Origin of the sequence: Cellulosilyticum sp. I15G10I2 (genome assembly GCF_900095725.1) — a bacterium.
In the GTDB taxonomy this organism is placed as follows: Bacteria; Bacillota; Clostridia; order Lachnospirales; family Cellulosilyticaceae; genus FMMP01.
Genome location: NZ_FMMP01000006.1, coordinates 115,344 through 173,014, shown reverse-complemented (window position 1 = coordinate 173,014; position 57,671 = coordinate 115,344). Strand labels below are relative to the sequence as shown.

General features: G+C 33.9%; 52 protein-coding genes and 1 riboswitch (2 of these 53 cut by a window edge). Of the genes, 7 read left to right on the top strand and 45 right to left on the bottom strand.

Annotated features, from left to right (window positions below):
* Positions 1-231 carry the end of an ABC transporter permease gene (locus BN3326_RS00885; protein WP_069997237.1) on the top strand. Its footprint begins 723 nt before the window's first position, so only the last 231 of its 954 coding nucleotides appear in the window; its start codon lies off the left edge, out of view; its stop codon occupies positions 229-231.
* 81 nt (positions 232-312) lie between these two features.
* On the opposite strand, the gene BN3326_RS00880 is transcribed toward BN3326_RS00885, so the two are convergent.
* On the bottom strand, positions 313-1,371 hold the full coding sequence (locus tag BN3326_RS00880; protein WP_069997236.1) for an HD-GYP domain-containing protein: 1,059 nt from the start codon (positions 1,369-1,371) through the stop codon (positions 313-315).
* 110 nt (positions 1,372-1,481) lie between these two features.
* Positions 1,482-3,383: a YgiQ family radical SAM protein gene (locus BN3326_RS00875; protein ID WP_069997235.1), complete on the bottom strand. Its 1,902-nt coding sequence runs from the start codon at positions 3,381-3,383 to the stop codon at positions 1,482-1,484.
* Positions 3,384-3,774: 391 nt separating this feature from the next.
* Between BN3326_RS00875 and BN3326_RS00870 the strand changes: the two genes are divergently transcribed.
* Both BN3326_RS00870 and BN3326_RS00865 read left to right on the top strand, forming a co-directional pair.
* On the top strand, positions 3,775-4,677 hold the full coding sequence (locus BN3326_RS00870; protein WP_069997234.1) for an alpha/beta hydrolase: 903 nt from the start codon (positions 3,775-3,777) through the stop codon (positions 4,675-4,677).
* A gap of 92 nt (positions 4,678-4,769) precedes the next feature.
* Positions 4,770-5,288 (top strand): putative ABC transporter permease, encoded by a 519-nt coding sequence (locus tag BN3326_RS00865; protein ID WP_069997233.1) that lies wholly within the window; start codon positions 4,770-4,772, stop codon positions 5,286-5,288.
* A 199-nt stretch (positions 5,289-5,487) separates the two neighbouring features.
* On the opposite strand, the gene BN3326_RS00860 is transcribed toward BN3326_RS00865, so the two are convergent.
* The 8 genes from BN3326_RS00860 to chvE all read right to left on the bottom strand — a co-directional run bounded on the left by BN3326_RS00860 (position 5,488) and on the right by chvE (position 14,785).
* Positions 5,488-6,189 (bottom strand): ABC transporter ATP-binding protein, encoded by a 702-nt coding sequence (locus BN3326_RS00860; RefSeq protein WP_069997232.1) that lies wholly within the window; start codon positions 6,187-6,189, stop codon positions 5,488-5,490.
* An 11-nt stretch (positions 6,190-6,200) separates the two neighbouring features.
* Entirely contained in the window at positions 6,201-6,965 is a 765-nt protein-coding gene (locus BN3326_RS00855; protein WP_069997231.1) for an ABC transporter ATP-binding protein, read from the bottom strand.
* The gene (locus BN3326_RS00850; protein WP_207646294.1) at positions 6,965-7,951 is read right to left on the bottom strand and encodes a branched-chain amino acid ABC transporter permease; all 987 of its coding nucleotides are present in this window, start codon (positions 7,949-7,951) and stop codon (positions 6,965-6,967) included. Before BN3326_RS00850 ends, BN3326_RS00855 begins: the two co-directional genes overlap by 1 nt.
* Before the next feature lie 9 nt (positions 7,952-7,960).
* Positions 7,961-8,842, bottom strand: coding sequence for a branched-chain amino acid ABC transporter permease (locus BN3326_RS00845; RefSeq protein ID WP_069997229.1), 882 nt, complete (start codon positions 8,840-8,842; stop codon positions 7,961-7,963).
* 228 nt (positions 8,843-9,070) lie between these two features.
* On the bottom strand, positions 9,071-10,201 hold the full coding sequence (locus tag BN3326_RS00840; RefSeq protein ID WP_069997228.1) for an ABC transporter substrate-binding protein: 1,131 nt from the start codon (positions 10,199-10,201) through the stop codon (positions 9,071-9,073).
* A gap of 669 nt (positions 10,202-10,870) precedes the next feature.
* Entirely contained in the window at positions 10,871-12,037 is a 1,167-nt protein-coding gene (gene mmsB, locus BN3326_RS00835) for a multiple monosaccharide ABC transporter permease (protein WP_069997227.1), read from the bottom strand.
* Between the two features lie 2 nt (positions 12,038-12,039).
* Positions 12,040-13,575, bottom strand: coding sequence for a multiple monosaccharide ABC transporter ATP-binding protein (mmsA, locus tag BN3326_RS00830; protein ID WP_069997226.1), 1,536 nt, complete (start codon positions 13,573-13,575; stop codon positions 12,040-12,042).
* Between the two features lie 73 nt (positions 13,576-13,648).
* Entirely contained in the window at positions 13,649-14,785 is a 1,137-nt protein-coding gene (gene chvE, locus BN3326_RS00825) for a multiple monosaccharide ABC transporter substrate-binding protein (protein WP_069998376.1), read from the bottom strand.
* A gap of 272 nt (positions 14,786-15,057) precedes the next feature.
* On the opposite strand from chvE, the gene BN3326_RS00820 reads away from it, so the two are divergent.
* A complete protein-coding gene (locus BN3326_RS00820) occupies positions 15,058-15,879 on the top strand; it encodes a DeoR/GlpR family DNA-binding transcription regulator (RefSeq protein WP_242875914.1) in 822 nt (273 codons plus the stop codon).
* Between the two features lie 2 nt (positions 15,880-15,881).
* Complete coding sequence (locus BN3326_RS00815; protein ID WP_069997224.1) at positions 15,882-17,372, top strand: sugar ABC transporter ATP-binding protein; 1,491 nt, start codon at positions 15,882-15,884, stop codon at positions 17,370-17,372.
* Between the two features lie 119 nt (positions 17,373-17,491).
* On the opposite strand, the gene BN3326_RS00810 is transcribed toward BN3326_RS00815, so the two are convergent.
* The 8 genes from BN3326_RS00810 to BN3326_RS00775 form a co-directional block, all read right to left on the bottom strand.
* Positions 17,492-18,160: an NAD(P)H-dependent oxidoreductase gene (locus BN3326_RS00810; RefSeq protein WP_069997223.1), complete on the bottom strand. Its 669-nt coding sequence runs from the start codon at positions 18,158-18,160 to the stop codon at positions 17,492-17,494.
* Positions 18,157-18,726, bottom strand: a complete 570-nt coding sequence (locus tag BN3326_RS00805; protein ID WP_069997222.1) for an NAD(P)H-dependent oxidoreductase — start codon at positions 18,724-18,726, stop codon at positions 18,157-18,159. Before BN3326_RS00805 ends, BN3326_RS00810 begins: the two co-directional genes overlap by 4 nt.
* Positions 18,727-18,780: 54 nt before the next feature.
* A complete protein-coding gene (locus BN3326_RS00800) occupies positions 18,781-19,164 on the bottom strand; it encodes an FMN-binding protein (RefSeq protein ID WP_069997221.1) in 384 nt (127 codons plus the stop codon).
* 38 nt (positions 19,165-19,202) lie between these two features.
* A complete protein-coding gene (locus BN3326_RS00795) occupies positions 19,203-19,715 on the bottom strand; it encodes a flavodoxin domain-containing protein (RefSeq protein WP_069997220.1) in 513 nt (170 codons plus the stop codon).
* Positions 19,712-20,176, bottom strand: a complete 465-nt coding sequence (locus BN3326_RS00790) for a MarR family winged helix-turn-helix transcriptional regulator (RefSeq protein WP_069997219.1) — start codon at positions 20,174-20,176, stop codon at positions 19,712-19,714. The genes BN3326_RS00795 and BN3326_RS00790 overlap by 4 nt, the downstream gene beginning before the upstream one ends.
* A gap of 192 nt (positions 20,177-20,368) precedes the next feature.
* Complete coding sequence (locus tag BN3326_RS00785) at positions 20,369-21,349, bottom strand: Gfo/Idh/MocA family protein (protein WP_069997218.1); 981 nt, start codon at positions 21,347-21,349, stop codon at positions 20,369-20,371.
* Between the two features lie 95 nt (positions 21,350-21,444).
* The gene (locus tag BN3326_RS00780; protein ID WP_069997217.1) at positions 21,445-22,065 is read right to left on the bottom strand and encodes an NUDIX hydrolase; all 621 of its coding nucleotides are present in this window, start codon (positions 22,063-22,065) and stop codon (positions 21,445-21,447) included.
* 66 nt (positions 22,066-22,131) lie between these two features.
* Positions 22,132-23,616 (bottom strand): carboxypeptidase M32, encoded by a 1,485-nt coding sequence (locus BN3326_RS00775; protein ID WP_069997216.1) that lies wholly within the window; start codon positions 23,614-23,616, stop codon positions 22,132-22,134.
* Positions 23,617-24,035: 419 nt separating this feature from the next.
* Here BN3326_RS00775 and BN3326_RS00770 point away from each other — a divergent pair, with 419 nt between their 5' ends.
* Positions 24,036-25,724, top strand: coding sequence for a stalk domain-containing protein (locus BN3326_RS00770; protein WP_069997215.1), 1,689 nt, complete (start codon positions 24,036-24,038; stop codon positions 25,722-25,724).
* Positions 25,725-25,785: 61 nt separating this feature from the next.
* On the opposite strand, the gene BN3326_RS00765 is transcribed toward BN3326_RS00770, so the two are convergent.
* The 23 genes from BN3326_RS00765 to BN3326_RS00660 all read right to left on the bottom strand — a co-directional run bounded on the left by BN3326_RS00765 (position 25,786) and on the right by BN3326_RS00660 (position 49,809).
* Positions 25,786-26,685, bottom strand: a complete 900-nt coding sequence (locus tag BN3326_RS00765; protein ID WP_069997214.1) for a DMT family transporter — start codon at positions 26,683-26,685, stop codon at positions 25,786-25,788.
* A gap of 77 nt (positions 26,686-26,762) precedes the next feature.
* Complete coding sequence (locus tag BN3326_RS00760; RefSeq protein ID WP_069997213.1) at positions 26,763-27,563, bottom strand: AraC family transcriptional regulator; 801 nt, start codon at positions 27,561-27,563, stop codon at positions 26,763-26,765.
* Between the two features lie 35 nt (positions 27,564-27,598).
* On the bottom strand, positions 27,599-29,512 hold the full coding sequence (locus BN3326_RS00755; RefSeq protein WP_069997212.1) for an endonuclease MutS2: 1,914 nt from the start codon (positions 29,510-29,512) through the stop codon (positions 27,599-27,601).
* A 395-nt stretch (positions 29,513-29,907) separates the two neighbouring features.
* Positions 29,908-30,690, bottom strand: coding sequence for a carbon-nitrogen hydrolase family protein (locus tag BN3326_RS00750; protein ID WP_069997211.1), 783 nt, complete (start codon positions 30,688-30,690; stop codon positions 29,908-29,910).
* 179 nt (positions 30,691-30,869) lie between these two features.
* Positions 30,870-32,222 carry a sodium-dependent transporter gene (locus BN3326_RS00745; RefSeq protein WP_069997210.1) on the bottom strand — a complete coding sequence of 451 codons (1,353 nt, stop codon included), beginning with the start codon at positions 32,220-32,222 and terminating at the stop codon, positions 30,870-30,872.
* A 253-nt stretch (positions 32,223-32,475) separates the two neighbouring features.
* Positions 32,476-33,153 (bottom strand): transaldolase family protein, encoded by a 678-nt coding sequence (locus BN3326_RS00740; RefSeq protein ID WP_069997209.1) that lies wholly within the window; start codon positions 33,151-33,153, stop codon positions 32,476-32,478.
* 18 nt (positions 33,154-33,171) lie between these two features.
* Positions 33,172-34,689: a xylulokinase gene (gene xylB / locus BN3326_RS00735; protein ID WP_069997208.1), complete on the bottom strand. Its 1,518-nt coding sequence runs from the start codon at positions 34,687-34,689 to the stop codon at positions 33,172-33,174.
* 37 nt (positions 34,690-34,726) lie between these two features.
* Complete coding sequence (locus BN3326_RS00730) at positions 34,727-35,479, bottom strand: GntR family transcriptional regulator (protein WP_171903737.1); 753 nt, start codon at positions 35,477-35,479, stop codon at positions 34,727-34,729.
* A 153-nt stretch (positions 35,480-35,632) separates the two neighbouring features.
* Entirely contained in the window at positions 35,633-36,244 is a 612-nt protein-coding gene (locus BN3326_RS00725; RefSeq protein WP_069997207.1) for an HD-GYP domain-containing protein, read from the bottom strand.
* Positions 36,245-36,367: 123 nt separating this feature from the next.
* Positions 36,368-36,952 (bottom strand): DUF3793 family protein, encoded by a 585-nt coding sequence (locus BN3326_RS00720; protein ID WP_069997206.1) that lies wholly within the window; start codon positions 36,950-36,952, stop codon positions 36,368-36,370.
* A gap of 30 nt (positions 36,953-36,982) precedes the next feature.
* Entirely contained in the window at positions 36,983-37,414 is a 432-nt protein-coding gene (locus tag BN3326_RS00715; protein ID WP_069997205.1) for a flavodoxin, read from the bottom strand.
* 38 nt (positions 37,415-37,452) lie between these two features.
* Entirely contained in the window at positions 37,453-37,755 is a 303-nt protein-coding gene (locus BN3326_RS00710) for a DUF2325 domain-containing protein (RefSeq protein ID WP_069997204.1), read from the bottom strand.
* Positions 37,756-37,879: 124 nt separating this feature from the next.
* Positions 37,880-38,026: a hypothetical protein gene (locus BN3326_RS21830; protein ID WP_171903735.1), complete on the bottom strand. Its 147-nt coding sequence runs from the start codon at positions 38,024-38,026 to the stop codon at positions 37,880-37,882.
* Positions 38,027-38,065: 39 nt separating this feature from the next.
* Positions 38,066-38,500: a Fur family transcriptional regulator gene (locus BN3326_RS00705; RefSeq protein WP_083258436.1), complete on the bottom strand. Its 435-nt coding sequence runs from the start codon at positions 38,498-38,500 to the stop codon at positions 38,066-38,068.
* A 366-nt stretch (positions 38,501-38,866) separates the two neighbouring features.
* Positions 38,867-39,673, bottom strand: coding sequence for a MetQ/NlpA family ABC transporter substrate-binding protein (locus tag BN3326_RS00700; RefSeq protein ID WP_069997203.1), 807 nt, complete (start codon positions 39,671-39,673; stop codon positions 38,867-38,869).
* A 28-nt stretch (positions 39,674-39,701) separates the two neighbouring features.
* A complete protein-coding gene (locus BN3326_RS00695; protein WP_069997202.1) occupies positions 39,702-40,361 on the bottom strand; it encodes a methionine ABC transporter permease in 660 nt (219 codons plus the stop codon).
* Positions 40,351-41,343 carry a methionine ABC transporter ATP-binding protein gene (locus BN3326_RS00690; RefSeq protein WP_069998373.1) on the bottom strand — a complete coding sequence of 331 codons (993 nt, stop codon included), beginning with the start codon at positions 41,341-41,343 and terminating at the stop codon, positions 40,351-40,353. The genes BN3326_RS00695 and BN3326_RS00690 overlap by 11 nt, the downstream gene beginning before the upstream one ends.
* Before the next feature lie 148 nt (positions 41,344-41,491).
* Positions 41,492-41,595, bottom strand: a riboswitch (SAM riboswitch).
* Between the two features lie 168 nt (positions 41,596-41,763).
* Positions 41,764-42,495, bottom strand: a complete 732-nt coding sequence (locus tag BN3326_RS00685; protein WP_069997201.1) for an HAD-IB family hydrolase — start codon at positions 42,493-42,495, stop codon at positions 41,764-41,766.
* A gap of 104 nt (positions 42,496-42,599) precedes the next feature.
* Positions 42,600-43,997: an MFS transporter gene (locus tag BN3326_RS00680; protein WP_069997200.1), complete on the bottom strand. Its 1,398-nt coding sequence runs from the start codon at positions 43,995-43,997 to the stop codon at positions 42,600-42,602.
* Positions 43,998-44,165: 168 nt separating this feature from the next.
* Positions 44,166-44,513: a single-stranded DNA-binding protein gene (locus BN3326_RS00675; protein WP_069997199.1), complete on the bottom strand. Its 348-nt coding sequence runs from the start codon at positions 44,511-44,513 to the stop codon at positions 44,166-44,168.
* Positions 44,514-44,593: 80 nt separating this feature from the next.
* Entirely contained in the window at positions 44,594-46,219 is a 1,626-nt protein-coding gene (locus tag BN3326_RS00670; RefSeq protein ID WP_069997198.1) for a family 10 glycosylhydrolase, read from the bottom strand.
* A gap of 133 nt (positions 46,220-46,352) precedes the next feature.
* On the bottom strand, positions 46,353-48,215 hold the full coding sequence (locus BN3326_RS00665) for a GAF domain-containing protein (RefSeq protein WP_069997197.1): 1,863 nt from the start codon (positions 48,213-48,215) through the stop codon (positions 46,353-46,355).
* A 13-nt stretch (positions 48,216-48,228) separates the two neighbouring features.
* Positions 48,229-49,809 carry a DUF342 domain-containing protein gene (locus BN3326_RS00660; protein ID WP_069997196.1) on the bottom strand — a complete coding sequence of 527 codons (1,581 nt, stop codon included), beginning with the start codon at positions 49,807-49,809 and terminating at the stop codon, positions 48,229-48,231.
* Positions 49,810-50,142: 333 nt separating this feature from the next.
* Here BN3326_RS00660 and BN3326_RS00655 point away from each other — a divergent pair, with 333 nt between their 5' ends.
* The gene (locus tag BN3326_RS00655; RefSeq protein WP_069997195.1) at positions 50,143-51,747 is read left to right on the top strand and encodes a peptide chain release factor 3; all 1,605 of its coding nucleotides are present in this window, start codon (positions 50,143-50,145) and stop codon (positions 51,745-51,747) included.
* Between the two features lie 63 nt (positions 51,748-51,810).
* Here BN3326_RS00655 and BN3326_RS00650 read toward each other — a convergent pair whose 3' ends face one another.
* The 4 genes from BN3326_RS00650 to BN3326_RS00635 form a co-directional block, all read right to left on the bottom strand.
* Positions 51,811-52,584 (bottom strand): nucleotidyltransferase domain-containing protein, encoded by a 774-nt coding sequence (locus tag BN3326_RS00650; protein WP_069997194.1) that lies wholly within the window; start codon positions 52,582-52,584, stop codon positions 51,811-51,813.
* 334 nt (positions 52,585-52,918) lie between these two features.
* On the bottom strand, positions 52,919-54,727 hold the full coding sequence (locus BN3326_RS00645) for a sensor domain-containing diguanylate cyclase (RefSeq protein WP_069997193.1): 1,809 nt from the start codon (positions 54,725-54,727) through the stop codon (positions 52,919-52,921).
* Positions 54,728-54,747: 20 nt separating this feature from the next.
* Positions 54,748-55,872, bottom strand: a complete 1,125-nt coding sequence (locus BN3326_RS00640) for a response regulator (RefSeq protein ID WP_069997192.1) — start codon at positions 55,870-55,872, stop codon at positions 54,748-54,750.
* Between the two features lie 21 nt (positions 55,873-55,893).
* On the bottom strand, positions 55,894-57,671 hold the 3' portion of the coding sequence (locus BN3326_RS00635) for a hybrid sensor histidine kinase/response regulator (RefSeq protein WP_069997191.1). 922 nt of this gene lie beyond the right edge of the window; 1,778 of the gene's 2,700 nt are visible here — the last part of the coding sequence; the start codon falls outside the window, past its right edge; its stop codon occupies positions 55,894-55,896.

The following is a 57,671-nucleotide window of genomic DNA, read 5'->3' as shown; positions in this document are numbered from 1 at the left end:
CTTATATTTGGTCAATGGAAACCGCTTGGCATACTAGCTACAACTTTATTTTTTGGTTTTGCAAGCACTGTATCTAATGTATCTCAAGTTATTCCTCAATTTGCAAATATACCGTCTGTATTTCTAAAGATTTTCCCGTATGTTGTAACCTTAATTGCCCTAGTCATTTTTTCGAAATCTTCTCAGGCCCCCAAAGCTGCTGGAGAACCATTTGATCATGGCAAACGCTAAACCTAGAAACTCAAAAACGCCTCCTATAGAAGCTTCTATAGGAGGCGTTTTTGAGTTTCTTTATAAGTTAAACTTTTAGTATCAGGAATGAGGAATATCCGGAATTTTTTCTGCTACACAGACATCCAAACGCTCTTGTAAATTAAGCTTGTATTCATGCTTTTGGTGGGTGTTCACATTATAAACGACTTTTACCAGTGGTCTTGCTACGTCTTGAACGAAGTTTTTCTCTACAATACCAATATCACCATTACTTAGAAGAACAGTACTTCCAACTGGATAAAAAGCTAAAATACTTTCTACGACTTGTCTTATAGGTACATTAATCTTCTCCATTTGAGCAATGGCAATAACTTCTTTAACAGATAAAGCTTGTCTATAAGGTCGATTTGACATAAGTGCATGAAATACATCACATACCCCTACTATTTTTGCGCCAATATGTAATTCGTCCCCTTTTCCTAAAGGATAGCCAGAACCATCTTCTCTCTCATGATGACAAAGTACAGCAAGTTTTGTAATGGGACTTACAGAGCTATTTTTTTCTACTATTCTATAGCCTATCTCTACATGGGTCTTAAGTAATTCATATTCTTCTTGTGTAAGCTTTTCTGGCTTATTTAAAGTATTTTTAGGTATAATAATCTTACCTATATCATGCATCAGTGCGCCCATAACAATTTTATGGGCATGGTCTTTACGAATACCCATTTTATTACATACAATGGTCGTTAAGATAGCTACTCCTATACAATGCTGATACGTATAATCATCATTCATTTTAAGATCCATGACATCACATACAATCTCTTTTTTAGAAAGTTCCTCAAATAAAGTGGTTGTAATTCTAGAAATACCCTCTACATTAATATCTAAAGTATGTTTTATTTTTTCAAACTCAGTCTTTATATCCTGATTAATCTGACGTCTTATTTGAGGATTAATAATGTCTTGTGGAGATATACCTTGTGATAATTCATCATCTATGTATACCTCATAAATATTCCGCTCTAATAATTTTTGTCTAAAAGCATTCTTAAATTTACTAGAACGGGTGAGAAGGATCCCTCCTTCATAACTTATAATATCTCTTGCAATAATATCTCCCTCTCTTATTGCATTTACATTAATTAATCTCACTCTATCAACTCTTTTCGCAACTTAATATATTTTATTACAAGTTTTATAATTGTCTTTAACTAAACTAGCAGTGTCAAATAAGCTCCGCTAGTTTATGATTCAGTTTATGCTTATCTTTTCTTATTTGTATTTTTTAACTTAGCTTTAGTTTTTGTTTTTTTGGGATTATCTGTCCGGAGGGTGCTTTTGCTTTCGTTATTTCTAACTATCCTTTTATGTTCTCTAGGCTTAATTAAGCACTTTGGCCCATATCCAATAAGATCTTCTCTTCCGGCTAGCACTAAAGCCTCATAAACTATATCATACTTTTTAGGATTACGATACTGTAGTAATGCTCTTTGCATGGCTTTTTCACTTTTGCTTTTAGGTATATATACAGACTGCTTAGTTAATGGATCAAGTCCTGTGTAATACATAGTTGTTGAAAGTGTCCCAGGTGTTGGATAAAAATCTTGTACTTGCTCTGGCTGATAATGAATATCTCTTAAATACTCAGCAAGCTTTATAGCGGACTGAATAGTGCTGCCCGGATGACTCGACATTAAATAAGGAATAATATATTGTTTTTTGCCTAAACGCTCATTAATCCTATCAAACTTTTCACAAAATTTATCAAACGTCCCACCTGCCGGTTTACCCATATATTTTAGTACCTCTTGGGCTATATGTTCAGGTGCTACCTTAAGCTGTCCGCTTACATGATGTTCCAATAATTCTTTAAGAAATATATCCTTTTTATCGGCCATTATATAGTCATATCTTAGTCCTGAGCGCACAAATACCTTCTTTACCTTAGGAATTTCTCTTAGATTTCTAAGAATTCTAAGGTATTCCTCGTGATCTATTTCAAGATCTTTACATGGCCCAGGAGATAAGCATTGCTTATTTTTACATGCGCCATGTTTTAATTGTTTTTTACAGGCTGGATATCTAAAATTAGCAGTTGGTCCTCCAACATCATGTATATAACCTTTAAAATCGGGTAAAGTTGTTATTTCTTTAGCTTCGTTTAACAGAGAATCTTCACTTCTACTTTGAACAATCCTGCCCTGATGAAATGTAAGCGCACAAAAAGAGCAGCTCCCAAAGCATCCTCTTGCACTGACTAAACTAAATTTAACTTCTTCTATGGCTGGTACGCCCCCAGCTTTCTCATAGATAGGATGATAATTCTTCATATAGCCAAGCGCATAAACTTTATCTAACTCTTCTCTTGTAAGAGGCATTTCTGGTTTATTTTGCACCACATATTTACCGCTATGCTCCTGCAGAATCGCTCTTCCACGAATTGGATCTTGTTCTTCGTACTGCACTTTAAAAGCTTCAGCATATTTTATCTTATCTTCACAGACTTGTTTATACGAAGGAATCTGAATATACTCATAAACCTCTTCCACACTGTCTGCTACATAACATGTGCCATTAACATATCTAATATATTTAGCAGCAAGGCCATCATTTAAAGCACTTGCTATCTCTACAATTTGTTTTTCACTCATGCCATAGACTAAAAGATCTGCGCCACTGTCTATGAGAATAGATTTTCTGACCCTATCACTCCAATAATCATAATGTGCAAATCGTCTAAGACTTGCCTCTATGCCACCTATAACAATATCTATATTTTTATAGGCTTGACGAATACAATTACAATATACGATTGTAGCACGATCTGGGCGAAGGCCCATCTTACCACCTGGTGAATAAAAATCCCTATCTCTAAGTTTTTTACTTACAGTGTAGTGGTTAACCATAGAATCCATATTGCCGCCATTTACTAAAAAGGCAAGTCTAGGCCTGCCAAGTTTCATAAAATCTTCTGTACTTTTCCAATTGGGCTGTGCAATAATACCTACTTTATAACCTGCTTGCTCTAATACTCTAGAAATAATGGCTGTCCCAAAGCTGTGGTGATCTATATAGGCATCTGCCGTTACAATAATAAAATCCAGTTGTTCCCAACCTCTTTTAAGCATATCCTCTTGACTAATTGGTAAAAAATCTTTTTCCATACGTTATCCACCTACTTACGGTTATGGTATTTCTTCTCTATTTATACTATAAGTTTGCCCTTCATTATAACATTATTACCGTTTTAGTGATAGCTAATCTTATAAATTTACAAATTTTTATTGAATATAACAGCTTCAATTATTTTACAACATACCGTATTATTATAGATTTCACATCTTTAAATTTTAGTTATTTACGATAATATGTGATATCAAATCATTCCGAGAGACAACTTTATAGTGATGAATAACTCAAATTTATAATTTTTAGTATTTTGCTAATACTATCATTATAATCAAAATGTTATAATAGATTAGGCTTAAAACGCTTAGAATACTATCAAATAGTCTACAGGTCTATAACCTAATATACAAGGGGGTTTTAAAAATTATGAAAAAAAGTGGACAAACTATAAATGTTTATACCTATGTATGGAATAAAGTGGACACCCCTAAAGGCGTTGTGCAAATTTTTCACGGTATGGCCGAGCATGCTAAAAGGTATACAGATTTTGCAGCTTTTCTTAATTATAATGGCTTTATTGTTTATGCAAATGATCATCGTGGCCACGGAAAAACAGCATCTGATATTATGAGTCTTGGTTATATTGGTCAAGACGGCTTTAATGCAATTGTTGAAGATGAATATAAGATTACAAGGCTTATTAAAGCCCAGCATAAAAACCTTCCACTTATTATTTTAGGACATAGTTTTGGATCATTTATTGCATGGGAGTACCTTACACGTTACTCCCATGCAATAAATGGTATGATTCTATCTGGCAGCGCTTTACAAAAGGGGTTCAAAATACAGATTGGCACCTTGATTACGACACTCCAGCATCGCTTTATCCAAGATACCAAACCTAATCAATTTATCGAGTATTTAACCTTTGGATCTTTCAATAAGAAATTTTTAGATACTGACGCTAAATTCAGATGGATCTCTTCTGATCCCCATCAGGTAGAAAAATATGAGAAGGACCCCTATTGCGGCTTAGTTTTTCCCATCAATTTTTATTATTATCTTTTTAGAGGATTAAAAGATTTATATCGCAAAGAAAAATTAGCAAAAATCAGGAAAGATATCCCTCTGCTTATTATCTCTGGCTCTCTCGATCCAGTTGGGAATTATAGTAAATCTGTTACTAAACTTTATAAGTTTCTCCTTACCTTAAATTTTCAAGATGTTTCTTTAAAGCTTTTTGAAGAAGATCGTCATGAGCTACTGCATGAAAAAAATAAAGAAGAGGTCTATAATTATCTATTTAATTGGCTAAAACAAATACCCTAAAATTGCCTTTAATATTCTTAAATTTGCTGAGTAACTCTGATTAATTGCGTTTATACTATATATAAATTTTAGTTATAGAGATAGGTGATAGTATGTATCAAATAGAATCTCTCTTATTTTTTTTTACATTTTATAGCTTTATAGGGTGGATCATTGAAGGGTTGTTTAATTTGTTTACAGTAAGAAGTTTTTTAAGGGCAAATTTTTTAATGAGCCCCATTAAGCCTATGTATGGATTTGCTGCCACTATGCTTATTATTTTAAAAGACAGATTAATGCTGAGTATATTTATATTGGCTGCACTGATTTTACCAACTTTAATTGAATATATCACCGCATGGCTTATGTCCTATTATTTTAAAACAAAATATTGGGACTACAGCAAAGTTCCTTTTAACTATAAGGGATACATTTGTTTAAAGTTTTCTATTTATTGGAGCTTGCTATCTTTACTTCTCATATTAGTTATTCATCCTGCTATTTATATACTTTATAGTCTTGCCGCTTCTACTTGGCATTTGATCACGCCGCTTATTGTATTTTATATGATCCTAGATTTTATTTTAACCACGCTATATATGCACGGAAAACATAAACACCCTTTGTTCTAGCACCATTTTATACTTATTATGCATATTATAATACCAAAAAAAGGTGACTGCTTATGAGAAAAAGAAACTTAGTTTTATCTTTAACTGCTTTTATATTATTGTGCCTATTAATTTATGTTTTGCAGCTATAAATAAGAAAGCTCTATGTACTTATCACCTAAGCACATAGAGCTTTCTTATATGTTGTTTCTCTATATTTTTAACCTAAATAAGCCTTTTTGACAGCCTCATGGCTTAACATTTCTTTTGCATTTCCCGATAATACGATATTGCCAGTTTCTAAAACATAGGCATTATCTGCAATACTTAGTGCTTTATGAGCATTTTGCTCTACAAGCAGTATCGTTGTACCGCCTTTATTAATATCTTTTATGATACTAAAAACTTCGTCTACTAGAATAGGTGCAAGTCCCATAGAAGGTTCATCTAAGAGCATAAGTCTAGGTTTAGACATGAGCGCTCTTGCTATAGCAAGCATTTGTTGTTCCCCACCGCTCATCGTTCCAGCTAATTGCTTTCTTCTTTCTTTAAGCCTTGGAAATCTGCCATACACCATATCATAGTCAGCATCCAGTTCTCCCTTATCCTTTCTAGAATACGCCCCCATTTCAAGGTTTTCACGTACAGTCATCTTAGCGAACACACGTCTTCCTTCTGGCACATGTGCCATTCCCATTTCTACAATCGTATGTGCTCTAGTATTTGTAATATCTGTATTTGAAAAAGAAACAGTCCCAGTCTGAGGCTTAATAAGCCCTGATACAGTATGCATAATAGTCGTTTTACCCGCACCATTAGCACCTATTAGTGTAACGATCTTGCCTTCTTCAACTTGAAAACTAACACCTTTTATGGCATGAATTGCGCCATAATAAACTTGTATATTATCTACTTTTAACATGTCTTCACCCCCTAGTTCCCAAGATATGCGCCGATAACTTTTTCATTGGCTTTAATTTCTTCTGGAAGTCCCTTTGCAATAATCATACCATAATCAATAACAATAATTCTTTCACAAATACCCATGACCAAATGCATATCATGTTCAATAAGAAGAATAGATACATCAAAGTTATTTCTTATAAAATGAATTGTTTCCATAAGTTCTTTGGTTTCTTGAGGGTTCATTCCTGCTGCTGGTTCATCTAATAACAAAAGCTTAGGATCAGCAGCGAGACCTCTTGCAATTTCAAGCTTTCTTTGTTCGCCATATGGTAGGTTCTTTGCTAGCTGATTCCAGCTATTTTCCATTTTAAATAATGCAAGAAGCTCTCTGGCTTTTTCATCTATTTCTTTTTCCTCTTTCCAAAAACGTGTACCTGGAAAACGCAGAATACTATTTGCTACCCCATATTCCATTTTATGATGGAAAGCAATTTTAACATTATCAAGTACTGTTAATTCTTTAAAAAGACGTATATTTTGAAAAGTTCTCGTCAATCCTTTTTTTACAATTTGATAAGGCTTGAGTCCGACTACACTTTCACCATTTAATAAAATATCTCCTTCTGTCGGAAGATATACTCCTGTAAGAAGATTAAAAATAGTTGTTTTTCCTGCACCATTAGGTCCAATAAGGCCTACTAGCTCATTTTTCTCAATACTTATTTCAAACTCTCCAACTGCCCTTAGTCCTCCAAATGTGATGCCTAAGTTACTTGTTTCTAATAGTGCCATTATTTCACCTCCACTGATGCTGATTTTTTATAACGTTTTATAAGCCATTTTATAAGTCCTACAAATGAAAATTCTTTATTACCTAATAGTCCCTCTGGTCTAAAAATCATCATGATAACAAGTAAAACTGAATAAATAACAAGTCTCCACTGATCAATAACATGTAAAAACTCATTTAATATACCTAATACTACCGCTGCAACAACTGTTCCGGTTAAGCTTCCCATTCCGCCTAATACGACAATAATAAATATTTCAACTGAATACATAAAAGTAAATTTCTTAGGGTCAATCATTTTTTGGTAGAAGGCAAGTGTCCCTCCTGCTATCCCAGCAAAAAATGCTGATGTAGCAAAACCAAAAATCTTATAAAAGGTTGTTGGAACTCCTACTGCTTCTGCTGCTATTTCATCTTCTCTTATAGACACAATAGCTCTGCCGTGTCTTGAACGAATAAGAAGAAACAACATAGCCAGTACGATAGCAACAATAATATATATTTTAGTAAAGTTAATTGAACCTGGATAGCCTCTAAAACCACGGGCTCCCCCAGTAAACTCTAGGTTGAAAATAGCTATCCTTATAATTTCACCAAACCCGAGTGTAACAATCCCCAGATAATCTCCTCTTAAACGCAGTGCAGGTATACCGATAAGCACACCGCAAAATGCCGCCATTAAGCCACCTATAACTAATGCAATCATCAAGGCGACATCTGTTGGAAAGTTAGAACCTTTAATCATCTGCATGAGTAGTGCTGATGTATAAGCACCAATCGCCATAAAGCCCGCATGACCTAATGCTAGCTGTCCTAAATAACCTGTTGCTAAATTAAGACTGGAAGCTGCAATAATATTTATCCCTATTAAAATAAGTACACCCTTAAGATAGCCATTGATCGCGCCTGTGGCCATAAGTACTAATAAAACAGAATATAAAAGAATGATTCCTATAAGCGTAATTCCATATTCTTGCCATTTTTTCATCTGGTTCACCTACACTTTCTCTCTGACATTTTTGCCTAAGATGCCTGCGGGCTTAAATAAAAGCACCAATATTAAAATTCCAAAAACTATAGCATTAGACCATCTGGATGATATATACCCTATAGAAAGACTTTCAATGAGTCCCATTACAAATCCTCCAAGCATCGCTCCTGGGATAATGCCTATTCCCCCTAGAACAGCCGCTACAAAGGCTTTTAAGCCTGGCATGATACCCATATAAGGTTCTACTTGATAATATGCAACGCTATACAAAACGCCCCCTAGTGCCCCAAGCGCTGAACCTAATGCAAATGTAAGAGAAATAGTCTTATTAACATTAACACCCATTAATCTAGCTGCCTCTTTATCTTCTGAAACAGCACGCATTGCTTTACCTACTTTTGTTTTCTTAACGACAAATTGTAAGCCCACCATAAAAACAACAGATAAAACAACCGTTAATAACGTTACATCGGAAATTTGAATACCTCCAAATGTTCTCATCCCTTGTAATGAGGAGATGTCCGGCATTTTCTTTGGTTCTGCTCCAAAAATAACCCTAAATAAATTTTCTAAAAATAAACTCACGCCTAGAGCCGTAATCAGCGCTGATATCCTTGGTGCATTTCTTAAGGGTTTATATGCTATAACGTCGATCAGCATCCCTAAAACTGCACATATAACCATTGCCGTAATAATAGCTAGTCCAAACGGCAACCTAAAAATGGTAATACTAAACAAGCCAAAATAAGCTCCCATCATTAAAATGTCACCATGGGCAAAGTTAATAAGTCTTACAATACCATACACCATTGTGTAACCAAGAGCGATTAATGCATAAATACTCCCTACATGAATACCATTAATTACTTGTTGAATAAATACATTCATTTTCCCACCTCTTCTCTCCTTAGCATTTATATTCAGGTTAAAACAAGTCATGACACAATCACCTACGATGAGGTTATAGTTTAGGAAAGTATAAATTCTTGCAAGCAAGTTTATACTTTCCTAAACTATAAAAATAGAGGAGAAATAAAAGTTACTTCTCCTCGTTCCAATTCATCATAATGCATCTTTATTATTTAATGATTGACTTGAAATATGAAGATATATCTTTTACTGTCCAACCTTAGCCTCAAGTTTTAATGCACCATTTTCTATTTTAATCATAGAAACACTTTTTTGTGGATCACCATTTTCATCAAAAGTAATTTGACCTGTTACTCCACCTAAATTTGTAGCTTGAAGTGCTGCAAGTATTTTTGCACCTTCAGTACTTCCTGCTTTTTCAATAGCTGCCATCATAATTTTAGCAGCATCATAACCGAGTGCTCCTAGAGCATTTGGTGTATTGCCTTCATATTTATCTTGGTAAGCTTTGATAAAGTTTTGAACTGTTGCATCTTCATCATCTGTTGCATAGTGATTTGCAAAAAAGTAACCATCTACAACACCAGCATAATCTTTTTGAACATCATCCCAGCCGTCTCCGCCAAGCATAACTGTTTGAAGACCAACTTCTTTAACTTGACCTGCGATTAACCCAACTGAATTGTAGTAGTCTGGATTAAATAAAACATCTGGTTGTTTTTCTTTAATAGTTGTAAGTACTGATTTAAAGTCTTTATTTTCTGCTGTATAGCCTTCATAATTAGTAATTGTACCGCCTGCTGCTTCAAATGTTGCTTTGAAAGCTTCTGCAAGACCAGTAGAGTAGTCATCGCCTGCATTGTATAAAATAGCTGCAGTTTTTGCACCTAAATTTTCACTTGCAAATTTTGCTACTATTCCGCCTTGGTAAGGATCTGTATAGCATGCTCTAAACACATATTTATAATCTGGTGTTACTGCAAGGTTAGTAGCTGTTGGTGAAATCATAGGAATTTGCTTTTCTTCCGCAAGAGGTGCAACAGCCAATGAAGTTGATGAAATAACTGGACCAACTAATGCAACAATTTTATCGTTATCTACTAATCTGTTGAAAACGTTAATACTTTCTGTTGCATCTGCTTTATTATCATAAGAAATCAGCTCTACTTGTTTGCCGCCAACCCCCCCTGCTGCGTTCACTTCTTCGACAGCAATTTTAACTGCATTTTCGACAGCAATACCATATTGCGCAACCTGACCTGTTTTTGGTGTAATAAGCCCAAGTTTAACTGTCCCCGCTTCTTTCGCGCCACAACCTGCAAGCCCTAAAGCCATTACCATACTTAACCCCATTGCCATTAACTTCTTTAATCTCATAATTCTCCTCCTTAATATTTGTGTACTAATGTTACACTACGACAAATTACATCTGCTTATTTTAGCTTTCTTTGAATTATGTAAACTTTGCAACTATCTATAGTGTATAATGAACAATAGATTTGTATAGCCAATTTTACAAAAAAAGAGCCCTCCTAAGTAGTTGTACTTTAGGAAAGCTCCATTGCTTTCTGCTATTAACTTTTAGGCTATTCAAAACCACTTCATTATTAGTATTGTAATAATAGTTGTATTATAATATAACTTCTAGAATAATTCAATATAATTTAACATAATAAACGTTTAAAATTTATTTCCAATTGCAATTATATTTTTAGAAAAAATCTTTTCAGTTTACATAACTCAAATATTATTGTTTTAATATTATCGTTATGCAAATCTATATAGATTTATATGAATTTACGCATCTACTTGAATTCATCATCAAAACAAAAGTGATTAAGTATCTTTTTAGAGTTTTAAAGTTTACATAACTTATGTTTTTTGTAAAATTGTTCTTTCTTATCTGTATCTTCATTTTGAAATTTACAGTAAGCAATACATCTATTTTATAATACATAAATAAGCATTAAGCAGATACGATCATTCATTAATCCTCATCTGCCCAATGCTTATAAATAAGAATGGAGCTCTTAGTTTATTATATACTTATCTTCTAGCTTTATTTTTAGTATAAACATCAAATGCTACCGCCAAGAGAAGAACTAAACCTTTGATAGCTTGTTGCCAATCTATACTAATACCAAGTATAGACATCCCATTGTTAAGCACACCCATAATAAGTCCACCAATGATACATCCAAACACAGTTCCTATACCACCTGACGCTGAAGCACCGCCTATATAACATGCGGCTATAGCATCAAGTTCAAAGTTAACGCCAGCTTTAGGCGTAGCCGCATTAAGACGCCCAGCAAAAACGATGCCTGCAAGCGCTGCAAGAATACTCATATTTACATAAACCCAGAATAATACTTTATTCGTTTTTACACCTGATAGCTTCGCTGCCTTTTCATTGCCCCCAAACGCATAAATATGTCGTCCTGGTACTGTTTTATTTGCAATAAATGTATAGATCAAAATTAATATTGCAAGAAGGATAAGTACAGTTGGGATTCCCTTATAACTCGCTAACCAATAAGTAAATACATTAATAATAACTATAATAAGCAGTAATTTAGCTGCAAATAAGTTGCTAGATAGAACCTCAAAATTATACTTTAATGTATTTTTCCTTTTGTTTATTTCTGACATAACATAAAGAATAGAAATAATAATACCTATGACTATAGTGGTAATATGCAAATTCCCGTTTCCAAAGAAATCTCTGATAAATCCAGAACTTATAATTTGATAAGATGCTGGGAAAGGTGCAATTGTCTGCCCTCTTAATATAACTAACGTAAGCCCTCTAAATATAAGCATACCTGCTAACGTAACAATAAATGCCGGTATTCTTACATAAGCTATCCAATAACCTTGCCACGCACCAATAATAGCTCCAACAAGCAATGATAAAACAATCGTTGGTATAACAGGCACTTTCATTCTTATAGCAAGTATCGCTGATATCGCACCAACAAAAGCTGCTACTGAACCTACTGATAAATCTATGTTTCCTGTCAATATACACAGAAACATACCAATCGCCAAAACAAGTATATAACTATTTTGGAGAATAAGATTCGTTACATTAAGCGGCTTTAAAAGAATCCCTTTTGTTAAGATTTGAAACAGTACCATAATAGATACAAGTGCTATACCCATCGCATACTGTCTGATATTATTTTTAAAAATATTTTTTAAATTATCCATTTTTATACCTCCCTGCTGCTTTGCATAATACATTTCATTATGCTCTCTTGAGAAGCAGACTCTCTGTTAAGTTCACCTACTATTTTCCCCTCGTTCATTACATAAACTCTGTCACTCATCCCTAATACTTCTGGTAACTCGGAAGAAATGATAATGATTGATTTGCCTTGTTTAGCCAATTCATTAATGATCGTATAAATTTCATACTTCGCACCAACATCTATTCCTCTGGTTGGTTCATCAAGTATAAGTATATCTGGATCTGAGAAAATCCACCTACTAAGCACGACTTTTTGTTGATTACCACCGGATAAATCTCCTGTTTTTTGAAGAATACTAGAAGATTTTATGTTTAGCTTCTTACGAAACTCCTCAGCTACTTGTATCTCCCTATTGTCATCAATAACATTGCTTTTACTTAATTTTTTAAGACTCGCAAGAGTAATATTCTTTTTAATATCATCAATCAAAACAAGTCCAGCAGTTTTTCTATCTTCAGTTACATAAGCCAAACCATGACTTATCGCTTCACTTACATTTTTAATCGTTATTTCTTTACCTTCTTTAAATAACTGCCCACTGATCTTTTTACCATAAACTCTTCCAAATATACTAGTTGCAAGCTCTGTTCTGCCTGCACCCATCAGACCGGCTATACCTATTACCTCACCTTTTTTTACATTTAAATTGACATTTTTAATAACTTTTCTCTCTTCATTAAGCGGATCAAAGACTTCCCAATCTCTAACTTCAAACATAACCTCACCTATTTGAGGTATTCTTTTAGGATACCGATCCACTAAATCTCTGCCTACCATACCTTTTATAATTCTATCTTCTGTAATGTCATCTTGACCTTTAACTAAGGTTTCAATAGTATTCCCATCACGTATAACCGTTATCCTGTCAGCTACTTTTGTAACTTCATTTAATTTATGAGATATGATAATACATGCAATACCTTGTTGTCTAAGCTCAATCAATAAATTCAGCAGGTGATTAGAATCTTCATCATTAAGAGCTGCTGTTGGTTCGTCAAGAATAAGCAGTTTAACTTCTTTAGCAAGTGCTTTGGCTATTTCAACAAGTTGCTGTTTACCTACCCCAATGTCCTTAATTAATGCATTAGAGTCATCTTTTAATCCCACTCTCGTTAAAAGTTCAGCCGTTTTAGTATGAGCCTTATGCCAATCTATGATGCCATTTTGAGCTTGCTCATTCCCTAAAAATACATTTTCAGCAATTGAAAGATAAGGTACAAGTGCTAATTCCTGATGAATAATAACTATTCCAATCTTTTCACTATCTTTTATATTTCTGAATCTACATTCTTTACCCTCAAATATGATATCTCCAGTATAGTTACCATATTCATAAATACCACTTAAGACATTCATTAATGTAGATTTGCCTGCGCCATTTTCTCCTACTAGTGCTAGAATCTCCCCCTTTTTCGCCTGTAAGTTTACATCTTTAAGTACCTTTACACCCGAAAAAGCTTTTGAGATATCTTTCATTTCTAATATATTTTCACTCATTCAATCAACTCCTTTCGCACTATGTAATATTTAAGCAGCAGCTTTTGCTGCTACTTAAATATTCATTATAAAATTATTTAAGTTGATCCTCAGTATAATAACCTGAATCTATAAGAATCTCTTTATAGTTGTTTACATCTACTGAAACAGGATCACAAAGGAATGATGGTACAACTTTAACACCATTATCATAAGTTGTTGTATCATTTACAGTTGCTTCTTTACCTTGTAATACCGCATCTACCATTTCTACAGTTCTTTCAGCAAGCGTTCTTGTATCTTTAAATACTGTTTGTGCCTGTTCTCCAGCAATAATAGATTTTACAGAAGGCACTTCCGCATCTTGACCGGTAACTATCGGAATAGCTTGATTGCCACTTCCATATCCAACTGCCTTTACAGAAGACAAAATACCAATTGAAATACCATCATATGGTGAAAGTATGGCATCTACTCTTGAGCCATCCGAATAGTTAGCTGATAAAATATTATCCATACGAGCTTGTGCTGTTGCGCCATCCCATCTTAAAGTAGAAACTTTGTCCATTCCTGTTTGACCTGATTTTACAACAAGCTGCCCTTTGTCAATATAAGGTTGAAGAACACTCATCGCACCATCATAGAAGAAGTATGCATTGTTATCATCTGGTGAACCACCAAATAATTCAATATTAAAAGGACCTTTGCCTTCTGCAAGTCCAAGTTTATCTACAATATAAGAACCTTGCTGAACCCCTACTTTGAAGTTATCAAAAGTTGCATAATAAGTGATATGTTCTGATCCTCTTATTAATCTATCATAAGCAATGATCTTAATCCCTGCATCTGCGGCTTTGCCAATAACACCTGTTAAAGCTTCACCATCAATTGACGCAACAACCAAAACATTTACCCCTTTTGTAACCATATTTTCAAGCTGTGATACTTGATTTTCAACAACATCCTCTGCATATTGAAGGTCTACTTGATAGCCTTTTGCTTCTAGTTGTTTTTTCATGTTATCGCCATCTTGAATCCAACGTTGAGAAGATTGTGTTGGCATAAGTACTCCAACAAAATTACCATCCCCAGAAGTTTCACTTCCACTTGGTGCTTCAGCCACCGGCTTTGTTTCTGTACCAGGATTTGCGTTTTGAGACTCTGCTGGTGCACAAGCTGCAAGCGTAAGTGACATAGCCCCCGCTAATAATAGTGAAAATAATCTTTTCATCTTCATAATACATTCCTCCATTTTTTCGCTTTTTTGTTTCATTTAATTTTGTTTTGTTTTGTTTTGTTGCGTTTGTGTTTTTATACTAATACATGTTTAGTATAAAGTCAATATTATTTTATTGTATTTTATTTTTTTTTTAGTAATTATTATAATTTATTTATTTTCGTTTTGTAATTAGTTGTAAGTTTTCGTAAATATATTGTATTTTAAAGTACATTTAGTTTATACTTAGTATATTAGTCTATACTTTGTATACGTCAAAAATATTAATGAATCTGGTGATCTATTTGTTTGCAATCGAAAGAATAAAAATTATTAAGAACTATCTCAACCAAAACGAAAAAGTAGAAGTTTCTAAGCTTAGTAGTATGCTGAATGTATCAGAAGTTACGATTCGTAAAGATCTTGAGAAGCTAGAAGAAGAGGGCTTTCTGCGGCGTATACATGGCGGTGCCGTCCTAAGTCCCAAAATACCTTCTCACACTTCTGTTACACCCATGGTTTTAACTAAAGAAGACCCTGCCCCGGCAGAAGAAAATCTTCATGAAATAGCACTTATCGCTGTAGACATGATTGAAGACAATGACTCCATCATGTTAACTAATGGTCCTATTAATTTAGAAATTTCTAGAAATCTTCATAATAAGCAAAATCTTACTGTATTAACCAATGATATATTAATAGCATTGGAACTTAGTCAATTTCCGCATATTAAAGCTATTTCCTTAGGCGGAGATATAGACTATCATTCGAAAGCTACTTTTGGCAGGCTTACACTTGCAAATATGTCTCATTTTTATATTAGTAAAATTTTTATTGAAGTCGATGGTTTTAATGAAAATGTCGGTTTTTCCGTGTCTAACATAGATAAAGCAACACTTATACAAGAAGCTCTTTTAAATGCAACCTCTAAAATCATACTATGTCCTTCCCATTATTTTAATAAAACGGCTTTTTTTAAAGTAGGTCCCCTTAAAATAGCTGAAAAAATTATTACTAACTATGATCTTGACGAAAATTACAAAAAACTTATTTGCAATAATAATATTGAACTATTTACTTCTATAAATTTAGTGGAAGGAAGTGAATAAACTTGTCAAAGTATTTATTGGAAATACAAGGTATAACCAAACAACTAAATGCTGCATTTAAATTAGATGATATTCATTTGAATTTACGCCAACAGGAAGTTCATATTTTAATGGGTGCGAATGGCGCCGGAAAATCCGCCTTAGTTAAAATAATGAGCGGCGTAATTACGGAGTATACTGGTAGTATTTTTCTTAATGACAGTCCTATTATCATCCATTCTATAGAGGACGCAAAAGCCCATGGTATTTTCTACGTACCTCAAGAAATACATCTTTTCAATAAAATGACAGTTGCAGAAAACTTATTTTTTGAAACACTTCATACTAAGCATAAACTTTCTCCTATAAATATGAATGAGATTTGTTTTAAAGCTAAAGAACTTTTTAAGGAGTTTCAAGTCAATATCGATCCTTTAGAAATGCTCGGAAACTACGGCCTTGCACAAAAGCATATTATCCAAATCTTAAAAGCATATGTGTCCAACGCCAAGGTAATCATATTGGACGAGCCCTCAGCTGCTTTTACAGATTACGAAAATGATATCCTTCACTCTATTATTACCAAATTAAAACACAAGTATGTAGGTATTTTTCTAATCTCACATAAGTTAAATGATATTTGTAAATTAGGGGACCGGGTCTCTATTATTAAAGATGGTCGTCTTATAGCTACTCTCGATGTTAACGATTCTATTGAAGAAGAGCTCATCCTGCTTCTAGCGGGTATGCCTTTATCTAATAAATATCCTAAGCTCCATTTTAAAAAAGGGGCTGAACTATTAAAAGTCTGCAATCTTAAATCATCCGGCATTCTGACTGATATCTCTTTTTGCCTTCATAAGCATGAAGTACTGGGTATAACAGGACTTGCAGGATCTGGTAGAACACTTCTTGCTAACTGCTTATTTGGTAACACTGAATATGAATGTACTTCCTTAGAAATAAATGGCAGTCCAGTACATATTCGCCATCCATTTCAAGCTATTGCAAATTCTATCGCACTATTGCCCGAGGATAGGGAAGCAGATGGTATTATCTCATCACTCAACGTCGCTGATAATATCGCCTTCACGTCACTTCGGAGATTTTCACACTTATGCTGTATCAATTATAATATTTTGTTATCTGCTGTTAAAGAATATCTAAGTCGCTTTAATATTTCATCTAATACCTATACACGTCTTAATTACTACACTACAGGTCATTGGCAGAAAATGTCTTTTATTAAATGGATTATGAATCACTCTAAAATATTTATTATCGATGAACCTACCCGAGGAGTAGATATTGTGTCAAAAGTTGATATTTATAATTGTATTAATAATATTACCAAAAACGGGGGAGGCGTTATTCTTATTTCCTCAGACTTTGATGAAATCATAGGCATGTGTGATCGCATCTTAGTCTTATCACAAGGTAAACTGGTTTGTGAAATGACTCAAAAAGAAGCTACTAAAGCAAAGATTCTTCATCACGCTACCACTAATACTTAATTTTTTTATATTCTTACAGCTTATACATCTTTAAATATAAGTTATTCCTCTATACTTATTGTTTATACAAATAATAACGCCCAAACTACTAAAAGCAATTTTTAATAGTTTGGGCATTATTATTTATATGGTTTTCTATAAGGGTCTACAGTTCCAGCTTTTTTAATAGTACTTTTTATAAATTGATTAAGTAAGAACGCTAATGGGTAGTTTAAGACTTTAGGCAAGTTGAGTGTTATTCGTCTCTGCAGTGCATTAGATACCCGCTCGTCATTTAATAGCTCTTCAAGCATCTTATCAAAAGGCTTAATAAGACGTTTGCCTATAAACCGAGTACTTTCTAAAGGCGCTCCATTTATAATTGGAGCTAATCCTATAATAAGCCCACCTAGCCACTCCATTTTCACTTCTTTAGCAAAATGACTGCATACATCAAGAATCGACTGATGTACTTCATTATCTGGCATACCACCTTGTGCAATTGCAAAAAAACCTTTTCCTTGCCACTTATCTTCAAACTCTTCAACTAATCTTTCAAAGCACCATATATCTGCATAAGGCAATGTATTAACATAACATGGTGCTACGATTCCTATCGTGTTATATTGACTTATTAAATCCTTTAAATGCTTAATGCTATATTTTCTATCATAATAATCCATGATATGGACTATTTCTGCCTGATGCCCTTTTGTTTCTATCTGTCTTTTCAAAGTATTCGCAATACTAACTGAAGTCCCATTCTTACGCATACTTCCATTTAACAAAAGTATTCTTTTGGAGTTCATAAGCGACTCACCTCTTTAAACAGACCTGAAATAACTTCTCCTGTTTTCTCCGGTGCTTGTGCTATTTCCATAATAACAGCTCGATGCTTAGTACCCATGATTTCTTCATTTTGAGCAGTTAGTTTTTTAAAACTTTGCTTTTGCCCTTCAGAATGATTATCTGAAAGACCAATGATTAGATTATAAAGCATTCCGTCATTACAGTCATTATACCTCCCCGGATGAGAAAGCTTTCCTTTTTCTACTTTAAAAAAGGGTAGCCCCGTCAGAACAAATTTATCTAAAGCTTTTTTATACTGCGCATTAAATCCTCCAAAACGAATCGGGGCCAGTACTACCATCACTTTGGATTTAACAACACTCTTTATAATTTCAGGTATATCATCCTTAAATACACACTCACCAGGGGTTTTTGTAGTACAAGCGCCACAATTTCTACAAGGTAATATATTCATCTGTTCTAGTTTAAAATAAGAGCAGCTTTTCCCCTCTTTACTGCATTGTTGTTCTGCAATAGCTCCTAGCTCATTTTCTCCTTCTGTTGCGTCTAATAGCGTAATATGCATTTTTCCCTCCTTTTTTAAATATGTCATTATGTAGCTCATAAATAACGAGTAGTGTTACTTATTTAATGCGTTTTCAACAGACTTCAAGTAGGCTTTTGAAGTTACCGTAGCCCCTGAGATTACATCTATATTTGTAGTTTGCTTAGCGATAACACGGTCAAATAACTCTTGTGAAAAGTCTGCTTTACCTGGATGGATCATCGGCTCTGAAAGTAGTTCGATAAGAATAATCTTCTGATCTTTAATGATGACATCTACCTCACTTAACCATCTACCCTCACGATAAATACCATAGTACTTCCCGTCGCTAAAAACTGATGGATTAATATCCTGCATAGTCATTGCAGCGCCTTCTTTAAGTCCTCTTGTAATAAAAAACACTCCTATTATTACTATAATAGCAATAACAACGCCTACTATTTTTAATATTTTTTTCATAAATTCTCCTTATGATACTTTTTATTTTCTTAATCAACCTATACTTGCATGGCTTGGGCGATTTCATTGATATTAGCTAATATAAGCTTAGATACATTTTCTCTTATATTAATTGGCTTTGCCTTTGGATTATTCTTCGCTTCTGCTTTAGATATCATTTTAATAATCATCTTTTCCATAAAGTTCATACTTTTAAAATTAAATTCTCCACCACATGATTTTTTTACACAAGCTGCTTCTAAAAGCTCTTGTGGAAAAACTTGATTAAGTTGCTTCTCTGCTTCATTTTCATTCATACAGCTTATAAATAATCCTATTTTCTTTTTCTTAAGTATTTCGATATTTTGACTACAAAACTCTGTAACCTGTTTTTGAATCGCGCCAACATAAATAGACCCTCCAATAACAACGTTATCATACTGACTAAGATCTATATTTTTCACATTTTTTAAATCAATCACTTCATTATCCCCTGCTATCTTTTCTTTTAGCATTTGTGCGCACTTTCTGGCCGCTCCATGTTTACTTGCATAAGTTATTAATGTTTTCATATTCTTTTTCCTCCTTTTGATTTTTCGTCCATCTCAAATACATTTTCACCTAATTGATAGATCCCCTGATACACTTCATTTAATCTCGTTTCACTAATTCCTTTATAAAGTTCTGCTAGAAAAGCTTGTTCTCTTTCCTGCCTTTTTAAAAAGAACTCCTGACATTCCTCTGTAAGCAATAGCCTTAGCGCTCTACTGTCTTTTGCATCCTTTTCAATACATAAAAAATTCCGTTTTTGAAGTTTAAGTGCTAACTGTTTAACATTTTGGCGGGAACTGCCCATAAATTCTGCGACTTCACTCAGTGTAGGCGGGCTTTCTTTAAATTGTGCTATCATAACAATTAAAAACCACTGTTTCATCGTTATATCTGAATCCCATCTATCACCTAGTACTTGTAACCTATTAGCAAGCAGAAAAATACTCCCAAAAATAAATTCCTTTTTATCTGGTGCATCCATTTCAAGTCATTCTCCCTTAATAAATTATCGATACATACGTAATATATTACTTATATAAGTAATATATTACGTATGTATCGATTTGTCAATAATTTTCTGTCCGACATACGGCATATCTATCACAAAAAAAGACAAAGCTCAATTTCTTATTTCAACATGAACTTTGTCTACAATCATTATTTAATATTTTTTCTATTCAAAAGGATATACCAAATCCATCTGTTTTCTGCATGCATCTGTAATTTTAGCGATAGCCAGTGTATTTTCAAATGTCATAATATCACTTTCTGTTTTACCCTCAAACAAACAGTCCATAAAGTGACCGATCTCATATTCAAACCCATTAACACCATGAGGTAAATTAATTTCATAAACTTCTTTATTATGCTCTGTTATAATAGCTTTTTGGCATTGCCAAAATTCTGGCACTTCTATCATGCCTTTTGTCCCTACTATAAACTGCTTATTAGCGTAACGCGTATCAATACTACTGCTCAAAGTCGCTATTTTATCTCCGTATTCCAAAATGATACTGTTTTTATAATCAGCACCGGTCTGCCCCTTCTTCCCAACACAAGTAATTTTATCAGGCTTATTCCCCAAATACATTGTTGCTGAATTTATTACATAAACACCTACATCTAGGAGTGCTCCACCTGCAAGAGTTAAATCAAATACTCTGCTTTTGGGCCCAAGATGTGTAAGGTCAAACCCAAAATGTGTGTGTATTGCCTTAATTTCACCAATACTATTTTCTGCAATAAGCTCTTTAATCTTTTGTGTCATAGGCAAAAATCGAGTCCAAAAAGCCTCCATTAGCATCAGCTTCTTAGACTTTGCAACATCTATTACTTTTTTGGAGAGCTGTTCATTAACCGTAAAAGCTTTTTCACATAAAACATGTTTGCCATTTTCAAGACATAGCATCATATGTTCATAATGGTGACTATGAGGTGTCGCTATATAGACAGCATCTATTTCATTATCTTTGACCATTTCAAGATACGAACCATACACTTTTGGTATATCATACTTTAAAGCAAACGCCTTAGCTGAATCTAAATTCCTTGCAGCAACTGCAGCAAGCTCCGCTCTTGGCAGTGTAAGTACCGCTTTTGCAAATGTATTAGATATATTACCTGCTCCGATTATTCCCCATCTTACTTTATTCATATACAGCCTCCTTAGATAAAATATAAACTATTTTCTTTTCATTAGTTTACCATACTTTTTATATAGTTCAAATTGTTTATATTTTATCTTACGCTTTATAAACTGAGCTCTTCAAACAACTTTGCCCCTAGCTTAATAAAGCTTTGTACCGCCATAAGTGCTTTAATATCCATTTTGACATTGTTCTTTATAAGTTTTTTTGCTTCATCTTGTGAAACTAAGAAAGCTTCAATCACTTCATCTTCTTCTAGATACTGTGATGTAGCTGTCCCTTCACAGGTGCAATAAATCAGAGCTGCTGATTCTTCTGTCATACCTGCTGACAGATACGCTTTATAACTTCCCATAGTTTCAGTAATCTTCAATACGCTAAGCCCTGTTTCTTCTTTCAATTCCCTGGTTAATGCTTTATTTATGTCTTCTCCATGATCAATAAGACCTGCTGGAAGTTCATACACATAGTCATTTAGTGGTACTCTAAATTGTCTGATAAGCACTAAACACTGGGTGGGCTTATGCAGCGCTGCGATTACGACAGCATCTGTTTGATCTTCTTTTTGCTCAAAATACTGAGCTATTAAAGTTTCATAATTTTTCCTTGAAGCAATCATCCAATGTTTAGTCTTGCCATTTTTATTCTGATATGTTGCATCATACAGGCTCAAAAATCTTGTTTCTGCTAAACACGTAAGCTTTTGTATTATATTTTGATTCATCTTGATTCTTACCCCTCTTTATCTTTTTAGACACTAAATACAATCTACTTTTCCAAATAATCTTCACTATATAGCATAAAGTTTACGATATTTATTTTGATAATAAGTGATAATCGGTTTCACATCAATATCACTCTTACACACATCTTTTATAAGCTCTGCTGATGTTTTCATTTTTCCAAAACGATGAATATTATTTCTAAGCCAGTCTTTTATAATATCCAATCTTTGCTTTTTTAATAAATAATCAAGCGAACCTACTTCTTCTTCCATTTTTTGTACAAACTGTGCCCCGTAGATATTCCCAAGTGCATAGGACGGAAAATAACCAAAAGCTCCCTCAGCCCAGTGACAGTCTTGCAGTACCCCCTTCGTATCTGACGGTGGCGTAATACCTAAGTACTTTTTCATTTTCTCTCTCCAAGCTTCCGGTAAATCTTTTACTTGTAAGTCTCCTGTAAATAAAGCTTTTTCAAGCTCATATCTTAATATAATATGCAGATTATAGGTGAGTTCATCTGCATCTACGCGAATAAGTGAGGGTTCAACAATATTAATAGCTTTATGAAAAACCTCTAATTCGATGTTCTGAAACTGCGGGAATATTTCTCCTACCTTATTATAAATTGGCTCCCAAAAACTGATATTTTTTCCTATCATATTTTCATAAAGTCTTGATTGACTCTCGTGTATACCCATGCAAGTTCCTGCTGCAAGAGGTGTTTTAATAAGTGCCGGTGAAATATTCTGTTCATAAATACCATGTCCGCCTTCATGAATCACAGTAAATAAAGCGCTTCTAATATCTTTTTCATCATATCGGGTAGTTACCCTTACATCATGAGGTGGTGTTCCTGTTGTAAAAGGATGCTCACTCTCATCCAATCTTCCGCTTTCAAAGTCATAGCCTATTATTTTTAAAACATACTCTGCAAGATCTTTTTGCTTATGTTTTTCAAAATCTCCAAATAACTTAGTATCATCTACTCTCTCTTTGTGACTGATACTTTCTAACAGAGGCAGCACGCCATTTTTAAGTTCCTCAAAAAGGCTATTAATTTTATCAGCTGGGATCCCTGTCTCATAATTATCCAACAGCACATCATAAATATTTTTGCCAGAATCAATATGCGCTGCCATTTCTTTATTATAGGCGACCGTTTTTTCTAAATAAGGCTTAAAGCTTTCAAAATCGTTGTTACGTTTGGCATTTTCCCAAACCATATTTGTCTTAGATGTGTGTGAAACATACTCATTATAAAGTTTTTCAGGGATATTTTTAGATCTTTCATAAGTTCTTTTTAAGTCTTTTAAGCAACTCTTCACAATATCATCAAGCTTGTCACTATTTTCAAAAGTTAAAATAAACTCTTTCATCTCGTCTGAGACACTCATTTTAAAACTCTCCGTTGATAAAGTTGCAATAGCGGCAACGTGTGTATCTACCGCATTCTTAGGTGCTTTTGTTTTAAGATCCCACTGCAGTAACTGCACAGCATGATTTAAATCACACATTTTAGACATATACGCTCTTAAAAGTTCAACTTTCATTGTCACACTCCTTTTTATTTTTCCCTGTTAAATAATACACCTTTACTGTGTTACCTTTGTTATTTTATCAAAATTACATGTATCTAATACATTACTGCCACTATGCAGCGTCTTAATCATTTGGTTACTATCATCCCCAAAAGAATCTCCCTATTTTCTAAGCCTAACTCTTCTCTATCTTTATTGTATCAACTTTACTTTATGTACACAATATTTAAAACATTACTTCAAATATAGCTTCTATAGCACTATCATAAGTTATGAAATGATTGAGTATAAGTAAAAAAGGGCAAAATCTATATGTGCCAAAAGTCATAGTTCAGACTTATAGATAAAATAATTTTATTAAATCTATTAAATTTTCCCATTATATGTTATATTTATATAAAATTACCATTTCACCTTAGGAGGAATATTGTGTGCAAAAAAATAAGGTTTTTCTTTTTATTTATTTGAGCTGCTTTTTATTATTAGGATTTCTAAGCAGTTCTTCTGTCAATGCCTCTTCTCAAAATATTATTATCTATCTTAATAATAAACCTTTAGTAAGTCAAACAGCTCCTTTTATCGAAAAAGGGGTAACGTTGGTTCCCATGCGTTTAATCTTTGAAGCGCTCGAGGCAAAGGTTGGGTGGGTAGCTGAAACCCAGACTGTTATTGCCAAAAAAAATGCTACAAGTATCACTTTAACAATAGGTCAAAAGTCTGCTTTTATAGATATTAACAAGCAGGAACTCCGTTTACCTCCTATTCTAAGAAATGGGACTACTTATGTTCCTTTAAGATTTATAAGCGAAAGTCTTGGAGCTAACGTTACATGGGATGAAAAAAATAAAGCCGTTTTTATAGACTCAAAGCCTGAGTCTTTGACTAATGTTTCTCAACTAGGCGCTTCTCAAATCTCTAAAGCACTTTCTATTCAAGAAATAGGACAAATGGAAAAAGCCATTGCTTTCATCTATAATCATGCGCTAGATGGCACTGACTCTTTTGGCAGTGGATTTTCTATTTCTGAAGATGGTAAAATTGTAACAAACTATCATGTCATTGCTAATGCCGAAAACTTAACTGTTTCTCTAGATACTGATAAGGAATACACTGATATCACTGTACTCGGTTATGATGTACATAAAGATATTGCCCTTCTCCAAATAAATACCCCGGATAAACTCCCTTTTTGTAGGCTTGGTGATTCAGATAAAGTCATTTTAGGTGATAGTATTGTTGTAATCGGCAATCCTATGGGACTTAGAAACACACTATCTACCGGCATTATTAGTTCTTTAAAGCAGCAAGGCTTTATACAAATTAGTGCACCAATCAGCCCCGGCAGCAGCGGAGGCGCCTTATTTAATATGCACGGAGAAGTTATTGGTATTACATCTGCAGCTATTTTTGATGGGCAAAATCTTGGCTTTTGTATTCCCATTAATGAAATAAAGAATATATCTATTGCTAGTCCCTTGACGCTCACCGAGTTAAATAAAGCAGAAAATACACTAAGTGCACCTCAGAATGTACGTGCCTTTCCATTATCCTCAAGCGAAATAGCGGTTCAATGGGATTATAATCCAACAATTGACTACTATTATGTTTATTTTTGTGATAACCCGAGTGGTAAATTTGTTCCCTTTTTGGATGAGTACAACACTAAAAGACAATTTGATTGGTTTGAACCTTATAGTATGAGTAACTATGATTTACCTTCTGGATCAACGATATATTATCAGATAACAGCTGTTAAAAATGGGACTGAATCTCCTTTTAGTCAGGTAGTTAGTGCTACTACACTAAAAGATGATACTACTGGATTTATTGATATTGTTAAACAAGGCAGTTTCAATCAATTTCCTAATCAAAAAGTCGATGTTTATTTTAATGCCTTCTTTAAAAATCCTAAGTGGACTTATTTTCGATCTGAACAAGATGAGAATATTGTTGAATTTACAGGTACCTATCCCTATAAAAATAGTGAAAACCTCGTGCTGATTCAATTTGCTGTTAACCCCACTTTCAAATCTTTTGAAGTTGTCTATCTAGAAAGAGATGGCTATGGCCTCTCCTCCTACGCCCTTGAAGATCTTGTAAAAGCAATTTTTAGCCAATAATATTTTTCATCAAAAAAGAGATAGCTGTTTTGCACTATCTCTTTTTGTCATATCTCATTGTTTACTTTCTATTTAACAGTATCTTTTTTATACTGCCCTTATCATTGATATAAACACCAATAAAAATAAATATACCTCCAACTATCATCATGGTATCAATCGTTTCGTTTAGTAAAATGAATGAAGCAGCCATGGTGATAATAGGTACAAAATAGATATAGCTCGTTGTTCTTACCGAACCAATGATTTGGATAGACTTATTCCACATCATAAAGCACGCAAGCGACGCAAACACTACAAGAAATAACATATTGCCTATATTATGTGGCATTAAAAGCCTGGCAGTACTTCTTGTTTGATATGAAAAAATGAAAATTGGAAAAATAGTAATTATCCCATAAAAAAACACTTTTGTTATAATAAGTAAAGAGGAGTATCTATCCTGTACTTTCTGAATTAAAATAGAATAAATGGAAAATACCATTGCAGCACACACAGCTAACAAATCTCCTACAGGACTTAAACTTACTGTTTGCCCATGATAAACGATCATACCAATCCCCATAAGCGCAATAGTTCCTCCTAAAAACAACTTTAAAGGCAGCTTTTTCTCTCTATTAATAAAGTGCATCATAAAAGCAGTAAATAACGGAATGGCAGAAACAATTAAGCCTACATTAGATACCGAAGAATATTTCAGTGCTAAACTTTCTGTCCAATAGTATAAAGTAACGCCTGTAAGACCTAGAAGAAAAAACAACCTTTCATCCTTATAAGATAATACTTTTAAATTTTGAGGATAAATACACGCCAAAACTATAAAAGCCAAAATAAATCTATACCAAAGTATTTCTTCTGGCGAAAATTCTTTTAATAATACCTTGGTAAAAATAAATGTAGTTCCCCAAATCAAAATAGTTATAACTGCTAATATGTGTCCTAAAATAACATGTTCTTTCATCTACTATACACCTCTTTCTATTCGTTAAGATGAGTATAAATAGATTACTTCTTTAAATCTTGTAAAAAATTGCAGTTTTATTTAACGTAATTTCTATACTGCATAGGCGTAAGCCCCATATACTGTTTAAAACATTTTGTAAAATGACTTTGATCATAAAAACCCGTTTGAAGGGCAGCTTCTATAATTTCTTTTTGCTCATTAAGCAGCTCCTTTGCCCTATTAATACGCAGATTTACAAGATACTGATAAGGTGACAAGCCATAAAGCTGCTGAAACTGCCTAATGATATAATACTTGCTTAAATGCACAAGTTCGCTGATATCCTCTAACATAACTGGGTTTAAGTAATTTGTATCCAAATACGCCTTAACACACTCGATATGGGATATATGCTGATCCTGCCCGCTTATTTTATAAAAATTTTCATTACCAAGGTCTAATAAGTTTAAAATACTTTCAACTAAAATAGATTCATATCCCATGTCTTTTGCTGCAATATACGTAGGATCAAACAAGCATGCAAACATCTGGTATAGCCTCTCATCTATTTGCTGATATAAAAAGGATAAATCCTTATTATCTTTGTTAAATGCAGATTGGAACCATAAAGTATCAATATACAACATCTTAAATCTCCAATGGCTATGGTCTTTTGGACTGCATTTATGAACAATATTTGCTGGGATAATCAACATAGTATTTTCTATTATATGATAGGTTTTATCATACACTTCAAGCATACAGCTTCCCCTTTCAACAAATCCTATAGAAATTTGATGGTGAAAATGTGCTTTTGAAGCATGTAGAGAATCCTCACATTTTTTTATCTGCATTTTTTCAGAAGTATGATTAAAATAATATCTTATGCCAGACACCGATTACAGTCCCCCTTTAAATATTCAGTGAGTGCTTAATCCCTATGCTTTAGCTCCTCTATACCATATTTTTTAATGCGTTTTAATGCTTTTTTAGAACCTCTTTGAATATCTCTTTCGAGTTTTCTCTCCGTAAAACTTGTAAAAAGGCTCTCAAGATCATACCCTTCGGGATAAAGTTCCTTAGCCTTTATTTCTAGTTTTATTTTTTTAACATGTACTTCTATTAACTGTTTATTATATAAAACTATGAGATTATTATACTTATCCTGAGGACTGTAAACAATACCAAAGTCATTGTATTCATTAAGAAAAACTTTATCTCCCTTATGAAACTGAACATTTTCTGGTATAGACTTATATTGGATTTCTTGTGGCCTTCTTATTTTAGCTGGATTAACTTTCTCTAAATCATAAACATTACATACCATATACTTTTTTGCACGATTTATTATACTGTCTTGTATACCCATTTTTTTTGAAATCCATAGTGCATTACTTTCCCCTTCTTCTCCTACAATTAACTGATAGAGTGGCTCAAGTGTTTCACTATTAAATCTCATTGCTGCATTTTGAAAATCTGGATGACTGGCTGAGAAGGTCTTAATCTCCCCATAGTGGGTAGTTGCCAGTGTAATAGCCCCCTTTTGATAAACTGCCTCTAATATAGCTATGGCTAGCGCTGCACCTTCACTCGGTTCTGTACCACTTCCTATTTCATCAAAAAGAAGTAAGGTCGCTTTATTTGTTTTCTGGATAACAGCCGCTAAATTCTTAACATGGGACGAAAAAGTGCTTAATGCATTTTCCATACTTTGATCATCACCAATATCTACAAAGACTTTATCAAATACAGAAAGTTCAGTACCTTCTGCTGCCGGCAGATGAAATCCTGACTGCATAGCTAAAACAAGTAATCCTACTGTTTTAAGCACAATGGTTTTGCCACCAGCATTAGGTCCGGTAATAATGAGACTTCTAAAATCCTTACCTATTTCAACTTCTAGTGGTACAACATCCCCTTTTAAAAGCGGATGTCGTCCCTTTTTAATGACTATCTTGCCACATTGATTAACTTTAGGCATTATCCCCTCTATAGATTTGCTGTATTTAGCCTTAGCAAAAATCATATCATACTCTCCCATTACCTCAATATTACGTTTGATAGCCCCACTATGATCTAAGATTAAGCCAGTCAGGTATGCAAGCACTTTATACTCTTCCACCTGTTCCTCAGACACTAATACTAAAAGTTCTTGTGTATATTTACTCACACTGCTAGGCTCAATAAAGACTGTTGTCCCTTTTGGTGAAGTTTCGATAATCGTTCCTTGTACTTGATTTTTATAAGATGCTTTAATGGGGATGGTCAGCTTCCCCTGCCTCTTACTTACAAAAAATTCTTGTATATAGGGTTTATTTTGACTGCTTTTAAGAAATTTGTTTAGCCTCTCTTCTATTTTAGCTTCTGTTAAAGCCATATACCTTCGTATTTTCTTAAGTTCATTACTTGCATGATCATCTACTTTATTGTTTTTAATCGCACGTGCAAGCTCTTCTTCTAAGTGATCCAATGTTTCTATCCCTAAGCTATAACTACATAGTATAGGCGCATAAAATGTTTTATCTTTCATATAAGATTTTATCTTTCTACAGCCTCTTAAGAAGGCTGCGGTATGGGCTAAAATTTCCGGATCAAGAATAATGCCTTTTTCAGCCTTCTCGATAATATCTTCAATGTTCATAATACCTTGGAGAGGAATCGTTCCTGAATAATCAATAAGCTGCTTTGCTTCTTGTGTTTCTTGCAATCTTTTTTCTACAATAGCTTTATTCCCGCTTGGTATAAGTTTGTCTATTAATTTTTTGCCTAGAGAGCTTACGCAATACTCTTTTACGATCCCTTTAAGCACATCATATTGTAATTTTTCAAAAGTTTGTGGCTGCATTATTTACTAACTCCTTTTTTAGATTATAAGTGATCAATACCGTCTTTAAAAACACACTCTATAAGATACATGCCACATAGGCCGGTAGAGTTTTGATATTTGGGACACAAAAAAAGCTGCATACATCAGCACGCAACTTTGGTTTAACACTTTCTATGTCCTTAGTTTGTTTGCAGTTTTGTATCTTTATAGATTGTAAAATCATCCACAACAAATAAAGGGATCTGTTCTCCCTATTTTTGGACTCATTTACTTATTTAATTCATCTATTTAGATACTACAATGCTCATCAAACACCTCTTCTATTTTTATACCTACCTATAATATAATTATATATACTTCTTAATAATCTGTCAAATACTCTTCTCTTAAATATGTGTTTTCTTATACATTTATTAGAGTTTCATACTTCCTACAAAGGAAAAGCAGTTTGTATAACTGTTAAACTCTATGATAAAAACCCCGGGTTCCCAAGCTGCAAATAAGTATTCTATTTTTCCTCGATTTATAACAACGCTTTCTCCTTGTGCAAAACTAATTACCCCTTCACATCCAGTTCGATTACAAACAATCAGCGGCAACCCGATTTCTTTTGCACAAGTTTCCCATTCTTTGCTTGCATTCCATTCTACTTTTGGCCATGCCATTTGTGCTAAAAGTAGCTGTGCGCCCATCCTCTTGCACTGATACGCAATATCTCTATAAAAAACATCTTCTCCTATTAAAAATCCTACTTGAAGTCCATCTATATTTTCTACCACTACTCTATCGCCAGGTGTTTCCCAAGTTCTGTATTCATCTTCGCTTACATGAATCTTCCTGTATGTGTCCTGTATCTTCCCGGTCCTATCTATATAAGCCAATGTATTATAAAGTTCTAGGCTGCTATTATCATGTTCTGGAAATCCTACAATAAGATTCATGTTATACTTAAACGCTACTTCTCTTAGTGTATATAAAAAGTCATTTGGGAAAATAGGAACAGTATTTAAATCAATAACACTTGCAAAGCTATAACCACTTTCTGCAAGTTCAGGAGTAATCGCTAAATCAGCACCATATCCTGCTGCAAGGGCAAGAGCATATCTTATTTGAGCTCTATTATACTGAATCTCACCTGTTCTTGGTGCAATATGAAGCAAAGCTATACGTATTATATTATTATTTATATTTCTCATAATATATCATTCCTTAATTTTATATTTTTGCCATAATTAGTCATATATTGTCTTCTTATATAATATGAAGTTCGACTAAATTTGTTTATAAATTAATGAGATATCTTTAGAAAAATTCTAATCAATTAAAAAAATCGCAGTGTATTTAACACTACGATTTTGATTTTATGACTATTATTTTATAGTACGATTATACCAAATGCAGATAGCACGGAACTGATAAGTATTGCAATAATACAAATAGGCGCTACATATTTGATCATAATTCTAAAAACTTTTTCTCTCTTAAATTGAGAAGATTTTTTTACTTCATCTACTATAGCATCCACACCTATAACATAACCTATAAATATACAGGTTAATAACGCACCAATAGGCATAAGTACTGCATTTGTAATGAAATCCATTAAATCTAAAAATGCCATATTCATTACTGTAAAATGACTCCAAATCCCATTTCCTAGTGAAGATGGAATGCCTAAGATAATAGCTGTAAACGCAACAATAAGTGCAGATTTTTTTCTTGAGAATTTAAACTGATCACATACTGTTGAAACAACTGCTTCCATAAGCGAAATAGCAGATGTAAGTGCCGCAAAAAGTACAAGTAGAAAGAATATACCTCCCACTAAAGCGCTCATTCCCATAGTATCAAATACCTTTGGTAATGTTACGAACATAAGTCCTGGTCCAGCATTGAGTGCTGCCTCATCACCTCCAGAAAAGGCAAATACAGCTGGAATAATCATAAATCCTGCGAGTATTGCAATTCCTGCATCAAAAAATTCAATTTGTTTAACTGATTTTTCAAGGTCATCATCTTTGTTAAGATATGAACCATAGGTGATCATAACTCCCATTGCAAGAGATAGTGAATAAAACATCTGACCTAACGCTGCTAAAACAGCTTGTACTGAAAAACGTGAAAAATCAGGGATCAGAAAGTATTTTACCCCTTCAAAGGCCCCAGGTAAGGTAAGTGCATAGAGTGCTACTCCAACTGAAAGAACCACTAACATCGGCATAAGTATTTTACTTGCCTTCTCAATACCATCTTTTACCCCTCGCCAAACAACTGCCAGTGTCGCTAAAACAAACACGATCTGCCATAAAACCGGCTGCAAAGGTGAGGTAATAAATGTTACAAAAAAGGTATCATTAGCTGTAGCTGCCTGCCCACCAGTTAGAAAAGTTACAAAATATTTAATAACCCATCCACCAATTACACTGTAATAAGGTAAAATCAAAAAAGCTACCAGTGAGGCTATAATACCTATAAAGCTGTACTTGGTATGAAGCGCTTTATAAGCTCCAATTGGACTTAGCTTTGTTTTTCTTCCGATTGCAATCTCTACCATCATAATCGCAAATCCAAAAGTAACGACAAAGAAAATATAAATCAGCAGAAATAGTCCTCCACCATATTTTGCTGCAAGATATGGAAATCTCCAAATATTTCCAAGCCCTACTGCTGAACCTGCTGCTGCAAGCACAAATCCGAGCTTGCTAGAAAATTCACTCCTGTTATTCATTGTTTGTCTCCTTATGTAATAATTTATAATAAAATACACCAAGTGTTATTATAACACTTAATCATAAATTATCAAATACTTAACATAAATTATATTCATTTTCCAGCATTCTACACAAACTTAGCATCTTTTGTATACCTTCTTATACTATTAAGCTGTCATCTTTCTTTTTAAAATGCAAAAAGGCATTAACATAAATAGGATACATTAATACCTTTTTTAAAACACCGGTTCAATTAATAAGTACTATTTTTTATAACCCCTTCATTGTAGCGCCTTTCGCCGTAATACATTCAAAGTCATTTGTAAAGTCTGTTACTGCTTTTTCTGTAAGCGGGTGATATAAAAACTGTTCTAAAAGTTCAGGTGCTACAGTCACAGCTCCTGCTCCTGCTTCTGCAAGTTTCAAGATTTGTTCTACGTTTTTAAAACTTGCAGCAAGCAAACCTGTTTTACCCTTCATTTGAGTTAAGATATTGTGAATATCAATTGCTACCTGTACACCATTAGCCCCTATCATATCAAGCCTATTTACATATGGAGCTGTCCATCTAGCCCCTGCTTTTGCAGCCATTACAGCTTGCATAGGTGTATAAATAGCAGTCGCTGTTAGATTAAAACCTGCTTTACTAAGCTCTTTCATTGCTTTTATGCCTTCATGGGTTACAGGTACTTTAATAAAAATTTGTTCTCCTAACTGTCTTCTCATATAATCAGCTTCAATAATCATATCTTCTGCACTACTTGAAAGCACTTGTGCATGAATCTCCATATCTTTTTCTAACAAACTTATTATTTTTTTAAGCTGCGCCATCGGATTCATTTTTTCTCTTGCTAAAAGTGACGGATTAGTTGTTACCCCATCTACGGGAAACTTAGTAATAATCCTTTTAATATCTGATGTATTTGCTGTGTCAATATAAATTCTCATATACGTCTCCCTCTATGCTTATAATGTCGCTAATTGGTCATACACATCAACAAGTGATGTGTAGCACTGTTCAAAAATTGGATACATTCTTGTATAAATCTCTTGATTTTCAGGGATAGGATAAATCTTATCCTCCATTTTAAGAAACTGATTGATTACCTTAAAGTTTTCAAATACCCCTATGCCAACGCCAGCTGCTATAGCAGCCCCCATAGACGTCGCTTCCTCTAGAAAATTGGGTTTTAGAATAGGCACTCCATAAATATCGGCCATAATCTGCCGCCATAGTTCCCCCTTTGCTCCGCCCCCAATGACAATCATTTCTTTAATTGCTGTATGTTTTTTAAAACAATTTAAAATAGTGTTCATATTAAATGCCACACCTTCTAATACTGAACGAAAAATATCTTCTCTTTGGCTTTCCATCTTAAGTCCTATAAATGCTCCCTTGGCATTGACATTCCATCTTGGGCTTCGCTCACCTAAAAGGTAAGGGAGATAGATCAGCCCATTTGCTCCTACCGGAGATTGCTTAGCTAAGTCATTGATAAGTGTATACGGACTTATCCCTAATCGTTTAGCTTCACTGACCTCATATAAAGCCAGTTGATTTTTAAGCCAGCTATATGAAGCACCTCCTGTTTGCATTGTGCCACATGGCATAATAAGGTCTGGTACAATATGTGCAAAGTTAAAAGTTCTCATCTGATCATCATAAATGGGCTTATCCACTGTAAGTGCAATCCACGAAGATGAGCCTATGCAGCCATAGGCATCTCCAGCATTAATACTTGCCGCGCCTACTGCTGCACACGCGCCATCACCACCACCAATTACAATTGGGGTCCCTTCAGCCAAACCAGTTTCCCTGGCGGCTTCACGGGTAACACCTCCTACAATTTGCGTTGATGGTATTAACATGGGTAGTTTATCACGATCTATTTTTGCTGCCTTAACAATTTCTTCTGACCATTGTCTGGTATTTAAGTCTAACGCATTAGTCCCTGAGGCATCTGAGTAATCTGTAACGTACTTACCAGTTAATTTTAAAACCATATAATCCTTACAAAGCAACATTTTATAAGTCTTTTGATAGACATCAAATTCATTATTTTTGATCCACATAAGCTTTTCTATGCTATAGGCAGGGCTAGGTCTATGACCTGTTATCTTATAAAACTTTTGTATGCCAACTTCTTTTATAAGTTCCTGTGTTTCTATTTGCGCTCTTTGATCAGCCCATATAATCGCTGGTCTTAAGTGGATACCCTCACGATCTACACAGACACATCCTTGCATTTGTCCACTAAAAGATACTGCCAGTATATCTTTCCTATCTACATCTTCTAATATAGCTTTTGTTGTATGCGCTACTGCCCGCCACCACATGTCTGGGTCTTGTTCAGCCCAATTGGTGTTAAAAAAATGTGTATCATACGCATATACCTTACTACTAACTAGTTTGCCATCTGTACTATAGAGAGTTGCTTTATTTCCAGATGTCCCCAAATCGTGTGCTAATAAATACTTCTTCATCTTAAATGCCGCCTCTCACTTCATGTTTTGTACATCTTTATACCTCTACTTGTGTTTCAACAATAAATAGATTCCTATCTCCTCGGTATTTTGCTGTTGTATATTCAATAACAATATTTTCTTTATTTAAAGCTATTGTCTTAATAACTTGAAGTGCATCCCCCTCTGTTATCTCTAACATCTTTGCAGCACTCTCACTTGCGAGTACTGCTTCTATTGTTCTTTTTGCAGTGACAATACGCGTCTTTTCGTTCTCAGATAAAATTGCATATAAGGATTCACTCTCTAAGTCATGTTCCAATACAAAACTGCATACATTATAAGGCATATAAGTTTCTGCAACTACAATGGGTTCTTCATCTACTAACCTGATTCTTACTAAGCGAATCACTTTATGCTGCTTAGATAAACTTAAAGCTTGGCAGATTGTTGCACTGGGCATTATAATATCACAGTATACAACTTTAGTTCCTGCATTTTTACCTATTTTTCGCATCTTTTCTTGATAGGTTTCTACGCGATTAATAGATTGTTGCGTAATCTTAGGTTTCGATACAAAGGTACCCTTTCCTTTTTGTCTTGATAAATACCCTTCATTAACAAGCTCACTCATCGCTTGACGAACCGTTGCTCTGCTAATCTGATAATACGCCATAAGCTCATTCTCTGTTGGCAAATAATCTCCAGATACTAGTCTGTTGCTTGTCAATTCACTTAATATAATTTCTTTTAACTGATAGTATAGTGGTATAGGACTCTCTCTTTTAATTACGCCATTTAAAATTGACACTTCATCACCCTTTAATGTATTTATATATATCATAATGTTATAATGTCCGTACATTTAGTTTAATACTTATGCTTTATATATGTCAATCCCTAATTCATATTTCTTTGTATAAAAAAAATCGAACAGTCTTTTTATCTATTCGATCTCTCTATTTCAGCTGGCTTTTGGCTGATATTCCCATTTTTTCCATATGCGCAGTGCTGCTTCTACCACAACTGGGTCAAACTGCAATTCCTTGTTTAAAAGTACTTCTTCCATACAGTCTTCCCACGACATAGCCTCCCGATAAGGCCTAGCTGATGTCATTGCATCAATACCATCAGCTACTGCAATAATTCTTGATCCCAGTGGGATTTTATCTTTTTTAAGTGCATGAGGATATCCCTTACCATCCCATCTTTCATGATGATAAAGTACCATCTCTGCAATTTTATCAAGTTGCCTTGACTTACTTAAAATAGCATACCCAATCTCAGGATGTCTTTGTATCTGTGTCCACTCATGCGGCAATAATTTTCCTTTTTTATTTAAAATATTTTCTGGCACTCCCATTTTACCTATATCATGAAGATGTGCCGCTATATGTATATCCTCAAGCATAACCCCTTTAATACCCATAGATCTTGCTAGATCAAAGGACATAGCTGCTACCCGTGAAGAATGTCCACTCGTATAAATATCTTTAGCTTCAAGTGCAGCAGTAAGGCATTCAATAACATCATGCACATGCTGCACACGAAACAATTTAGAGATCTTATAAAACATGTGTTGTCTCTCCAATCTGTCCACATAATGCTGTATCTGCTTGTGTAGGACTTAAAATGAAAAATTGCTTTAGCTGACACCTTAATATTCTGAAGTGTTTATGAATACTTTGCACAGAACAATCTATGAAGCAGCATTAAGCATTGCATAAATTACATTTGCTTTTGCCTTATCATAATCTTCAAAAAGGGTTTTTGCTTCTTCAAGATTATGATATACTTTCCAGTACTTACACATTAAAAAATTAGTTCCTTTGTGTTTAATAAATCCACATACATCCTCAATAGGAATACCAAGAAAGACACCAATCTCATGAGGACACATCAATCTGAAACGTTCTTTTAAAAATGCTAACCTTCGGCTAAGTGTGTCTTCACTATGATAACCCATCTTTTTTAAAAAAATCCGATTGGTTTTACTGGTAGTTGTTTTTTCTAACATATCGTAGTCATAAAATAAAATAAGTAGCCAATCCTCAGTTTTTTTGAGTTCATAAAAATCAAGATTTAAATAATTACCTATCTCTTCTTTGTGTTTTTCCCATAAGTGGTAAAGATTTTTATGCTTAGCTGAGAAGGAAATAAGAGACGATGGCTTTATCCCACTTCGTGTGGGTGCAGTTTTATAAGCTATTGTAGCTAAAAGATATTCTTTGCCCTCAAGCTTATTTAATTCAGAAATAAATTGACGTAATAATGCCTTATCCATATTTTACCCCTCCTCAACTCCATTGCAGCATTATATTGATGCAAACTTCTCGCCTATTTCTCGACACTTATTAAGACCATCTTCGTCAGGTGTATTTTGGATAATTAAACCATCTTCCATTAGAAGCACTCCTAGTTTAGTCATTCTTTCTGTCCATTCACGCATCCACTGCCCATCTCCCCAATCATAAGAGCCAAATAACAGCATAGGTTTGCCTTTTAAATTTTCCACTTCTAAGGATGCTATAAAAGGTTCCATCTCTTCTTCCTCAAGTTCTTCAGCGCCCATAGACGGACACCCTAATGCTACTGCATCAGCCTTTAACACCTCTTCTTTTGAAGCATTGCCAACCTCAAGTAATTTTACAGAAACACCAGCTTTTTTTGCTCCTTCCTCAAGAGCTAATGCCATTGCCTCTGTATTGCCTGTTGCACTCCAATAAATAATAGTCATATTTTTCATTCTACTAGACCTCCTTATAATGTTTAATAGTTTTTTCATTAATAAGATGCCACTGCCAATTCTTTCTCAAATTGCTCTAATATACTTTCAAGTGAGTTACCACTACTATTATGGCATCTTACAATAGGTATATTTTTTCTTTTAGCTTCTTTTACTGCAATATGCATCATTTTATGGGAAACAGTCCCCGTAAATAATACAATCCCATCCGGCGTTCCAATCATCTTATCAAACCTAGCGGGCAGCTGGGTATAAACCTTCACCCGATGCCCGCGTTTTGAACAGATGCCCTTATACGCCTCATGCATTCTATCATGTCCTCCAACAAGTACTATGCTCATTTGTTCCACTCTCCTTTTGAAATAAAGAAATTATCTCATTTGTTTTTATAAAATTGATTATCATTATCATTTTAATTGTAAATTTTTTTGTTCTCACTATTTATTTAAGCTATTTCGCCCCTCATCATCCATGCTTGCAGTCACAGCCACCCTTACTTGCTGTACAGCCTCCACAACATCCCATTTCACCTTTTCGCATGCGTATAATTCTTTTTACAATAATATAAATTGTTAAAGCTATAATACCCCCGCCTATAATCCAATTAATCATACTGCCACCAGCTTCCTTCTGACACCTATTTTTTTGCTATTATATTTCATTATCTTTGTCTATACAAGATATACAGTACCCATAAATCTTAACCATATAATTTGCAGCATTAAAATGATTTTGCTCAAGTATTTCTTTTTCACGAACACCCAATAGATCTTCCTTAATCTCATAAACAGCACCGCATTTTATACATATCAGGTGATGATGCCCTTGTTCTTTAGCAGTAAGAGCCTCATATCTGATACAGCCATCATCTAAAGAAATCTTACTTAGTAAGTTCATTTTCTCTAGAAGGGGCAATGTTCGGTAGACAGTCGCCAATCCGATACTCGGATGGTTATGTTTGACCATCTCAAAGATTTCTCCACTGCTTAAGTGTTTACCTTTTGTATTTAAAACAACTTCCATTACTGCCTGTCTTTGTTTTGTAAGCCTAAAACCTCTTTTATTTAAGTTTTTTTTTAAATTCATCACAAGCACTCCTTTATTAGCTAAGAAACAATCTGCCTTCCTGATAAATGATAAAGGCAACGCTCCATATTACTGCTTACTGCGGTTTGATAACTTATAGACATTTATAATGGCTTTTTTTCCTAATGTTAACATTGTTAAAGACATCCTAGTCACTTCTTATGTACTTAAAGTTTATGTTATTGATAATTACTATCAAATTATCTTTCTTAATTAGTATTTTAGCAGTGCAGATACTTGATGTCAATACAATTTTGAGAATAATTACTATTTGAATGCTTTTATCATCTAAAAATAGATAATAAAAAAAGTGTGCAAAAAATGAATCACTTCACTTTTTACACACGCCCTTGCAAGTGTTATCTGTTAAAATATAGGTACAACAGCTCCTTGATATTTTTCTTCTATAAAGGCTTTAACTTGGTCACTTTTTAAAGCTTCAATCAAAGCTTTAATATCTTCACGTTTTTCATCTCCTACACGAACAACAAGGATGTTAGCAAAAGTCGTAGCTGCAAGTGAATCCTGCTCTTCTTTTGCAAGTGCATCAGTCGCTGCATTAAGTCCTGCCTGCAGTGCATTATTCCCATTGATAACAGCAAAGTCTACATCTGGTAAAGCCCTGGAAAGTTGTGCAGACTCAAGCTCTTGAATCTTAATGTTTTTAGGATTTTCAATAATATCATTAATTGTCGCTTTAAGCCCTGCATCCGGGCTTACTTTAATAAGACCTATTGTCTCTAATAAAAGTAGTGCTCTTGCTTCATTTGTTGTATCATTTGGTACAGCAATAGTGGCGCCGTCCTGAATGTCATCAAGCGACTTAGTTTTGCCTGCATAAATACCAAGCGGTTCATAATGAACAGAGGCCACTGATACAAGATTTGTTTTGTTTTCTTCATTAAAGTTATCTAAATAAGGTTGGTGCTGAAAATAGTTCGCATCTAGTTCTTTACTCTCAAGTGTAAGGTTAGGTTGTACATAATCTGTAAATTCTTTGATCTCCAGTTCATAACCTTTTTCTTTAAGCACATCTTTGGCTATGCCTAATATTTCTGCATGAGGTGTTACTGATGCACCTATTACAATTTTATTATCTTCCTTTTTTCCACAACCTGCAAAAAGTGAAAGAGTAAGTGTTGAAACGATTAATCCTGCTATTATTTTTTTCATAGTTATTGCCTCCATATAGTTATTATTTTTATTTTCTTTTATCTTTCTTGCTAGCAATCTTCATGCCTATTTCTTGTAAAATCTGGACAATGATAATAAGCAGTATAACGGTAACAATCATAATGCCCTTTTCATATCTGTAGTACCCATAGTTAATCGCTATAGTGCCAAGTCCGCCTCCACCGACTATGCCTGCCATGGCTGAATACCCAAGTATGGTTGTAGTGGCGATAGCTGCTCCTACAATAAGTGAAGGGGTTGCTTCTGGGACCATAACCTTGTAAATAATTTGGAACGGACTTGCCCCCATGGATAGTGCAGCTTCAATAATACCTTTATCAATTTCTTTAATAGATGATTCTACAAGCCTTGCAATAAAAGGTGCCGCAGCTATAACAAGCGGTACTACTGTTGCTGTTGAGCCAATAGTCGTTCCTGTAATAAAACGTGTTATTGGCAGCACTGCAATAAGTAAAATAAGAAAAGGTATAGATCTTGCTAAGTTAACAATAATATTAAGTATTTTATTGAGTCCAATATTTGGAAGTATGCCTCCCTTTTCAGTTGTCACAAGTATAACTCCTAGGGGCAGACCAATTATATAGGCTAATAAAGTAGATAGTAAAGTCATATATAAGGTTTCAAATACGCCTTTTGCTAGCATTTGTATAATCGTACTATTCCACATATCCACTTACCTCCTCTACCTGTAAGCTTTTCGAACTGAGATAGCTAATAACTTTATCTGCAGATGTCTCGTCTTCTGGCAGCTGAATAATTAGCTCACCAAATGCCCGGCCATCGATATTCTTCATATCTGCATAAAGTATATTAACCAGCACTTTGCATTCTAGAATCATACGTGCTACAGCAGGGTCATAAGATGAACTACCATCAAATATAATACGACAGCACCTTTTGCCTATTAAATGGTTAATACGGTTATCATTAGGATATACAAGTTTTTGTGCTGCTAAAGTTTTAGGATGTGTAAAGATATCATGTACCCGCCCAGCTTCTGCAATTTGGCTTTTATCAATAATTGCAACATGAGAGCATATTTTCTCAACGACACTCATTTCATGAGTAATAATAATAATGGTAATACCTAATCTTTGATTAATATCTTTTAATAAGGCAAGTATTGATTCTGTAGTAGTCGGATCCAGCGCTGAGGTTGCTTCATCACATAAAAGCACTTTAGGATTTGTCGCCAATGCACGAGCTATTGCAACACGCTGTTTTTGTCCTCCTGATAGTTGTGACGGATAGGCCTCTGCTTTATTTTCAAGTCCAACGAGCTTTAATAATTCTTCTGCCCGAAGACTAGCTTCTGATTTACTTACACCTGCAATTTCAAGCGGAAAACAAATATTACTCAGAACTGTGCGCTGCATCCATAAATTAAACTGTTGAAAAATCATACCCATCGACTGTCTTACTTGTCTTAAGCTTTTTTGATCAAGACTTCCAAGCTCCTTATCACCAAACCATATTTCTCCTTCTGTTGGCTTTTCTAAATAGTTAATACACCTTACTAAAGTACTTTTACCAGCACCACTCATACCAATGATACCAAAAATATCGCCCTTATTAATCTGCAAATTTATATTTTTTAAAGCTATAACCTCTCCGTTTGAAGAAGAAAAGGTTTTACCTAAAGCTTTCATTTCAATAATAGGACCTTCTAGCCGCTTGCTCACTTTTATCAACCCCTTCTTAAAAAATCCCGATGTACTTCTCATAGCTTATCATTTTTTAAGCCTCTTTTTGTCTTCTAAAAGACAAAAAGAGGCTTAAGACGTATTGTCACAATGCCACTTATCTTTCAGAATTTAAGTTCTGCTGGAATTAGCACCTTACATTAAATGAGGTTGCTGAGATATCTTCGGGCCAAGTCCCTCCATCTCTCTTGATAAGATTTCATTATTTAGTTTCTTGTTTGATACCAAAGTATCTAATTGACACTTAAGCATCTTATTGATACTCAGTATACTTGTATTTTTTTTGAATGTCAATACTTATTCCTAGTTTTTTTATACTTTTACTAAGGTTAATTTTGACAGTTTCCAATATTTAAATACTTATATTTAGTTGAAACAATCTAAACCTTCAATGTTTAACCTGTAAGTTACATCTTTTCTCTCTACAATTATTTTAATTTTTTTTCTAAGTTCCGCATCTTCACTAATCCGCGTTATAAGCTCCTTTGTTGGATTAATAGCAAAAGGGTAACCTACCATCTTTAACATTGTAAAATCTCCCGACGTATCCCCATAGGCATAACACGCTTGTAAATCAAGTTTATTACGGCTAACTATCTCTAAGATAGCATTTTTCTTGCTCTTAGAGTCCCACATTGGAATTATTTCTCCGCTGTACTTCCCATTTTTATCAACTTCATAAATGGTACCTCTATAATCATCCATCCCATACTTATTTGCTACTTCACTAACAAGTTCAATAGGAGAGCCTGAGATAGCAATCAGCTTATGTCCCTCTTCTTTATGCCACTTGATTCTTTCTCTTGAAAAAGTATATACACGATCACCCTTTTGCTCAATAACTCTTTTTGCTACATAAGCCATATGAAAAGGACTTATGCCTTTTACAGCTTCTGAGTAAACATCTACCATTTTAAGTAAATAAGTATCGTAGTCCCCCAGCCTTCTATCCCAATTGATAAAAGCTGGACGTACTTCACTATGCCATTTACTATTATCTATTAAATCGTACTTGATCATTTTTTTAAAGACCTCTGTAATCAGTCCTTCTCTATAGATTGTGCCATCGATATCAAAAAATGCCGCACCATTACCCATATTTTTCCCTCCTCATTCTGACCTATTCTTCTTTAATCTTTTATAAATCTTAAATGTCTTTATACTTTCTATAGTATTATATTAAAACTTTAATTGTTCTTTTGCTATAAAAACTTTTTGAACCGCCATTTTATATAAGCAACAAGCACTAAAATTAAGACCCCTGAACCCCAAGAAAGAATTTGTTGACCATATACACGATAACCCCAAATTTGATTGCCTCTGTCTAGTATAAGATGCAAAATATAGCCCCCGGCTAGTGCGCTCAAAAAACCACAAACTCCCATAATAGCAGCATTAACTCCTAAATAAGCTGTTTTATCTCCATCTGGTGCTAAATCAAGCTGAATCGCAAAAAGTCCTGGTGCAACCCCAGCCCAAGCTGCGCCTGTCAAAATAGAATATATTGTAAACATCATACGAGAATTGGTTGGTACTGTAAATCCATTTATGATAAATGCAAATGCCATGACTGAAAGCGCGGTTTTTAATACAAGTGCCCATGATTTCTTATCTGCTACCTTTCCCCCAATAGGCGTAAGTATAATTCTTATAAGACTTCCTGCAAATCCCATAATCATAATGTATGTATAGCTTAGCTTAAGATATGAGATTTGATAAATACCAAAATATGGCGTCGAAAAGAAAAATGCTGATTGCCATAGTACGGTAAGTATTATAGAGCTTCTAAAAGATTTATTTGAAATAACTTGCTTAAAGGTAACCCAAAATTTTTCACAATGCTCATTACTCTCTTTATAACCTCTTTTTTCAACTAATTTGCCATGCATTTCCTTATTATCAGAAGAAACATATGAAAACCTTGGTTCTTTGATATTGCTTAAGGCAATAAAATTAATAATGGCCAGTACTAGAATTTGCAAACTAACAAATAAGAACTTCATATCTGGGTTACTCCAAGCTTTAAGTCTGTCAAAAACCTGTCCTGTACCCAAAGCAACTGTGATCGATACTAAAACCATGATGCAGTCTCGATTTGCAAAATACTTTCCTCTTACATCTTCTGATACTAAACTAGAAATCCAATTTCCGGCAGCAGGTGCTATCATTTGGCCTAAAGTATGTGCAGTTAAAAAGGTAAGGATACATAAAATAACTTTCCAAGTTATACTCATTTTTAAAAAAGGTATAGCATAAAGAAAGGCAAACATTAACCTATGTATAATTGCTAAAATACATACAAAAAGCTTGATTTTATGCATTCTTTTGGCAAATTCTATGCCTATAAGCTGTATGATGCTGGCAAGTGATGGTATAGCTGATATAATTCCGTTAAAAGAATCACTAATTCCGAGTGTTCTAAGAATAGCCGCTAAAAAGGCCCCTCCAACTAACACGCCAATCGTTACAGCTGATGCCCCATCTACAATAAACCACATGCGGCTTCTTTTATACTCTTGATCATTTTCAGGAATTTGCATAAAATATTGATGTCTTATTTTCCCTAATACAAAATATAGATAGTATCTGATAGATTCCATTATTTCCCTCACATTCATAATGTTTTATAAACTTATCATCTACTAAAGCCCTGCTATCTATACACTTGTTTTTAGGGTAAATAAAATAAAACCATTTATTTGTGCAAAATAAACAAGCTTTAATAAGTCGTATACGACTTATTAAAGCTTGTTAGCTTATTCTATTAACTATGCATTTTGAGTAACCACATTGGCTTGTGCCAAACTCTTATGATTACCCGTAAACTCGAAGGCTTCTAAGATCACCTTTATTTTACTTATTTTATTCCCTTCTGGGTTAACAAATTTACTACTTGTTAACCGCCCAGATACAAATAATTTTTCACCTTTTTCAACATGCTGTGTGAGTATTTCAGCTTGACGGCCAAAAGCTACAATATCAATAAAGTTTGTTCTTTTTTCTTTTGAAGTTTTGTCGTCTACTGCTAGTCTAAACTGTGTATATTTAATCTCTTGTTGTGATTGTTTGAGCTCTAAATTATGTGTTACATTGCCTACTAAATTAACCTGATTCATAGAGACCTCCTAATCTTTTTTAAGAGTATACACAATCTTCACTATTTTATTCACTTTTTAGAAATAAATCCTTTTAATTACTATTTAATAAAAGCCTGACTAACCCATCCTATTTTGCCACTTGCTAATTGTACCTTAGCCCATGCCCCATTACTTTCAAGTACAGAAACTTTTGTACCTTTAGCTGCCTTCGCAACAATCAAATGACCTGTGGAGGCACCACTTCTCACGTTTAATGAACTTGCTGTAACCGTTGCTGTTTTTGTAGCAGCACCTGGCGCTGTATTAGATACGGCAGCTGCCTTATTTGTAGTAGTTGCTACCTGAATAAAACTTGCACTTACCCAGCCTTTTTGTCCACTTGCAAGCTGTACCTGATACCAACCTGCCTTGCTGTCCAAAATACTGACTTTAGTGCCTTTTGCTATTTTAGCCACAACAGGATGCTGCGTTCCCTCACCACTTCTCATGTTTAACGGACTGGCTGTTACTGTTCCTGTTTTAGCTGCTATGTTTGGTGTCTTGACTGCTGGACTTGCTGGATTCATTTGTCCTGGAAGCGTTGGCGCTAGCGGTGCTGACTCATTAAATGCTTTAATCTTATCTTTGCACCCTAAACGATTAGCCAATAACTCCCTCATGCTAAAATAAAAACTGCCTTTTACCGCTTCATATTTTTGATTAATCTTTAACTGTGTATCAATTTGAGCAGCTACAACATCACGGTAGATACCTTGCCCTATGTATAATTTTACCTTAGTGTCTTTGACTTCATTTGCCCACCATTTTACTAACGTTTCATAATCAGCTAACCGATGTCCAGTCTCCCAATAAATCTGCGGCACTACATAATCAATCCATTCATTTTTAATCCATGTCCTGGTATCTGCAGCTACCGCATAATAAGATTCATTGCCTCCTGTACTAGATCCTGTTATATCCGAAGTATTGTTTTTCCAAATACCAATTGGACTTATTCCAAATTGTATGTTTGTATTAAGACGCTTGATAGCAGCGCTTACTTGTTTAACCATATCATTAATATGCGCTCTTCTGTTATTGGCGACCGCCCCATCTTTCCCTTCTCCAGCTGGTAAAGGATAATGTGATGGATAAAAATAATCATCAAAGTGAATACCATCCACATTGTAATTTTTAATAATTTCCTCTACTGTTGCTACAATATGATTTTTAACTTCTTGTGACTCTGGATTATAGTATAATGCATTATTATAGCTAAAAACCCAACTTGGATTTTTTCTTGCCGGATGATCGCTGCTTAGTGCATTAAGGTCTATTCCCGCTGTAGTTACCCTATACGGGTTGAGCCACGCATGAAAAGTCATCCCCCTTTTATGCGCTTCTTCTATCATAAACGCCATAGGATCATATCCAGGATTTCTGCCTTGTACGCCTGTTAAAACGTCTGACCATGGATTAATGTTAGACTGATATAAAGCATCTGCTTTAGGCCTTACCTGAAGAACTACTGCATTTATTCCTATCGCCTTTAATTCCTCCAGCTTTTTAATATATTCTTCTTTCTGAGAAGTCTCATTATTTTTTGTACTTGGATAGTCTATGTTAAAAACTGTTGCTATCCACACCGCTCTCATATCTTGTGAAGGTAGCGCGGCTGAAGCATGTGTTGATAACATACTTGTTGCCATAAAAATTATTGTAACTAAAGCAAGTAATTTTTTCACCTAATCTGCCTCCTTTTCGTCATAAATAGATACTTTTCAACTACTCTGTAACTCGTATTATAATGGAAAATGGAGTTTTTGTAAATATTTGTAATAACTTTGTGATAATAATGAAACATTTAATCCCTAGATTTTATCTAGGGATCGCTACAACTTTACTATACCTCTGCTGCTTATAAAAGCTTATATAATCAAACTGCTTTACTTCCTCTATCGTGTTAAAATAGGGCGCCAGACAAAAACTCTTATCTGATATTTCATCTTCATAACTTAAAAGAAAAATAAACTGATCAACTATATAGCATTCTTCTCCTTCTATAAGTAAATCATCTGATTTTTGAAAAGGAGTCAGATCCAGGATTTTATAAAAGAGATAAAAATCTAACTCATAATCACTTCTTTCAACTAATTTTATTTCTACTGCACTTATAAACTGATGCAAAGGATCTATCTGATATTCTTTTTGCATACGACAATTAAGATCCATCTGATAGATAACCGGTGAAATATTTTTAGTTATTGTATCAATAAGAAGTATTTCCTCTTCTTTTAGACTATCATGTGTCTGGGCTACTACCAAAAACCCCTTAGGCAAAGATTCCTCACTCTCATAACCTATTCCAGTGCAAATAGGTGCAATAATCATACAGTTTGATGCACCTATTTGACAAACTAAATGCTCCTCAAAAAAATCATACAGCGCATTTTCTTTAAAATCCAAAAGGACTTCACCCTCTACTACTTTTTCCCACCTTTTATTAAGTCCAAACGCAATGTTTTCGATTTGCAAGCCTACAGTATTTACAACTGTATAGTGATCTTCATTGTAGTAAGCAAAAAAAGCTTTTTTTACACCAAAATTAAGCGCTAAGACTTTTAATGTAAGACTAAATAGTTCATCAATAGTAACTCCGCTATTAATATTCTGAATAATTTTATTAAGTGTATTTAAGGTGTGAAACTTTCTTTTAACTCTATCATTCTGAACCAAAAGTTTTTTAAATAATAGTGCATTTGAGATAGCTATGTGTGTAAATGAAGCGAGTGTTTCAACCAGTTCAAATGTTGCTTCGTCATAAACACGGTCATTAACAGGCTCGCTCAGCGTAACAACCCCTAAGATTTTATCTTTAATTAACAAAACAATATAACGTGTCTCAAGAAGCGTTAATTCTTCCCAATTCTCAAAAAGTGCTTGAATAATTTTTAAATCTTTATTAAAATCTAGTACAATCTGGCTACTCACATACTCTTCAGAAGCCAGGCGAAGTTCTGTAAATACATTTGAGTAGTTTGATACATTCCTATATCCCAAAACCTTAATTGTTTCTGACACTTCATCATAAATACCAAAAGAAGTAACTCTGCTGCAAGTCATCTCACTAAATATATCTGTAGCTAAAGTATAAAGATCCTCTAGTTCAACCTGTGATAAAAGAGATTTAGCACTTTGATTAATAGCAAATAGATTAAATATTTTTTGATCAAGCAGTTTATTCTTTTGACCAAGCTCAGATAACTGCTTGCTGTTACCTAAAGAGTTAGCAAAGAGTTTCATTAAGGCACTTGCAATAATCCCATCATCTTCATCAAAATGGCCGATCATCTTGCCGTTTGAAAGTATAAATCCATATAAATAATCATCAATAATAAGTGGAATGACCAGTTCTATATCTAGTGCCTTAACGATATGCTCATCAAAAAACAAATCAAAATGATTTACAATAATATCTCCATGGCGTACAGGCAGCTCTTTGAGTTTTTTAGTGCAAGGCATTTTATAAGTCTCTAGATTATATAACCTGTTTTTTTTCAAAATATAGCTATGCCCTTCACGCACAAATAGTGCTGAGGCGTTTAACGTTAAAATCTCATTGGTAAACTCAAATGCATAGTTGCTAATCTGCTCTAAACTGAATCTTTGAGTAAAAAAATCTATTGCTTGTAATAATGCCTGATAGCGATAACCATTGCTTGTTATTTTATTGTCTGCCAATCAAATCTCCCCTTTAATCAAACATTAATCTATTATCCTGTGCATAAAATGTACCTGTAGTCACTTGAGTAAGCCGCTTTTGAAGATTTTTAATTTGCAGTAATGTTCTTGGATAGGCCTTATCGTATATAGTCACTTCGCCTTCTCCCTTAGATGATAAAATCTTTAAGAGTGCTTTTCTTTCTTCTTCCAATTTATATATTTCATCAACTAATTCTTGATGTATTTTCTGGTAGCTCATATAGTCTTCATCACTTTTTGTTCTTCCAAATTGTACAAGTGTCATTTCATATACCTTTAACTCTCTTTCATTGCGTTCTGCTTTTATGACTAATTCTTTATAAGTAAGCAGTAATTCATCCAACTGTTTTTTAATAGCTTTTCTATCAAAACCCGCTACATTAATATAAGTTTCTTTTTCATAAATATTGCCTACCATCCGCAAGGATACCTTATTTTTAGCTCTAATAGTCCCCCCTATTGTTCGACCATTTTTAGCTTGTACCAAAATACTATCTGCACTTAGATCACTGTCTAATGCATAATATCCAATATCAATCGTATCCTGAGCTTTGATTGCACACGCATTAGCATATTTCAAAAAGACACTTCCACCCGCTTCAACAATACACTTCCCTTTTCCCGAGACGCCTCCTTTTATATAAACATTTCCAAGCTTAGAATAAATCTTCTCAGCTGCTCCAACCCCTATACTTCCAAGTATAGAAATATCATGCTTGGCTGTAACAGAAAAGCCGTCTTCAACGGTTCCTTCAATTGTTACATAGCCATCAAACTCGATATTCCCCGTTTCAGTTCCAACATTTTTACTGATCATCAAATGATTAATAACTCCTATTTTACCTTCCTTTATTTGTAAAGCCCCATCAAATTTAGCTATAAGTACAGTCTTGTTTTCTTTCTCAATAGTTTCTACACTACTTTGCTCAAAGCGCAGATTTTTATCTTTCCCTGGTTTTCCTGGGAGGACTTCGCCTTTAATATTCATCCCATCTGCTCCAAGTTTTGCAAAAACCTTCTCACCTAACCAATCCCCTTTATGAACATGTCTAACCAAATTCATATCATAATAGTTTGTTCTGCCATCATCATGAAGATTAGGTTTCATATCAGATAGTTCTAAATAAATAATGCGTGCATCCGTTCCCTCTCCTGGAAGGGTCCCTTTGGCTACTATAATATTCTTTTGTGCAGTTAGTTCTTTATTGATTACATCATACAAAATGCCATGAACAATTTTATTTTCTCTAAGTTGTTTTAATATTTCTTCTTTTATTGCTTCTTTTGTAGCAGCATATGTCTCTTTATCCAAGTTAATACTAACTTTAGCTTCTAAATTATCTGGTGAAATATATAGTTCTACTGGGGGTTTAAGATTCCCAAACTCTATTTTTTCATTAGCTACATGTTCTAAAGCCTGTTTTAATACTAAAAATTTTGTTATAACAATGGCAGGATATTTTTCCATAATAATTTGAAAGTCTCGAATTGAGAATCCTGATCTTACAACTTGTATGAATAATATCTGATTTTCTTCTATAATAGAAAAGTATTCATTTTGTACAAGTATCATAGCATCCACCTTTTTATAGTTTTCAAAGCAACTCTTATGTTTTGTTCTCTAAGCTTAATATTTACTCACTTATTAGCACAGTACACAATTTTTTATACAAATTTACATATAATAATAAATTATAACATATTTTATGCGTTTTGAATTGTTTTAAATATTTTTTATTCTACTACTAGAGAATCTATTTCTAGTTTAACATTTAGTGTTATTCACATATTTTTATGGATAGCTTCGTATTTTAGACTTGACATTTTAATGATATTAGCATAACATTTATTAGTTGTAGACTTTATATCATACATCTCATGATGAATAAAGATAAGGACGGTTAAGATGTCAATAGAAAATCAAAATTATAACGATGAAATACGACGCAGAAGAACCTTTGCTCTTATTTCACACCCCGATGCCGGTAAGACTACTCTTACTGAAAAGTTTCTTTTATATGGAGGTGCTATTCGCTCAGCAGGTTCTGTCAAATCAAGAAGATCTCAAAAACATGCAGTCTCTGACTGGATGGAAATAGAAAAACAAAGGGGTATCTCTGTAACTTCAAGTGTACTCCAATTTGACTATAACGGGTTTTGTATTAATATATTAGATACCCCTGGGCATCAAGACTTTAGTGAAGATACTTATAGAACTTTAGTCGCAACTGATAGTGCCATCATGGTAATCGACTCTTCAAAAGGTGTTGAGGAACAAACAAAAAAATTATTTAAAGTCTGTAAAATGCGTGGTATTCCTATCTTTACTTTTATTAATAAGATGGATGCCGAAGGCAAAGACCCTTTTGAACTTATGGAAGATCTTGAAAATGCTCTGGGCATTCGGTCTTATGCCATGGACTGGCCTATTGGTATGGGTAAAAACTTTAAAGGTGTTTACAATCGTCAAAAAAAGCAAGTAGAACTTTTTAATGATGGTAAACATGGCCAGGCTATTGCTCAATCTATCAAAGGAGACATTACTGATGAAAAGTTCAAGACGCTGCTCGGAGATGATCTTCATCAAAAGCTTCTTGAAGATATTGAACTCCTTGATATAGCTGGTGACGAATATGATTTAGATCAAATTCTGAGTGGTAATCTTACGCCTGTATTTTTTGGAAGTGCACTGACGAATTTCGGGGTGGAGCCCTTCCTGGAAACATTTTTAGAAATCAGCAGACCTCCTCAACCTCGTGAAAGCAATTTAGGACCCGTTGATCCCCTCGATGATTATTTTTCTGGTTTTATCTTTAAAATTCAAGCTAATATGAATCCAGCTCACCGTGATCGTATTGCTTTTCTTAGAATCTGTTCTGGTAAATTTGAAAAGGGCATGATGGTTAATCACGTTCAAAAGGGTAAAAAAGTAAAACTTGCACAACCTCAGCAATTCTTAGCCCAAGACCGAGCTACAGTAGAAACTGCATACCCAGGTGATATTATTGGTATTCATGACCCAGGTATTTTTAATATTGGTGATTCTTTATGTAGCAGCGACATAAATCTTAGATATGCTGGCATTCCACAGTTTGCCCCTGAACACTTTATGAAGATTTCTACTATAAGTGCACTTAAACGTAAGCAGTTCTTAAAAGGTATTACCCAACTTGCAGAAGAAGGTTCTATACAAGTTTATAAGCGTCATTTTACCGGAACTGAAGAACTTATTGTAGGTGCAGTAGGGGTACTGCAGTTTGAAGTACTTGAATATCGGCTTAATAATGAGTACGGTGTTGAAATTAAAAAACAAATGCTGCCATACCGCTTTATCAGATGGATTGAAATGGAAAATTTTGACCCTTCTACCTTCTTTCTTACAATGGACTCTATGCTGGCTCAAACAGAAGATGATGATCCTGTTTTGCTTTGCCAATATGAATGGGCTATTAAGCAAATCTCAGAACGTAACCCTAAAGCAACCTTGAGAGAAACATACTTAAAACACTAGGACTTTAACTCATTTTTATTTCATAATCTCAAAAGAGAGATCGCCTATGCGATCTCTCTTTTACTAATTGCCTATCCAATCTCTAAAAAATTGATTAAGTGCTTTATCATCTTGTCTTTGTGATTTATCAGCTTTTTGCAAATAATTATCACATTTCTTTAATAAACCTTCAAAGCATTTTATTAATGCATCATGTGTCGGAATCTTAAGCCAATCATTATTACCTGCTTTGGTTTCTATAAGTTTTTCAATTTCATCACATAAATCTTGATGTATAGCTGCACATTCATATAAAGCTTGGAATGTCATTGGAGGCATGCTGTGGTTTGCCATAATATAATCCGTTGCCAAAAGTGATCTTAGAACATAAAAATATCTTTTTAATCGTTGCTCTTTATGGTTTTTAATATCTTCTAACTTAGTAGCTGCTATACTTCTATAATGATTAAGTGCTGGTTTTTCATCAAAATACTTTGCATTAAGATTCAAAAGCGTTTCTCTAAATCCTTCTTTTTCCATATATATTACTGGTGACTGAAGCCATTCTGATACCGTTGGATCAGATTTTTGAATGGACTTAAGCACCTTTTTCAAATCCCATCCTTGTATATCATAAATAGAATCTACTGAAAGTTCTATATAATCTTTTTCCTCATTAACTGCTAAATAAAATTCTTGAGGATGTATATAAATAAACCTACAGTGGTAATCAGAATCTTTCGAAGGAAATCCCCAGCCTCTAGTTCCAGATTCTGCTGCATAAAGTATTGTAATGTCTCTTTGCTCTTCTATTTGTTGAAGTGTTTTTTGAATTTTATTATACATCTCATCTCTCATCTTCTTTAACCCCTTCCTACTCTCTTAAATACATTCTCTATATTTACCTTACTAACCACAGACCTATTACCCCATGCATACCTCCCTGCCTTAATTATGCTGGTTATACCCATTAAAATTTATCAAACTTAATCGAATAAATTTTAATAGTTATATTAATTAAAATATTACGAAATTTCAATTAATATGACCCATTTTTCTAATTATAATGTACTTCCTCTATTTTCATAGTGTACCCAAATATCTAGGTTTTAATCTTAGTTAATTTATACACCAACTGTCCATAAATTCACCTAGGCCTCCCCTTTTTTGAGGATAAGAAATGGTTTGTCTCTTATATAATAATTCTTTCCATTCTGTTTCTCCCTTTGTTTTTGGCTATATAAAGTGCTTGATCTGCTAGCAAAATAAAATCTTCAGATTTTTCTTCGGACTGTGGAATGATTACTGCTGTTCCTATACTCACAGTAACTCTTCCATAAGGTGATGTACTGTGAACTCTATTCATATCCTCTATACTCCTAAGTATATTTTCAGCAAGTACATCAATTTCTTTAATCAGTGGTCTTTCTAAAATAACTCTAAATTCTCCTCCGCCAATACTAGCAGCCAGACTATCTTCTTTATTAGTAAGACGTTTTAAAAGCATTCCTATTGCTTCTAAACAATCTTCCCCCACCTGATGACCGTATGTATCATTATATTTTTTAAAAAAATCTACATCAATTATAATAAGAGCTATCGGTAATTGTTTTATAACAGCACTTTTCCAAGCGATTTGAAAAGCATTGTCAAAATACTTACGATTAGCCATGCCTGTTACTCTATCAAAAAAAGCTATTTGATATAAATCATTTTTTTCTTCTTCCAGTTCTTTTGTTCTTTCTTGCACTTGATCTTCAAGATGTATAACCATTTGGGTTAGTTGCTGTGTCATTTCATTAAATGAATGCGTTAATTCTCCCAATTCATCTTGACGGTCTTCCTCCTCTAATATAATTAATTTTCCTCTTACAATATTTTTTGCAGCATGATTAAGTCTAATAATAGGTTTAATAATCCATCTAGCAATTTTCATAGCCAATACCCATAGTATTATAGAAGAAGTACCTGCAAGTAAGATGGATCTTCTTAAAGCATCATTCATCTCTGACATATAATCTTTAGCAGATAACAAAATATAGACTTGCCAATTTAAATTGAATTTATCAAAAGAATACACATTTATAAAATAACTCTCATTATTAAATTTAATTTTTGATAATTGGTGATTTCCCTGGTGTATAACTTGTTCTATAGCAAAAGAAGTTAATGCATTATCGCTCTCTATAGCTTTTACTAATTCAAATTTTTGACCAACTGATTTTTTTGTTTTTTCCTCTGTAGAAGAAGCAATGAGGTAACCCTCTTCATCAGTAATAAAAACCTGTCCTGACTTTCCTATAGGAAGTGATCTAAGTGTATCATTTAACCATGATAACAAATAGTCTACACCAAAAACACCTACTAGCTGATCTTGATGATAAATGGGATAGCTTGCTGTAATAGTTGGTTCTTGAAAAATAAAGTGGCTATAAATCTTACTAAAAACAGGTTGTCCCGCTTCATGTGCCTTAATATACCATGGTCTCTTACGAGGATCAAAATCGGGAAATTTTTGATCTATATCTAAAGGCTCTGCTGTTTCTGTAATATTGTAGTACCAGGAAGCTCCTTTTGTTTCTTCATTGTTTCTAACAATTTGATATTTATCGTTTTCTAGCCTTCTAGCGCCATAAAACGAACCATCTGAAAAACCAATAAATGTCATCGCTGCATGTGGAAAAGCTTTTAAATGGTTTACAAAGTACTTCTGATCGCTTTCTATATCTGCCTTATTTAATACATCTGTATACCATGAATGCGCATGAATTTGATTGAGTTGATGTGCTTCTGACAAACGATAATATAAGGTGTCATGAATCATTGTTGTAACTTGTTGCTGTAATTGAAGTAAAATTTTAGAGGTTGCTTTATTGGCTCCTGCTATTTGTAAAAAGCCAATTAACACAAGTACGACGATCAACTGTAAAACTACAGGCAAAATAAGTGTTATCCGTAACGACTTAAATAAATTCCAGATTTTGTTAATTATTTTTTTCATTCCACTCACCTCTTTAAATCTTAAATACTACTAAGTTGTTTTATAAATCCCTCAAATAAATGTTTAGTAGATGGCCTTGGCTCTAGATTTAATTCTTCTTTTAATACTTCAACAAGATTTTTATAAGTATTTATGAGTTTAATACGTTCACCTGCCCTAAAATAAACACTTATAAGTAGATCATAGGCATCTTCATCCCATGGCTGTAGAGATAAAAGACGAAGGATTTTTGCTTCTGCTGCCTCATAGTACCCTCTTTCTAAATAACCCATAGCTAAACTTAGCCCTAGCGACCGATACTCATTCCATAATGATAACTGCCAGCCATAAGCCCACTGATAATCTCTGCTATCAAACAATATTCCTTTATACAGTTCAAAGGCTTTGTTAAATTCTAAAAGATTCTCATCTCTCATAATCAGTTTTCTATTTATAAAGTCTTCAAATTCGTAAGCATCACATTTAAAGTCATTTATAGAAAATTGATACGAATTATTTTTATACTGAATATGAGGTTCAAATCCTTCGCGTTTAAATATTTCTTTAATACGATAGATTGTATTATGTAAATTATGCTGTGCCTTTTTTTCGTCTAATTCAGGCCAAAGCAAATCCCAAAGTTTTGATTTTTCAACAGCTTGATTTCTTTGATATACAAAATAAGCAAATAGTTCCTCAGATTTTTTAGTAGGCCAGCATATACTTGTTTTTGTTTTATGATTATAAACTTTGAACGTTCCCATAATCATAATTTCCCATTGAAAGTGTTTCCTATTATGAACTTGTTTTTTTTCTAATAGTCTAAAAACAACTTCATCCAACTCCTCCATGGAAATAGGCTTAAGCAAGTAATGAATTGCATGTACTTTAAATGCCTCAACAGCATATTGTGAAAAAGCTGTAATAAAAACAATCTGGATATTAGGGTTATAGGCTTTAATTTTCTGAGCTAAATCAGTTCCTAAAAGAATAGGCATCTCGATATCTAAAAAGACAGCATCTGGATTAAGATGCTTTATACTTTCTAAGGCTTCCTGAGGCTTCGTAAAAGCTCCGATACAGTTTAGTTCAGCATTTTTCATAATCAATAACTTTAAATAATTTAAATTTGCAGGCTCATCATCAATAATCATCACTTTTAACACTTGGTTTCAACTCCCTCCCGTCTACTCCCCTGGATTAAGAGGCAATCGAATGAATACGGTTGTTCCTACATTTTCTTTACTGCTAAACTCCATCTGTGCATTTTTATAAAGAGCTAGTCGTTTTCTGATATTTAAAAGCCCAATACCCTGATTGATAAGTTCATTATTAGAAATCTGTTCCAATTTTTCCTTAGAAATGCCAACGCCATCATCCTCAACTTTTATATACATATACTGTAAAGATTTCTTTATCGTCAATATAACTTTTCCTCCTTCTTCTTTTTTGCATATGCCATGTCTAATAGCATTTTCAACGAGCGGCTGAATCATGAGGGCTGGAATTTTATACATTTTCAACGCATCTTCCCCCTCATAGTGAAAATAAATACGACTTCCAAACCGTGCTTTTTCAACTCTGATATAGGCATCAATCAGCTCTAGTTCTCTGCAAAGTGGAATAAACATATCTGACCAATCTATATCAAAGCTTAGTCTTAGATACTTACTTAAATCTAATAAGAGATTTGCGGCCTTAATACTATCACTGTAGCATAATGAAACAATAGTACTCATAGCGTTATATAAGAAATGGGGTTTGATTTGGGCTTGTAAAAAGGCTAGTTCATTACGTACAGCTTCTTGAAAAGCATGTTTGATAGAAATAAGATTTTTAACTCTTGTGATCACCACATCTATTTCATATGGCTTTCTAACAAAATCATTAGCTCCAGCTTCAAAAATAAGATTAACCATACGAGATGAAGACTCTGGGATAGTCATTAAAATAGGTAATTCAACTGAACTATAGCTTTCCCGAATCTTTTTGCATATTTGAAGACCATTAGCTGTAGGAGGCATAATGTCTAAGATAATCATATCTGTTTTTCCAGGAGATTCAATTAATCGCGTAACATCGCTTTCTATATAAGCCTGTAATATACGGTAGCCTTGAGCATAGAGTGCATTTTCTAAAATATACCTATTATGATTATTTTCTACCATGATAATAATACTTGCCTTAGTCTTTAATTCCGTTATATCAAACTCTGAGTTAGTGTTTTTTACTTCATCTTCCACGTTTACGTCCTTCTTTACTGAGTACTCTTCCTGCATGCCAGAACCGGCATAAGGTAATGTAAATGAAAATTTAGTTCCTTTATCTTTCTCAGAATATTTCAGTTCTAGTTTTCCTTTCATTACTTTAAGTAAATTCGCACTTATTTTTAGTCCTAATCCTTGTATGTATTCTGCTTCTTGAGAGTCATACTCCATATTTTGAAGCATTTTTTGAACCATGTTTTTAGTCTCCAGTGACATACCAATACCAGTATCTTCAACATGAATAGTTATATACTCTTCGTGCCTGAATCCACTTATTTGAATGATACCCTGATAAGTATGATTTAGTGCATTTTCAATTAGATTATATAAAACTTGTCTTATTCTATTTTCATCTCCATAAACCCAGTAAGGTTTTAAATCTACATGAAACTTTATGCCCTTTTTTTGAATCTCAAACTCATAAACCATTCTAATTAATTCTATATTGGATTTAATATCTACAGAGGTTATGTTTACTTGAAGTTTGCCATTTTTTAAATGTGTTAAATCCTGAATGTCAGTTACTAAATAGTGAAGTCGTTCTGCAATAGTTCGCACTAATTGCAAATGTTCTTTTTGTGTTAATGTAAGATTATTCTGCTTTTCTAAAATAAAATATACAATCGAATTAATTCCTTTTAAAGGTGATCTTAATTCATGAGAGGTCTTCACCAAAAATTCATCTCTTAAACGATCAA

Excerpts from the sequence above, each read along its gene's own strand:
- chvE (WP_069998376.1), bottom strand. The coding sequence starts at position 14,785 with ATGAAAAGATTATTTTCACTATTATTAGCGGGGGCTATGTCACTTACG.
- BN3326_RS00675 (WP_069997199.1), bottom strand. The coding sequence starts at position 44,513 with ATGAATCAGGTTAATTTAGTAGGCAATGTAACACATAATTTAGAGCTC.
- BN3326_RS00655 (WP_069997195.1), top strand. The coding sequence starts at position 50,143 with ATGTCAATAGAAAATCAAAATTATAACGATGAAATACGACGCAGAAGA.
- BN3326_RS00845 (WP_069997229.1), bottom strand. The coding sequence starts at position 8,842 with ATGAATGTATTTATTCAACAAGTAATTAATGGTATTCATGTAGGGAGT.
- BN3326_RS00690 (WP_069998373.1), bottom strand. The coding sequence starts at position 41,343 with ATGAAAGCTTTAGGTAAAACCTTTTCTTCTTCAAACGGAGAGGTTATA.
- BN3326_RS00865 (WP_069997233.1), top strand. The coding sequence starts at position 4,770 with ATGTATCAAATAGAATCTCTCTTATTTTTTTTTACATTTTATAGCTTT.
- BN3326_RS00645 (WP_069997193.1), bottom strand. The coding sequence starts at position 54,727 with ATGAAAAAAATAATTAACAAAATCTGGAATTTATTTAAGTCGTTACGG.
- BN3326_RS00780 (WP_069997217.1), bottom strand. The coding sequence starts at position 22,065 with ATGAATCAAAATATAATACAAAAGCTTACGTGTTTAGCAGAAACAAGA.
- BN3326_RS00860 (WP_069997232.1), bottom strand. The coding sequence starts at position 6,189 with ATGTTAAAAGTAGATAATATACAAGTTTATTATGGCGCAATTCATGCC.
- BN3326_RS00840 (WP_069997228.1), bottom strand. The coding sequence starts at position 10,201 with ATGAGATTAAAGAAGTTAATGGCAATGGGGTTAAGTATGGTAATGGCT.
- BN3326_RS00810 (WP_069997223.1), bottom strand. The coding sequence starts at position 18,160 with ATGAACTCCAAAAGAATACTTTTGTTAAATGGAAGTATGCGTAAGAAT.
- BN3326_RS00685 (WP_069997201.1), bottom strand. The coding sequence starts at position 42,495 with ATGGGTAATGGTGCGGCATTTTTTGATATCGATGGCACAATCTATAGA.
- BN3326_RS00800 (WP_069997221.1), bottom strand. The coding sequence starts at position 19,164 with ATGAAAAAAATATTAAAAATAGTAGGCGTTGTTATTGCTATTATAGTA.
- BN3326_RS00695 (WP_069997202.1), bottom strand. The coding sequence starts at position 40,361 with ATGTGGAATAGTACGATTATACAAATGCTAGCAAAAGGCGTATTTGAA.
- BN3326_RS00740 (WP_069997209.1), bottom strand. The coding sequence starts at position 33,153 with ATGAGAATTTATATTGACACAGCAAATACATCAGATATTAAAAGGATT.
- mmsA (WP_069997226.1), bottom strand. The coding sequence starts at position 13,575 with ATGAGTGAAAATATATTAGAAATGAAAGATATCTCAAAAGCTTTTTCG.
- BN3326_RS00725 (WP_069997207.1), bottom strand. The coding sequence starts at position 36,244 with ATGTTTTATAAGATCTCTAAATTGTTTCGTGTGCAGCATGTGCATGAT.
- BN3326_RS00805 (WP_069997222.1), bottom strand. The coding sequence starts at position 18,726 with ATGCATATTACGCTATTAGACGCAACAGAAGGAGAAAATGAGCTAGGA.
- BN3326_RS00765 (WP_069997214.1), bottom strand. The coding sequence starts at position 26,685 with ATGAAAGAACATGTTATTTTAGGACACATATTAGCAGTTATAACTATT.
- BN3326_RS00660 (WP_069997196.1), bottom strand. The coding sequence starts at position 49,809 with ATGATACTTGTACAAAATGAATACTTTTCTATTATAGAAGAAAATCAG.
- BN3326_RS00700 (WP_069997203.1), bottom strand. The coding sequence starts at position 39,673 with ATGAAAAAAATAATAGCAGGATTAATCGTTTCAACACTTACTCTTTCA.
- BN3326_RS00680 (WP_069997200.1), bottom strand. The coding sequence starts at position 43,997 with ATGGAATCTATCAGATACTATCTATATTTTGTATTAGGGAAAATAAGA.
- BN3326_RS21830 (WP_171903735.1), bottom strand. The coding sequence starts at position 38,026 with ATGATTAATTGGATTATAGGCGGGGGTATTATAGCTTTAACAATTTAT.
- xylB (WP_069997208.1), bottom strand. The coding sequence starts at position 34,689 with ATGAAGAAGTATTTATTAGCACACGATTTGGGGACATCTGGAAATAAA.
- BN3326_RS00775 (WP_069997216.1), bottom strand. The coding sequence starts at position 23,616 with ATGAAAGTTGAACTTTTAAGAGCGTATATGTCTAAAATGTGTGATTTA.
- BN3326_RS00785 (WP_069997218.1), bottom strand. The coding sequence starts at position 21,349 with ATGAATAAAGTAAGATGGGGAATAATCGGAGCAGGTAATATATCTAAT.
- BN3326_RS00855 (WP_069997231.1), bottom strand. The coding sequence starts at position 6,965 with ATGGCACTATTAGAAACAAGTAACTTAGGCATCACATTTGGAGGACTA.
- BN3326_RS00820 (WP_242875914.1), top strand. The coding sequence starts at position 15,058 with ATGAATCTGGTGATCTATTTGTTTGCAATCGAAAGAATAAAAATTATT.
- BN3326_RS00755 (WP_069997212.1), bottom strand. The coding sequence starts at position 29,512 with ATGCAGCCACAAACTTTTGAAAAATTACAATATGATGTGCTTAAAGGG.
- BN3326_RS00750 (WP_069997211.1), bottom strand. The coding sequence starts at position 30,690 with ATGAGAAATATAAATAATAATATAATACGTATAGCTTTGCTTCATATT.
- BN3326_RS00870 (WP_069997234.1), top strand. The coding sequence starts at position 3,775 with ATGAAAAAAAGTGGACAAACTATAAATGTTTATACCTATGTATGGAAT.
- BN3326_RS00790 (WP_069997219.1), bottom strand. The coding sequence starts at position 20,176 with ATGGATGCACCAGATAAAAAGGAATTTATTTTTGGGAGTATTTTTCTG.
- BN3326_RS00710 (WP_069997204.1), bottom strand. The coding sequence starts at position 37,755 with ATGAGCATAGTACTTGTTGGAGGACATGATAGAATGCATGAGGCGTAT.
- BN3326_RS00650 (WP_069997194.1), bottom strand. The coding sequence starts at position 52,584 with ATGAGAGATGAGATGTATAATAAAATTCAAAAAACACTTCAACAAATA.
- BN3326_RS00720 (WP_069997206.1), bottom strand. The coding sequence starts at position 36,952 with ATGGATAAGGCATTATTACGTCAATTTATTTCTGAATTAAATAAGCTT.
- BN3326_RS00705 (WP_083258436.1), bottom strand. The coding sequence starts at position 38,500 with ATGAATTTAAAAAAAAACTTAAATAAAAGAGGTTTTAGGCTTACAAAA.
- BN3326_RS00795 (WP_069997220.1), bottom strand. The coding sequence starts at position 19,715 with ATGAAAACATTAATAACTTATGCAAGTAAACATGGAGCGGCCAGAAAG.
- BN3326_RS00875 (WP_069997235.1), bottom strand. The coding sequence starts at position 3,383 with ATGGAAAAAGATTTTTTACCAATTAGTCAAGAGGATATGCTTAAAAGA.
- mmsB (WP_069997227.1), bottom strand. The coding sequence starts at position 12,037 with ATGGATAATTTAAAAAATATTTTTAAAAATAATATCAGACAGTATGCG.
- BN3326_RS00715 (WP_069997205.1), bottom strand. The coding sequence starts at position 37,414 with ATGAAAAATATGACTATTATTTATTGGAGTGCAACAGGCAATACAGAG.
- BN3326_RS00850 (WP_207646294.1), bottom strand. The coding sequence starts at position 7,951 with ATGAAAAAATGGCAAGAATATGGAATTACGCTTATAGGAATCATTCTT.
- BN3326_RS00745 (WP_069997210.1), bottom strand. The coding sequence starts at position 32,222 with ATGAATAACAGGAGTGAATTTTCTAGCAAGCTCGGATTTGTGCTTGCA.